Annotated in this window: 55 protein-coding genes (1 of these 55 running past the window's edge); 40 read left to right on the top strand and 15 right to left on the bottom strand. The window is 70.7% G+C overall.

The annotated features are described in order from the left end of the window. Nucleotides 1-634: the 5' portion of an enoyl-CoA hydratase/isomerase family protein gene (locus ACXVUM_RS00545; RefSeq protein WP_458519943.1), read on the bottom strand. 179 nt of this gene lie to the left of the window's left edge; the window shows 634 of its 813 coding nt (coding positions 1-634); its start codon is at nucleotides 632-634; its stop codon lies off the left edge, out of view. Nucleotides 635-638: 4 nt separating this feature from the next. After that, nucleotides 639-830, bottom strand: a complete 192-nt coding sequence (gene rpmB, locus ACXVUM_RS00540; protein WP_458519942.1) for a 50S ribosomal protein L28 — start codon at nucleotides 828-830, stop codon at nucleotides 639-641. A 91-nt stretch (nucleotides 831-921) separates the two neighbouring features. Here rpmB and ACXVUM_RS00535 point away from each other — a divergent pair, with 91 nt between their 5' ends. The 14 genes from ACXVUM_RS00535 to holA all read left to right on the top strand — a co-directional run bounded on the left by ACXVUM_RS00535 (nucleotide 922) and on the right by holA (nucleotide 16,461). After that, on the top strand, nucleotides 922-2,652 hold the full coding sequence (locus ACXVUM_RS00535) for a DAK2 domain-containing protein (RefSeq protein WP_458519941.1): 1,731 nt from the start codon (nucleotides 922-924) through the stop codon (nucleotides 2,650-2,652). Further along, a complete protein-coding gene (locus tag ACXVUM_RS00530) occupies nucleotides 2,649-4,949 on the top strand; it encodes an ATP-dependent DNA helicase RecG (protein WP_458519940.1) in 2,301 nt (766 codons plus the stop codon). Before ACXVUM_RS00535 ends, ACXVUM_RS00530 begins: the two co-directional genes overlap by 4 nt. 25 nt (nucleotides 4,950-4,974) lie before the next feature. After that, nucleotides 4,975-5,655, top strand: coding sequence for an HNH endonuclease family protein (locus tag ACXVUM_RS00525; RefSeq protein WP_458522741.1), 681 nt, complete (start codon nucleotides 4,975-4,977; stop codon nucleotides 5,653-5,655). A gap of 57 nt (nucleotides 5,656-5,712) precedes the next feature. Beyond that, complete coding sequence (locus ACXVUM_RS00520) at nucleotides 5,713-7,005, top strand: glutamate-5-semialdehyde dehydrogenase (RefSeq protein ID WP_458519939.1); 1,293 nt, start codon at nucleotides 5,713-5,715, stop codon at nucleotides 7,003-7,005. Further along, nucleotides 7,002-7,904, top strand: coding sequence for an AAA family ATPase (locus tag ACXVUM_RS00515; RefSeq protein WP_458519938.1), 903 nt, complete (start codon nucleotides 7,002-7,004; stop codon nucleotides 7,902-7,904). The genes ACXVUM_RS00520 and ACXVUM_RS00515 overlap by 4 nt, the downstream gene beginning before the upstream one ends. Continuing rightward, the gene (locus tag ACXVUM_RS00510) at nucleotides 7,901-9,355 is read left to right on the top strand and encodes a vWA domain-containing protein (protein ID WP_458519937.1); all 1,455 of its coding nucleotides are present in this window, start codon (nucleotides 7,901-7,903) and stop codon (nucleotides 9,353-9,355) included. The genes ACXVUM_RS00515 and ACXVUM_RS00510 overlap by 4 nt, the downstream gene beginning before the upstream one ends. 41 nt (nucleotides 9,356-9,396) lie before the next feature. Then, nucleotides 9,397-10,194, top strand: coding sequence for a nicotinate-nucleotide adenylyltransferase (gene nadD / locus ACXVUM_RS00505; protein ID WP_458519936.1), 798 nt, complete (start codon nucleotides 9,397-9,399; stop codon nucleotides 10,192-10,194). Then, entirely contained in the window at nucleotides 10,191-10,553 is a 363-nt protein-coding gene (gene rsfS, locus ACXVUM_RS00500; protein WP_458519935.1) for a ribosome silencing factor, read from the top strand. The genes nadD and rsfS overlap by 4 nt, the downstream gene beginning before the upstream one ends. A 35-nt stretch (nucleotides 10,554-10,588) precedes the next feature. Then, on the top strand, nucleotides 10,589-11,251 hold the full coding sequence (locus tag ACXVUM_RS00495; RefSeq protein ID WP_458519934.1) for a histidine phosphatase family protein: 663 nt from the start codon (nucleotides 10,589-10,591) through the stop codon (nucleotides 11,249-11,251). After that, nucleotides 11,248-11,988, top strand: coding sequence for a diglucosylglycerate octanoyltransferase (gene octT, locus ACXVUM_RS00490; RefSeq protein ID WP_458519933.1), 741 nt, complete (start codon nucleotides 11,248-11,250; stop codon nucleotides 11,986-11,988). Before ACXVUM_RS00495 ends, octT begins: the two co-directional genes overlap by 4 nt. Beyond that, entirely contained in the window at nucleotides 11,985-12,848 is an 864-nt protein-coding gene (locus ACXVUM_RS00485) for a DegV family protein (protein ID WP_458519932.1), read from the top strand. Before octT ends, ACXVUM_RS00485 begins: the two co-directional genes overlap by 4 nt. Before the next feature lie 107 nt (nucleotides 12,849-12,955). Further along, entirely contained in the window at nucleotides 12,956-13,984 is a 1,029-nt protein-coding gene (locus ACXVUM_RS00480; protein WP_458519931.1) for a ComEA family DNA-binding protein, read from the top strand. Nucleotide 13,985: 1 nt separating this feature from the next. Then, nucleotides 13,986-15,581, top strand: coding sequence for a ComEC/Rec2 family competence protein (locus ACXVUM_RS00475; RefSeq protein WP_458519930.1), 1,596 nt, complete (start codon nucleotides 13,986-13,988; stop codon nucleotides 15,579-15,581). Further along, a complete protein-coding gene (gene holA, locus ACXVUM_RS00470) occupies nucleotides 15,484-16,461 on the top strand; it encodes a DNA polymerase III subunit delta (protein ID WP_458519929.1) in 978 nt (325 codons plus the stop codon). Before ACXVUM_RS00475 ends, holA begins: the two co-directional genes overlap by 98 nt. A 98-nt stretch (nucleotides 16,462-16,559) precedes the next feature. On the opposite strand, the gene rpsT is transcribed toward holA, so the two are convergent. Continuing rightward, a complete protein-coding gene (rpsT, locus tag ACXVUM_RS00465; RefSeq protein WP_458519928.1) occupies nucleotides 16,560-16,820 on the bottom strand; it encodes a 30S ribosomal protein S20 in 261 nt (86 codons plus the stop codon). Between the two features lie 333 nt (nucleotides 16,821-17,153). Between rpsT and ACXVUM_RS00460 the strand changes: the two genes are divergently transcribed. The 4 genes from ACXVUM_RS00460 (at nucleotide 17,154) to ACXVUM_RS00445 (ending at nucleotide 21,895) form a co-directional block, all read left to right on the top strand. Further along, nucleotides 17,154-18,272 (top strand): sulfotransferase family protein, encoded by a 1,119-nt coding sequence (locus ACXVUM_RS00460; protein WP_458519927.1) that lies wholly within the window; start codon nucleotides 17,154-17,156, stop codon nucleotides 18,270-18,272. A 61-nt stretch (nucleotides 18,273-18,333) separates the two neighbouring features. Beyond that, a complete protein-coding gene (locus ACXVUM_RS00455) occupies nucleotides 18,334-20,067 on the top strand; it encodes a circularly permuted type 2 ATP-grasp protein (protein WP_458519926.1) in 1,734 nt (577 codons plus the stop codon). Continuing rightward, nucleotides 20,064-21,050, top strand: a complete 987-nt coding sequence (locus ACXVUM_RS00450; RefSeq protein WP_458519925.1) for an alpha-E domain-containing protein — start codon at nucleotides 20,064-20,066, stop codon at nucleotides 21,048-21,050. Before ACXVUM_RS00455 ends, ACXVUM_RS00450 begins: the two co-directional genes overlap by 4 nt. Then, nucleotides 21,047-21,895, top strand: a complete 849-nt coding sequence (locus ACXVUM_RS00445) for a transglutaminase family protein (RefSeq protein ID WP_458519924.1) — start codon at nucleotides 21,047-21,049, stop codon at nucleotides 21,893-21,895. The genes ACXVUM_RS00450 and ACXVUM_RS00445 overlap by 4 nt, the downstream gene beginning before the upstream one ends. A gap of 87 nt (nucleotides 21,896-21,982) precedes the next feature. Here ACXVUM_RS00445 and ACXVUM_RS00440 read toward each other — a convergent pair whose 3' ends face one another. Together ACXVUM_RS00440 and ACXVUM_RS00435 are read right to left on the bottom strand one after the other, a co-directional pair. Next, nucleotides 21,983-22,534 carry a type II toxin-antitoxin system PemK/MazF family toxin gene (locus tag ACXVUM_RS00440; protein WP_458519923.1) on the bottom strand — a complete coding sequence of 184 codons (552 nt, stop codon included), beginning with the start codon at nucleotides 22,532-22,534 and terminating at the stop codon, nucleotides 21,983-21,985. A 10-nt stretch (nucleotides 22,535-22,544) separates the two neighbouring features. Continuing rightward, the gene (locus tag ACXVUM_RS00435) at nucleotides 22,545-23,219 is read right to left on the bottom strand and encodes an alpha/beta hydrolase family protein (RefSeq protein ID WP_458519922.1); all 675 of its coding nucleotides are present in this window, start codon (nucleotides 23,217-23,219) and stop codon (nucleotides 22,545-22,547) included. A gap of 57 nt (nucleotides 23,220-23,276) precedes the next feature. Between ACXVUM_RS00435 and lepA the strand changes: the two genes are divergently transcribed. From lepA to ACXVUM_RS00415, 4 genes are all read left to right on the top strand, one after another. Next, nucleotides 23,277-25,142, top strand: coding sequence for a translation elongation factor 4 (gene lepA / locus ACXVUM_RS00430; protein ID WP_458519921.1), 1,866 nt, complete (start codon nucleotides 23,277-23,279; stop codon nucleotides 25,140-25,142). 3 nt (nucleotides 25,143-25,145) lie between these two features. After that, nucleotides 25,146-27,194, top strand: coding sequence for a M3 family metallopeptidase (locus tag ACXVUM_RS00425; RefSeq protein WP_458519920.1), 2,049 nt, complete (start codon nucleotides 25,146-25,148; stop codon nucleotides 27,192-27,194). Nucleotides 27,195-27,206: 12 nt separating this feature from the next. Beyond that, the gene (locus ACXVUM_RS00420; RefSeq protein WP_458519919.1) at nucleotides 27,207-28,115 is read left to right on the top strand and encodes a cation diffusion facilitator family transporter; all 909 of its coding nucleotides are present in this window, start codon (nucleotides 27,207-27,209) and stop codon (nucleotides 28,113-28,115) included. Between the two features lie 274 nt (nucleotides 28,116-28,389). Further along, nucleotides 28,390-29,187, top strand: a complete 798-nt coding sequence (locus ACXVUM_RS00415) for a hypothetical protein (RefSeq protein WP_458519918.1) — start codon at nucleotides 28,390-28,392, stop codon at nucleotides 29,185-29,187. Between the two features lie 129 nt (nucleotides 29,188-29,316). Here ACXVUM_RS00415 and ACXVUM_RS00410 read toward each other — a convergent pair whose 3' ends face one another. Next, complete coding sequence (locus ACXVUM_RS00410) at nucleotides 29,317-31,251, bottom strand: glycoside hydrolase family 15 protein (protein ID WP_458522740.1); 1,935 nt, start codon at nucleotides 31,249-31,251, stop codon at nucleotides 29,317-29,319. Between the two features lie 238 nt (nucleotides 31,252-31,489). Here ACXVUM_RS00410 and ACXVUM_RS00405 point away from each other — a divergent pair, with 238 nt between their 5' ends. The 5 genes from ACXVUM_RS00405 to ACXVUM_RS00385 all read left to right on the top strand — a co-directional run bounded on the left by ACXVUM_RS00405 (nucleotide 31,490) and on the right by ACXVUM_RS00385 (nucleotide 35,910). Then, nucleotides 31,490-31,693 (top strand): hypothetical protein, encoded by a 204-nt coding sequence (locus ACXVUM_RS00405; RefSeq protein ID WP_458519917.1) that lies wholly within the window; start codon nucleotides 31,490-31,492, stop codon nucleotides 31,691-31,693. Between the two features lie 395 nt (nucleotides 31,694-32,088). Continuing rightward, nucleotides 32,089-33,147, top strand: a complete 1,059-nt coding sequence (locus ACXVUM_RS00400; protein WP_458522739.1) for a sulfate ABC transporter substrate-binding protein — start codon at nucleotides 32,089-32,091, stop codon at nucleotides 33,145-33,147. Nucleotides 33,148-33,158: 11 nt separating this feature from the next. Further along, entirely contained in the window at nucleotides 33,159-33,998 is an 840-nt protein-coding gene (cysT, locus tag ACXVUM_RS00395) for a sulfate ABC transporter permease subunit CysT (RefSeq protein ID WP_458522738.1), read from the top strand. Beyond that, entirely contained in the window at nucleotides 33,995-34,912 is a 918-nt protein-coding gene (gene cysW / locus ACXVUM_RS00390) for a sulfate ABC transporter permease subunit CysW (RefSeq protein ID WP_458519916.1), read from the top strand. Before cysT ends, cysW begins: the two co-directional genes overlap by 4 nt. After that, nucleotides 34,909-35,910 carry a sulfate/molybdate ABC transporter ATP-binding protein gene (locus ACXVUM_RS00385; RefSeq protein WP_458519915.1) on the top strand — a complete coding sequence of 334 codons (1,002 nt, stop codon included), beginning with the start codon at nucleotides 34,909-34,911 and terminating at the stop codon, nucleotides 35,908-35,910. Before cysW ends, ACXVUM_RS00385 begins: the two co-directional genes overlap by 4 nt. Nucleotides 35,911-35,916: 6 nt before the next feature. Here the strand turns inward: ACXVUM_RS00385 and ACXVUM_RS00380 are convergent, their stop codons facing one another. From ACXVUM_RS00380 to ACXVUM_RS00355, 6 genes are all read right to left on the bottom strand, one after another. After that, nucleotides 35,917-37,308: a S1C family serine protease gene (locus tag ACXVUM_RS00380; RefSeq protein WP_458519914.1), complete on the bottom strand. Its 1,392-nt coding sequence runs from the start codon at nucleotides 37,306-37,308 to the stop codon at nucleotides 35,917-35,919. 65 nt (nucleotides 37,309-37,373) lie between these two features. Further along, entirely contained in the window at nucleotides 37,374-38,117 is a 744-nt protein-coding gene (locus tag ACXVUM_RS00375; RefSeq protein ID WP_458519913.1) for a sirohydrochlorin chelatase, read from the bottom strand. 14 nt (nucleotides 38,118-38,131) lie between these two features. After that, entirely contained in the window at nucleotides 38,132-39,418 is a 1,287-nt protein-coding gene (locus tag ACXVUM_RS00370; protein ID WP_458519912.1) for a sulfate adenylyltransferase subunit 1, read from the bottom strand. Next, nucleotides 39,418-40,365, bottom strand: coding sequence for a sulfate adenylyltransferase subunit CysD (gene cysD / locus ACXVUM_RS00365; protein WP_458519911.1), 948 nt, complete (start codon nucleotides 40,363-40,365; stop codon nucleotides 39,418-39,420). Before cysD ends, ACXVUM_RS00370 begins: the two co-directional genes overlap by 1 nt. After that, the gene (locus ACXVUM_RS00360; RefSeq protein ID WP_458519910.1) at nucleotides 40,362-41,090 is read right to left on the bottom strand and encodes a phosphoadenylyl-sulfate reductase; all 729 of its coding nucleotides are present in this window, start codon (nucleotides 41,088-41,090) and stop codon (nucleotides 40,362-40,364) included. The genes cysD and ACXVUM_RS00360 overlap by 4 nt, the downstream gene beginning before the upstream one ends. Then, nucleotides 41,087-42,793 (bottom strand): nitrite/sulfite reductase, encoded by a 1,707-nt coding sequence (locus ACXVUM_RS00355; protein ID WP_458519909.1) that lies wholly within the window; start codon nucleotides 42,791-42,793, stop codon nucleotides 41,087-41,089. The genes ACXVUM_RS00360 and ACXVUM_RS00355 overlap by 4 nt, the downstream gene beginning before the upstream one ends. A 366-nt stretch (nucleotides 42,794-43,159) precedes the next feature. Here ACXVUM_RS00355 and hemW point away from each other — a divergent pair, with 366 nt between their 5' ends. Continuing rightward, a complete protein-coding gene (gene hemW / locus ACXVUM_RS00350) occupies nucleotides 43,160-44,362 on the top strand; it encodes a radical SAM family heme chaperone HemW (protein ID WP_458519908.1) in 1,203 nt (400 codons plus the stop codon). Here the strand turns inward: hemW and ACXVUM_RS00345 are convergent. Further along, nucleotides 44,271-44,726 carry a type II toxin-antitoxin system VapB family antitoxin gene (locus ACXVUM_RS00345; RefSeq protein WP_458519907.1) on the bottom strand — a complete coding sequence of 152 codons (456 nt, stop codon included), beginning with the start codon at nucleotides 44,724-44,726 and terminating at the stop codon, nucleotides 44,271-44,273. The genes hemW and ACXVUM_RS00345 overlap by 92 nt on opposite strands. A 168-nt stretch (nucleotides 44,727-44,894) precedes the next feature. On the opposite strand from ACXVUM_RS00345, the gene hrcA reads away from it, so the two are divergent. The 12 genes from hrcA to ACXVUM_RS00285 all read left to right on the top strand — a co-directional run bounded on the left by hrcA (nucleotide 44,895) and on the right by ACXVUM_RS00285 (nucleotide 56,191). Then, the gene (gene hrcA / locus ACXVUM_RS00340; protein WP_458519906.1) at nucleotides 44,895-45,929 is read left to right on the top strand and encodes a heat-inducible transcriptional repressor HrcA; all 1,035 of its coding nucleotides are present in this window, start codon (nucleotides 44,895-44,897) and stop codon (nucleotides 45,927-45,929) included. 69 nt (nucleotides 45,930-45,998) lie between these two features. Continuing rightward, nucleotides 45,999-47,144: a molecular chaperone DnaJ gene (gene dnaJ / locus ACXVUM_RS00335; protein ID WP_458522737.1), complete on the top strand. Its 1,146-nt coding sequence runs from the start codon at nucleotides 45,999-46,001 to the stop codon at nucleotides 47,142-47,144. Nucleotides 47,145-47,174: 30 nt separating this feature from the next. Beyond that, nucleotides 47,175-47,930: a 16S rRNA (uracil(1498)-N(3))-methyltransferase gene (locus ACXVUM_RS00330; RefSeq protein ID WP_458519905.1), complete on the top strand. Its 756-nt coding sequence runs from the start codon at nucleotides 47,175-47,177 to the stop codon at nucleotides 47,928-47,930. Nucleotides 47,931-47,976: 46 nt separating this feature from the next. Then, a complete protein-coding gene (locus tag ACXVUM_RS00325) occupies nucleotides 47,977-48,759 on the top strand; it encodes an alpha/beta hydrolase family protein (RefSeq protein WP_458519904.1) in 783 nt (260 codons plus the stop codon). A 191-nt stretch (nucleotides 48,760-48,950) separates the two neighbouring features. Beyond that, complete coding sequence (locus ACXVUM_RS00320; RefSeq protein WP_458522736.1) at nucleotides 48,951-49,943, top strand: PhoH family protein; 993 nt, start codon at nucleotides 48,951-48,953, stop codon at nucleotides 49,941-49,943. A 34-nt stretch (nucleotides 49,944-49,977) separates the two neighbouring features. Beyond that, on the top strand, nucleotides 49,978-50,529 hold the full coding sequence (gene ybeY, locus ACXVUM_RS00315; protein WP_458519903.1) for an rRNA maturation RNase YbeY: 552 nt from the start codon (nucleotides 49,978-49,980) through the stop codon (nucleotides 50,527-50,529). A 4-nt stretch (nucleotides 50,530-50,533) separates the two neighbouring features. Beyond that, entirely contained in the window at nucleotides 50,534-51,883 is a 1,350-nt protein-coding gene (locus tag ACXVUM_RS00310; RefSeq protein WP_458519902.1) for a hemolysin family protein, read from the top strand. Continuing rightward, nucleotides 51,880-52,821: a GTPase Era gene (gene era, locus ACXVUM_RS00305; protein WP_458519901.1), complete on the top strand. Its 942-nt coding sequence runs from the start codon at nucleotides 51,880-51,882 to the stop codon at nucleotides 52,819-52,821. Before ACXVUM_RS00310 ends, era begins: the two co-directional genes overlap by 4 nt. Then, nucleotides 52,822-54,186 carry a YhgE/Pip domain-containing protein gene (locus tag ACXVUM_RS00300; RefSeq protein WP_458519900.1) on the top strand — a complete coding sequence of 455 codons (1,365 nt, stop codon included), beginning with the start codon at nucleotides 52,822-52,824 and terminating at the stop codon, nucleotides 54,184-54,186. It abuts the gene before it with no gap. A gap of 4 nt (nucleotides 54,187-54,190) precedes the next feature. After that, entirely contained in the window at nucleotides 54,191-54,988 is a 798-nt protein-coding gene (gene recO / locus ACXVUM_RS00295; protein ID WP_458519899.1) for a DNA repair protein RecO, read from the top strand. Beyond that, nucleotides 54,951-55,778: an isoprenyl transferase gene (locus ACXVUM_RS00290; protein WP_458519898.1), complete on the top strand. Its 828-nt coding sequence runs from the start codon at nucleotides 54,951-54,953 to the stop codon at nucleotides 55,776-55,778. Before recO ends, ACXVUM_RS00290 begins: the two co-directional genes overlap by 38 nt. Then, nucleotides 55,775-56,191 (top strand): hypothetical protein, encoded by a 417-nt coding sequence (locus ACXVUM_RS00285; RefSeq protein WP_458519897.1) that lies wholly within the window; start codon nucleotides 55,775-55,777, stop codon nucleotides 56,189-56,191. The genes ACXVUM_RS00290 and ACXVUM_RS00285 overlap by 4 nt, the downstream gene beginning before the upstream one ends. A gap of 30 nt (nucleotides 56,192-56,221) precedes the next feature. On the opposite strand, the gene ACXVUM_RS00280 is transcribed toward ACXVUM_RS00285, so the two are convergent. After that, entirely contained in the window at nucleotides 56,222-56,647 is a 426-nt protein-coding gene (locus ACXVUM_RS00280; RefSeq protein WP_458519896.1) for a Fur family transcriptional regulator, read from the bottom strand. Continuing rightward, entirely contained in the window at nucleotides 56,644-56,991 is a 348-nt protein-coding gene (locus ACXVUM_RS00275; RefSeq protein WP_458522735.1) for an ArsR/SmtB family transcription factor, read from the bottom strand. The genes ACXVUM_RS00280 and ACXVUM_RS00275 overlap by 4 nt, the downstream gene beginning before the upstream one ends. Between the last annotated feature and the right edge of the window lie 163 nt (nucleotides 56,992-57,154).

The following is a 57,154-nucleotide window of genomic DNA, read 5'->3' as shown; positions in this document are numbered from 1 at the left end:
TCAGGGCGGGGCGCGGGCCCGCGGCGAGACCGGCGGCGACACGCGCTGCCTCCGGCAGGACGTCGTCGTCGGAATCGGCGAGCGACGCGAGGAGCCCCCAGGCGAGGGCGTCCCGGCCGTCGATGACGCTGTCGGTGAGGATCGCGCGATGGGCCCGGCCGCGTCCGATGATGCGCGGCAGCATCCAGCTCATCCCGCCGTCGGGTGACAGGCCGATGCCCGGGTAGGCGGGTCGGAGCGCGGTGGCGGGTCCGCCGACGGCGATGTCGGCATGGCAGACGATGCTCATGCCGGCACCGGCGGCCCAGCCGCGAACCGCGGCGACCACAGGCAGGTCCGCGGCGTGCAGCGCACGCAGGAACGCGTGGAAGGCTTCGGCGACGGACCGGATGAAGGCGGGTCGGTCGTCCGCCGCGGCGAACGACCGGACGTCACCGCCCGCGCAGAAGTTGGCCCCGCCGCCGTGGAGCAGCACACACCCGGCGTCGACGCGACCGTCGGCGACATCGGTCAGGACGGCGGTCGCGGCGCGAAGGGCCTCGGGATCGAGGGGGTTGCCCGCGCTGGGCGCGGACACCCGGACGTGCAGGACACCGTCGACGAGCGACGTCGCGGCGGCTTCCTGCGCGGTCACGACGTCAGCCGCGGGTGACCTTGCCGGCCTTCAGGCACGAGGTGCACACGTTCATGCGCTTGCGGTTGCCCGGCGAGACCTGGGCACGCACGGTCTGGATGTTGGGATCCCACCGACGGTTGGTACGGCGGTGCGAGTGGGAGACCGACTTGCCGAAGCCGGGGCCCTTGGCGCAGACGTCACAGACGGCAGCCATCGTCGAACTCCTCGAATGGGGGACAGTGTGCTGGTCGGGGCCTGTCGAAGGTGTTCGACGCGCCGCACGACAACCCTGCAAGGATAGCTGCATGAGTGCGATCGGGCCAAATGCCGCCGGCACCGGCCCGCCAGGTGGTCCCGGTGGAGGGGCGCGGAAGGCGGGACTGGACGCCGGTGTCGTCCGTGACTGGTTCGAGGTCTGCGTCGGCCGCCTCACCGCGCTGCGCGCCGAGATCAACGATCTGAACGTCTTCCCGATCCCCGACTCCGACACCGGCAGCAACATGCTGCACACGATGACCGCCGCGTCGGACGCCGCAGGCGCGACCGAGGAGTCCGCCGAGCCGGCGCAGGTGCTGCGCGCCGCCGCCGACGCCGCCGTCGGCCAGGCCCGCGGCAACTCCGGCATCATCCTCTCGCAGGTGCTGGTCGGTCTCGCCGACGCAGCCGGTGTCGAGACCGTCGACGGCGCGCTGTCGTTCAACCGGTTGTGGGCGGCCGGTCTGGGGCTGGCCGGGCTCGCGGCGACCCGGGCGGTCAGCGAGCCCCGCGAGGGCACTGTGCTCACCGTCCTGCGCGAGACGGGGCAGACCGCCTCCGCCGACGCCCCGGGGATGTCTCCGGGCGACCTCGCCCGGTCGGTCGCCGACGCCTGCGCCGACGCGCTCGACCGGACCACCGAGCAGCTGCCGGAGCTGGCCGCCGCGGGTGTGGTCGATGCGGGTGGTCGCGGACTGCTGGTCCTGCTCGACGCCATGGTCGAGGTGCTGACCGGGGTCTCGGCGCCCCGTCGCCGCTACGAGGGTGCGCTGTCGGGTGGGGGCGACGCCCGGGCGCACGTCATCGTCGAGGACGGGTGCGACGAGGTCAGCGCGGAGATGGACTACGAGGTGATGTACGCCATCACCGGCGCCGCCGTCGATCGGATCCCGACCCTGCGGACAGCGCTCGACGACCTCGGCGACGCGGTCGTGATCGTCGGCGACAGCAGCGCCGACACCGGCGAACGGTTCTCCGTGCACGTGCACACCTGTGACGCCGGGGCCGCCGTGGAGGCGGGACTGGCCGTCGGTGAGGTCTCCGACATCCGGATCAGCTGCTTCGTCCTGGACGCCCACAAGGCGTCCACCGATTCCTCCGACCGCCTCCCGACCCGGCGCCGCGCCGTGGTGACGGTGGTCGCCGGTGAGGGCGCCGCCGAGCTGTTCGCGTCCGAGGGCGCGCACGTGGTGCGCGCGGGCGAGGGCGCCGCCGCCGTCGACGCCGAGGCCATCGCGGCGGCGATCGTCGACGTCGACGCGGCGCACGTCGTGGTGATGGCGAACGGCGCGGTGCCCGCGCAGGACCTCGTCACCGTCGCGGCGTCTGCCCGTTCCGCGCATCGGGCCGTGGTGTTCCTGCCCACGCTGTCGATGGTGCAGGCGCTCTCGGCGCTGGCCGTGCACGACATCGCCGCGTCACCCGACGCCGACGCCTACGCCATGGCAGAGGCGGCCGCCTCCACCCGCAGGGGGTCGCTGGTCACCGCCACCGAGACGGCCCTGACCCTCGCCGGCACCTGCGAACCCGGCGACCTGCTCGGTCTCATCGGTGTCGACGTGCTCGTCATCGGCCCCGATCAGGTGTCGGCGGCGACGGCACTCGTCGACCTGATGCTCGGTACCGGTGGGGAACTGGTGACGGTCCTGGCCGGTGCCGACATCGCAGACGGGGTCGTCGACGCACTCGAGCGCCACGTCTCCTCCGCACACCCGGGTGTCGAGTTCGTCGCCTACACGGCCGGACAACCCGGTGAGGTGCTGCAGGTGGGTGTCGAATGACCGTGCGCCCCGCCGACTCCCCGGCCGACGTGGTGGGAGAGGCCCTGGCACAGAAGCTGTCCGACGAACTGGGCATCGACACCGTCGGGGAGCTGTTGCGGTACACCCCGATGCGCTACGTCCGCCGCGGTGAGGCCGGGGGTGACACCGCGCCCGAGAAGGGCGACTGGATCACCCTCGTCGGCACCATCACCCGCGCCGACGAACGTCGGATGCGTCAGCGCAACGGGACGTTCCTCTCGGTCACCGTCGACGACGGGCTGCGCACCTACGGCGTCACCTTCTTCAATCCCCGTGTGATCAAACGGGTCCTGCGTCCGGGAGTGCGCCTCATGGTGGCCGGGACCGTCGGCTTCTTCCGCGACCAGATCCAGTTGACCCATCCGGACTGGCTGGTCCTCCCCGAGTCGGGCGCACCCCGGCTCGACGCGATCGGGTCACCGATGCTGGCGGCGATGGCCGCGGATGCGACCGGCCGCGCCGACGGAGACTCGGCGGGTACGTCGTCCACCGACGGCATCGAGATCGACCCGGCGGACTTCGACCGACCGATCCTGCCGATCTACCGCGCGACGAAAGCACTGCAGACGTGGACGATCTGGAAGGCGATCCAGCTCACCCTCGACTCGGTGGAGACCGGGGACGACGCCCTCGACGACGCGCAGCGGGCCGAGCGTGGCCTCGTCACCACCGCCGAGGCGATCCGCGGCATCCATGTCCCGGAGTCCCAGGAGGACATCGACGGGGCGTCCGCGCGACTGCGGTTCGACGAGGCCCTCGCCATGCAACTGGCACTGGCACAACGGCGTTACGCCGACCGGGGTCGTGTGGGGCCTGCGTGCGAACACGTCCCGGGCGGGCTCGAGGACCGGTTCACCGAGCGACTCCCGTTCACGCTCACCGCCGGTCAGCAGACCGTGCTCGAGGAGATCCGCACCGACCTCGGCGCGGGGGAGCCGATGAGTCGCCTGCTGCAGGGTGAGGTCGGGTCGGGCAAGACGCTCGTGGCGTTGCTGTGCATGCTGCGGATGGTCGACAACGGCCGCCAGTGCGTGCTGCTGGCCCCCACCGAGGTCCTCGCCGCCCAGCATCACCGCACCATCACCCGGATGCTGGGGGATCTCGCGATCGCCGGCGAGCTGGGCGCCGACCCCGACGCGACCGCCGTGGCACTGCTCACCGGATCGCTGCGGACCCAGGCGCGCAAGGAGGCCATGTTGGCCACCGTCACCGGGACCGCCGGGATCGTGATCGGCACCCACGCCGTGCTCGAGGAGAAGGTCGAGTTCTTCGACCTCGGTCTCGTCGTCGTCGACGAACAACACCGCTTCGGTGTCGAGCAGCGCGACACGCTGCGATCACGCGGTCGCGGCGACGTCGTCCCGCACATGCTGGTCATGACCGCGACGCCCATCCCGCGCACGGTCGCCATGACCGTCTACGGCGACCTCGAGACATCGACACTGCGCGAGCTGCCCGCCGGGCGGCAGCCGATCACCTCCAACGTCGTCCCGACGGGGCGGGAGAAGTGGGAACAGCGCCTCTGGGAGGTCGTCGACGAGGAGGTGCGGGAGGGCCGCCAGGTCTACGTCGTCTGCTCCCGCATCGGCGACGACGGCACGACCGAGGGTGCACGGTCGGCGAAACGCGCCCAGGAGGGCTCCGGTGGTGACCGGGCGCCCCGGCCGACCACGTCGGCGGTCGACATGTTCGCCGAGTTGACCGCCGGGCCGCTCGGACGCCACCGCGTGGAACTGCTGCACGGCCGATTGCCTGCCGACGACAAGACCGCGGTGATGGACGCCTTCACCCGCGGCGAGATCGACATCCTCGTCTCGACGACCGTCGTCGAGGTCGGCGTGGACGTCGCCAACGCCACGACGATGGTGATCGTCGACGCCGACCGGTTCGGGGTGAGCCAGCTGCACCAGTTGCGTGGCCGTGTCGGCCGGGGCGGTCTGCCCGGGCGTTGCTTCCTGCGCACCGGTGCGGGAGACGGATCGCCCTCGATGGAACGGTTGAGGGCTGTCGCTGCGTCCAATGACGGGTTCGAGTTGGCGCGGATCGACCTGATGACGCGCCGGGAGGGGGATGTGCTCGGTGCGGTGCAGTCGGGATCGGCCTCCTCCCTGCGGTTCCTCTCGCTCGTCGACGACGCGGATGTCATCGACGACGCCCGGGGACTCGCGGCGGAGGTCGTCCGCGACGACCTCGCCCTCGCCGACCACCGCCCGCTCGCCGATCTCGTCGACGCCGTCATGGGACCGTCGCGGATCTCGTACCTGGACAAGTCCTGACGCCCCGCGGTCGCGTCGCCGACGCCTGACCCCGCGGACGTGGCTGCTGCTCACGGTCGGCGTCGCACTCGCCGTGGTGGTCGCGGTGCAGACGGTCGGGTCCCGACCGTCTGCCGGACCCCGCGTCGACCCGGCCCCGGCGTACTCGGCGCTGGGGACGCTCACCGTCGCGCCTGCGCGGGTGCACCGCGACGACTACGACCGCACCGCGTTCGGGCCCGCGTGGGCGGACGGGTCCGACGCCCTGCTCGCCGGCAACGGGTGTGACACGCGTGACGACATCCTCGACCGCGACCTGCGGGACAAGACGTACGTCGCGACCACCGCGTGTCCGCGTGCGGTCGCCTCGGGTGAGGTGCGCAGTCCGTACACCGGTGACCTGGTGGACTTCCGGCGCGGCCGCGAACGCGGCGGGACCATCCAGATCGACCACATCGTGCCGCTGGCCTACGCCTGGGACATGGGTGCGTCGGAATGGGATCCGCGGCTGCGGCTGACGTTCGCCAACGACCCCGCGAACCTCGTCGCCGTCGACGGGCGCTCCAACCAGGACAAGGGCGACTCGCCGCCGGGGGAGTGGATGCCGGCGCACGCACCGTTCCGGTGCCGTTACGCGGTGCAGTTCATCCGCGTGGCCGCCGCGTACCGGGTCGCCCTCGACGCTCGATCGGCGACGGTGCTGCGCGCCGCGCTGAACCGCTGCTGACCGGTGGCCTCGCCGTCGCCGCCCAGCGGCGTACGGGGTGGGCGTTAGGCTCGTGCCGTGAGTGCTCCCACCGTCTCCACCAGCGCCGTCGCCGACCCGACGCGACCCGACCCCGCGACGACCGCCGCGGTCGAGGACGCGGCGCGTGCCGCGCGGACGGCTGCGCGGCAGCTCGCCCGTGCGACCACCGTGACCAAGAACGCGGTCCTCACCGCAGCGGCAGACGCCCTGGTAGACCACGTCGACGACATCCTCGCCGCCAACGGTCGCGACATCGCCCGCGCCGAGGCGTCCGGGACGTCGGGCAGCCTCCTCGATCGACTGCGCCTGACCGCCGACCGCGTCGCCGGCATCGCCGACGGGCTTCGTCAGGTCGCGGTGCTGCCCGACCCGATCGGTGATGTCGTCGCCGGCAAGACACTGCCCAACGGCCTACGGCTGCGCCAGATCCGGGTGCCGCTCGGTGTGATCGGGATGGTCTACGAGGCACGCCCCAACGTCACGGTCGACGCGTTCGGCATCGCCTGCAAGTCGGGCAACGCCGTCCTGCTGCGCGGGTCGTCGTCGGCGGCCGACTCCAACGCGGCGCTCGTCGGGATCCTCCGCGACGTCCTCGCCGCACACGGGCTCTCGCCGGACTGCGTCTCGTTGCTGCCGTCGGCCGACCGATCGAGCGTGACCGCGTTGATCCGCGCCCGTGGACTCGTCGACGTCGTGATCCCCCGTGGGGGCGCCGGTCTCATCGCGTCCGTGGTGCGCGACGCGACCGTCCCGACGATCGAGACCGGGACCGGCAACTGCCACGTGTACGTGGGTGCCGCCGCCGACCTCGACGTCGCCGAGCGCATCGTCGTCAACGCCAAGACCCGTCGCCCGAGCGTGTGCAACACGGCCGAGACACTGCTCGTCGACGCGGCGATCGCCCCGGTCGCGATGCCGCGGCTGCTGTCCGCGCTGCAGGCGCACGGCGTCGTGGTCCACGGCGACGAGGAGGGGATGGTCCCCGCCGACGACACCGACTGGGGCGACGAGTACCTCAGCCTCGACATCGCGGTGAAGGTCGTCGACGGACTCGACGCCGCGATCGACCACATCGAGCGATGGGGCACCGGGCACACCGAGGCCGTCGTGACCGAGGACATCGCCGTCGCGACCGAGTTCACCGACCGCGTCGACGCCGCCGCGGTGATGGTCAACGCCTCCACCGCCTTCACCGACGGCGAGGAGTTCGGGTTCGGCGCGGAGATCGGCATCTCCACGCAGAAGCTGCACGCACGCGGACCGATGGGGCTGCCCGAGCTCACGTCGACCAAGTGGGTCGTGTGGGGCGAGGGTCAGGTGCGCGCGTGACCGCCGCCACCGGTCCCGCCGTCGACCCCTTCTTCACCGACACCGCGCAGGTGCGTTCCCGGCTCGCCGAGACCGGGTACCTCGCCGACGACGCCACCACCACCGCGGTGTTCCTCGCCGACCGTCTCGGCAAGCCGCTGCTCGTCGAGGGTCCGGCCGGCGTCGGCAAGACCGAACTCGCGCGGGCGATCGCCGGGACCGCGGGTGCCGAACTGATCCGTCTGCAGTGCTACGAGGGCATCGACGAGGCGCGGGCGCTCTACGAGTGGAACCACGCCAAGCAGATCCTGCACATCCAGTCCACCGGCAGCCGCGGGTGGGAGGAGACGAAGACAGACATCTTCTCCGAGGAGTTCCTGCTCCCGCGTCCGCTGCTGCGGGCCATCGCGCGCACCGAGCCGACCGTGCTGCTCATCGACGAGGTCGACAAGGCCGACGTCGACGTCGAGGGGTTGCTGCTGGAGGTGCTCAGCGACTTCGCCGTCACCATCCCGGAGATGGGGACCGTCGCCGCCACCCGGCGCCCGGTGGTCCTGCTGACCTCGAACGCGACCCGCGAACTGTCCGAGGCGCTCAAGCGGCGCTGCCTCTACCTCTACATCGACTTCCCCGACGCGACGCGGGAGCGGGAGATCCTCGCCTCGCGGGTCCCCGAGCTCCCGGATGCCGTGGCGCGGGAGATGATCCGCATCATCGGTGTGCTGCGGTCGCTGGACCTCCGCAAGAAGCCGTCGGTGGCGGAGACCATCGACTGGGGACAGACGTTGCTGGCGCTCGGTGTGGCCGAGTCCCGACGGGCACGTCTCGACGACGCCGTGCTGGAACGCACACTCGGGGTGGTCCTCAAACACCGTCCCGATCTCGCCGCGGCCGCCACGGAGCTGAAGCTCGGGCGATGAGGGTGCCGGGCCGCGCCCCCGACCGGGACGCCGACGACCGGGTCGAGCAGGACCCGGGACCCGACGGCGTCGTCGATCAGCTCACCGGATTCGTCGACGCCCTGCGCGAGAAGGGCATCGAGGTGGGACCGTCTGCGCTCATCGACGCTGCGGCGGCGACCAGTGTGTTGGACCTGTTGGACCGCAACGCCTTTCGCGAAGGACTGGCATGCACGTTGCTGAACGAGCAACTGCACCGCCCCGCATTCGACGCGACCTTCGACCTCTGGTTCCCCGCGGGCACCGGCGCACGCAGCGGCGCGACGGAGCTCCCGACCGGCGACGACGGGGCGCTCGACGTCGAGCAGATCCGGCAGATGGTGGCCGATGCGCTCGCCGACGGCGAGGCCGAGAACGACGGTCGTCTGGCCGATCTCGTCGCGGCCATCGTCGACGGCATCGGCCGGTACGAGTCGGCGCGCGGGGAGGCGTTCTCGACCTACCAGGCCATGTCGACCATCCGCCCGCAGACGCTCATCGCGCGCATCGCCGCCGCGATGGCCGCGGCCTCGGGTGACGACGACGGCACGCAGGCGCGGTACCGGCGTTCGGCGGCCGGCCGCGTCGATCGTCTGGGCGAGCTCGTCTCGGAGGAGACACGCCGTCGGATGGTGGAGCGCTCCGGGCGTGACCGCGTCGCCGAGTACGCGGTCCCGACCCTGCCCGAGGACATCGCGTTCCTCTCCGCCGGCCGCACCGAGATCCTCGAACTCCGCAAGACCATCGATCCGCTCGCCCGTCTGTTGGCGGCGAAGCTCGAAACACGACGCCGCCGAGCGCGCCGCGGTGTCGTCGACGTCCGCAAGACGCTGCGTGCGTCGATGTCGACCGGCGGGGTGCCCATCGAACTCACCTACGCGCGACCGCGCCCGGGTCGACCCGAACTGGTCATCCTCTGCGACGTGTCCGGATCGGTGTCCGGGTTCAGCCAGTTCACGCTGCAACTCGTCGCCGCGCTGCGTCAGCACTTCTCGGCGGTGCGGGTGTTCGCCTTCGTCGACACCGTCGACGAGGTCACCGACTACTTCGCACGCAGCGCCGACACCGATGTCCACCTCGGCTCGGTGATCCACGAGATGCTCTCGCGCGCACGGCTGATCACCCGCGACGGCCACTCCGACTACGGACACGCACTCCAGGGCTTCGTCGCCGATCACGCCGACTCGCTGACCCACCGCGGGGCGCTGCTCGTCCTCGGTGACGGCCGCACGAACTACCACGACCCGCGGTTCGGGGCACTGCGGTCCCTCGTCGACCGCGCCCGACACGCCTACTGGCTCAACCCCGAGGCGCGCGAGCTGTGGGACAGCGGCGACTCGGTGGCGGCCGACTACGCGCGGATCATCGAGATGCACGAGTGCCGTAACGCCCGACAACTCGCCGACGTCATCGGCGGGCTGTTGCCGGTGTGAGCGTGTCGACCCCACCGCAGGCACCCGTAGACTCCGCAGGCATGCCCGTCGCCGGTGGCGCCCCGCCCCCTCCCGTCGGCGACCGTCGCCGTCGCATCGGTGTGATGGGTGGGACCTTCGACCCCATCCACAACGGCCACCTCGTCGCGGCCAACGAGGTCGCCGACCGCTTCGACCTCGACGAGGTCATCTTCGTCCCGACCGGACGTCCCTGGCAGAAGGCCGGGGCGGACGGCGGACCCGGTGAACCGGCAGCCCGCCCGGTCAGCCCCGCCGAGGACCGGTACCTGATGACGGTCGTCGCGACCGCGGCGAACCCGCGATTCTCCGTCAGCCGCGTCGACATCGAGCGCGAGGGCAACACCTACACGGTCGACACGTTGCGGGACCTGCGCCGACTCCACCCCGACGCCGACCAGTTCTTCATCACCGGCGCCGACGCACTGGCGTCGATCCTCACCTGGCACGACTGGGAGGAGCTGTTCTCCCTGGCCGCGTTCGTCGGTGTCAGCCGGCCCGGGTACGAGCTGGGTGCGGCGCATCTCGGCGCGCATCTGCAGAACCTGCCGCCGGACTCGCTGCACCTCATCGAGGTGCCGGCGCTGGCGATCTCCTCCACCGACTGCCGCACCCGAGCCCGTGACGGCCGCCCCATCTGGTATCTCGTGCCCGACGGGGTCGTGCAGTACATCAGCAAACGCCGTCTCTACCGGACCCGGCCGGGCCGCCGTGGCGTGTCCGGGCCGTCGGCGCACGAGGACCCAGACCGGCATGATCTGCAGCAGCCGGACCCGACGACCGGCACCCCGCCGCCGTTCACGACGAAAGGAACACCGTGACAGCGACACCCGAGGCGTTGGCCATGGCCAAGATCGCCGCCGACGCCGCGTCGGACAAGCTCGCCGACGACGTCGTCGTCATCGACGTCTCCGAACAACTCGTCATCACCGACCTGTTCGTCATCGCCTCGGCGAACAACGAACGACAGGTCGGTGCCATCGTCGACGCCGTCGAGGAGAAACTGCGCGAGGCCGGGCACAAGCCGCTGCGCCGTGAGGGCGCCCGTGAGGGGCGCTGGACGCTGCTCGACTACGCCGAGATCGTCGTGCACATCCAGCACAGCGACGAGCGGGAGTTCTATGCGCTGGAACGGCTCTGGAAGGACTGTCCCGTCGTCGACCCCGAGACGCTGACGTGAGATGTCCCGACACGTCTGACAGCGCGGTGGAGAGGATGACACCGGTCGTCCGCCGTCTGATCCTGTTGCGGCACGGGCAGACCGAGTACAACGCGACCGGGCGGATGCAGGGTCAGCTCGACACCGACCTGTCGGAACTCGGTGTGCGTCAGGCCGCGACGGCTGCGGCGTCACTGGCCGACCGGTCGCCGCGGATGATCATCGCCTCGGACCTGCGCCGCGCCTACGACACCGCGGTCGCACTCGCCGATGCGTGTGGCGGGGTGGTCACCACCGACCGTCGACTGCGGGAGACCCATCTCGGCGAGTGGCAGGGCATGTCGCACACCGAGGTCGACGACCAGATGCCCGGTGCGCGGTCGACGTGGCGCGACGACGCCGCCTGGCGTCCACCGGGCGGGGAGAGCCGTGTCGACGTCGCCGCGCGGAGCACGCCGGTCGTGACCGAGCTGATCGACCGTCTGCCCGAGTGGGGGAGCGGCGCCGACGCCGACAACCCCGTCGTGTTGGTGGCCCACGGTGGGGTCATCGCGGCGATGACCGCCTCCCTGCTGGGGCTCCCGGTGCAGTCGTGGCCGGTGTTCGGCGGCCTGGCGAACACCAGCTGGGTGCAGCTGAGCGGTCACGGCGCGGAGCCGGTGTGGCGGTTGGACGTGTGGAACGCCTCCGCGGCCGTCGCCGACGCCGCCGTGCAATGAGTGGCCCGGCCGACGGTCACCTGCTGATCCTCTCGGATTCGCTCGCCTACTACGGGCCGACCGGGGGGTTGCCCGCCGACGACGCTCGGATCTGGCCGAACCTCGTCGGCGAGGCGGTCGGGGCGTCGGTCGAGTTGTTCGGACGGATCGGGTGGACCACCCGGGACGTGTGGTGGGCGCTGACCCAGGACCCACGGATCTGGGCGGCCGTCCCGCGCGCGCAGGTGCTGGTGCTCGCGATCGGCGGGATGGACACCCTGCCGTCGCCGCTGCCGACCGCCTTGCGTGAGCAGATCCGCTACCTCCGGCCGGCCTGGCTCCGCCAGCGCGTCCGCGATCTCTACGGATGGGTACAGCCCACGTTCTCCCCGCTGGGATGGCCCGTCGCGCTGCCCGCCCGCGTGACGGTGGAGTACCTGGAGAAGATCCGCGGGGCGGTGGCCGCGGTGCGCCCCGACCTGCCCGTCGTGCTGTGCCTTCCCTCGACCCACGACAGCGTCCACTACGGGCGGGTGCACACCGCCCGCGCCGGGCACACCGCGGCGATGCGCCGGTGGGCCGCACACCACGGGGTGCCGACCGCCGACTTCTACCCGGCGACCGCCCGCTGGTTCGACGTCGAGGGGGAACAGAACCCCGACGGCATCCACTGGGGGTTCGCCTGCCACCGGGACATCGCCGCCGAGGTCGCGGGCGTCGTCGCACCTCTCGTGCGATCGCCTAGGCTGGCGCCGTGACCGTCGTCGTGGTGACCGACTCCTCGGCGCGGCTGCCCGCCCCGATCCGGGACCACTACGACATCCGTCAGGTCCCGTTGCACGTCCTCACCGGCGATGCGGATCTCGCCGAGGGCGTCGACGAGATCGGTCCCGACGTCTACGACCGCCCCGGGACGACGACCTCCGGCGCCACCCCCGCGGATCTGACCGCGGTGTTCGAGACGGCCGTCGCCGACAGCGACGGCGACGGGGTCGTCGCTGTGTCGATGAGCCGCAAGCTGAGCGGGACCTGGAGTTCGGCGCGTCTGGCGGCGGAGGCGTTCCCCGGCCGTGTACGCGTCGTCGACACGCGGTCGGTCGGGCTGGCGGTCGGGTTCGCCGCGGTCGCCGCCGCGCAGGTCGCGCGGGGTGGCGGCGACATGGACCGAGTGTACGAGGCGGCGATCCGCGCGGCGTCGACGAGCGAGACGCTGGTCTGTGTCGCCGACCTCGGACGTCTCCGCGCGAGCGGCCGGATCGGTGCCGCCACACGACTTTTCGGTACCGCGCTGTCGATCAAGCCGGTGTTGCGCATCGTCGACGGGAGCCTCGTGCTCGCCGAGCGGCAACGCACCTTCTCCAAGGCGCTGCACTCCATGGTGTCCACTGCGGTGACCTCGGCCGACCGACAGCCGACGACGGTCGGGATCGTCCACGCCGACGCCGCCGACACCGCGGCCGAGGTGCTGGAGCGACTCACCGAGAAGCTGCGCGTGGTGACGTCGGCGGTCGTCACCGACCTGGGGCCGGTGCTGACCGCACACACCGGGACCGGTGCGGTCGGGGTCGTGGTGTGCCCCGGGCTGGACCCCATCGAGGGGTACGCGCCCGCGCAGTAGTCGGCGACGCATCAGCGCCGTCCCCAGATCGCTGTCTGTGCACAGCAACTCGGGGTGGGGGCCTCGACGTCGCCGCGTGGGTCGCCACCCGGTCCTACCGTCGCCGCATGTACCTCCGCGCGACCCGTGACGGGCGACCCGATGTGCTGGCCCGGCTCGCGGCGGTCCCGCCCCCGGCGATGCCGCCCGGTGCGTCGAGCGACCTCCTCCTCGACCGCCCGGGCGCCGTGCCGGACGACGACGTGGCGACCGACCGGTTCGCCGCCGCGGAGTCGTCGTGGTCCTGGGACGCGCCGGGCGAGGTCGGTCTACCGGGCGGCGGCCCTGCGCTGCCCCGCTGGATCGACGACGTCCCCGCCCGATCCCCGCTCGACGACGACCTCACCCGCCGCCCGCGGCGCCGCGACCGTGTCCTGACCGCCCCGCCGGCGGCGATCGCGCTGGTCGTGATCGGTGTGCTCGCCTGCGTCGTGACGATCGTGACCGTGGTGTCCGGCGCGTCCGACGACGTCCCGACCTCGGTCGCGTTCCCGGCGGCCGCAGGGCCGGTGAGTCCCGCGTCGACGACCGCGTCAGCGCGGTCCGGGTCCGCGACGGCGACGGGATCACCGACCGCGCCACCGCCACCGGCGGACCTGGTCGTCAGCGTCGTCGGTCTCGTCCGGTCGCCGGGGCTGGTCCGTGTGCCGCCGACGGCCCGCATCGCCGACGCCATCGCACGGGCCGGAGGCGGACGTCCGGGCGCAGACCTGCTGGGGCTCAACATGGCCCAGCAACTCCACGACGGTGACCAGGTCCTCGTCGGTTACGCCGATCCCGCAGGTGGGCCGGCACTGCGGAGCGCGGTCGTCAGCGGTGCGGGGGCAGGTGGCCCGACATCCGGATCCACCGGGCCGGCACGGTCGTCTGCCGGGGCGCCGCCGGCGGCGTCGGGTGGAGGTGGCCGCGTCGACCTGAACTCCGCGGACGAGGCGGCGCTCGACACGCTCCCCGGCGTGGGGCCGAAGACGGCGGCGGCGATCCTCGAGTGGCGTCAGCGCAACGGCCGGTTCACGTCGGTGGACCAGCTCGCCGAGGTCGACGGGATCGGACCCGCCCGCCTCGCGACGCTGCGCGAGCTGGTCACGGTGGGCTGAGATGCGCCCGGCCGCCGATCTCCGGCTGGTGGGCCCGGCCGCGGGCTGCTGGGTGGTGACCGTCGTCGGGATCGTCGGTGGGTGGGGTGCCGCGCTGGCGACGGCGCTGACGGTCGCCCTCGTGGTGGTCGTCGTCCTCGCGCTCGCCGTCCGGGGGCTGATGACGCGTGCGGTGGTGTGGACGGTCCTCGCGGGGTCCGGTGTCACCGTCGGTTTCGCGGTCGCGGTCGCCGTCCGCGCCCACGCGGTCCAGACGGCCCCGATGGCAACCGTGTTCATGGGGCACAAGACCACCGTGGATCTCGTGATCACCGACGATCCGAGGATGGTGCGCGGCCCCGGGCCGCAGCGGGTGCGGGTGTCGGGGCGTGCGGTCCCGGTGGGTGAGCACGGTGGTCGCGTGCCCGTCACCGTGACCGCCCCGGCGTCGGGGTGGGAGGCGCTGCTGCCCGGTCAGCACGTCCTCGCCGTCGTCACCGTGACGCCGCCGCAACGTCGCGACCTCACGGCTGCGGTACTGCGCGCATCGGGTCCGCCGCGTGCCGCGCGGCCGCCGCCGGGCCACCAACGATGGGCCGCCGGGGTGCGATCGCGGTTGTCGGCGACGAGTCGGATCGCGCTGCCCGCGCGCGAGTCGGGTCTGTTGCCCGGCATGGTGATCGGCGACGTCGGGGGCCTCGACGACGCCCTCGTCGACGACTTCCGACGCTGCGGGTTGAGTCACCTCGTTGCCGTGTCGGGGGCGAACGTCGCGATCGTCGCCGGGACCGTGCTGGTGGTGCTCCGGATGTGCGGTGTCCCGAGAGGTGCGGCCGTCGCCCTGGCGATCGCGGTGGTGGCGGTGTTCGTGATCGTCGTCCGGCCGTCACCGAGCGTGGTGCGGGCCGCCGTGATGGGCGTGGTGGGGATGCTCGCGCTGGCCGCCCGCCGCGACGGCCAACCGGTCCCGGCGTTGTGCACAGCCGTGGTCGCCGTCCTCGGGCTCTGGCCGGCGATGGCCGTCGATCCCGGGTTCGCGTTGTCGGTGGCGGCCACCGCGGGACTCGTCGTCGCAGCCCCGCGGGTGCGGGACGCGTTGGTGGATGGTCACGTGCCTCGTCTCGTGGCCGAGCCGATCGCCATCGCGGCGACAGCGCAGGTGGTGACCACACCGCTCGTCGTGCTGTTCGCGGGATCGGTGAGCGTTGTCGGTGTGGTGGCGAACATCGTCGTCGCACCGGTGGTCGCACCGATCACGGTGCTGGGCACGGCGGCCGCGGTGTGCACGGGGTTCGCCGCGGTCCTCGCGCAGATCCTCGCGCGACTCACCGGCCCCGAACTCTGGTGGATGGTGGTGGTGGCCGACGGTCTCGCCGACGTACCCGGTGCATCGATCTCCGTACCCGACGGTGCGATCGGCGCGGTGGTCACCGCGACGGTGATCGCATGCGGGGTGGCGGTCGTGGTGGTGTGGTCGCGACGACGCACCGCCGACGACGCTGTCGGGGCCCGCTGGCAGCATGGGCACCGTGAGCGACCGCCTGCACCTCGTCCTCGGCGACGACGACTTCCTGACCGAGCGCGCGGTCGGGGCCATCCGGGCCGTGGCGATCCGTGACGCGGGTACCGATGTGCCCGTCACCCGTGTCCGTGCGGGTGACGTCGGTGAACACGAACTCGTCGAGCTGCTCAGTCCGTCGCTGTTCGGCGACGCGCGCATAGTCGTGGTGGAGTCCGCCGCGGACGCGGGCAAGGAACCGGCGGCGGCGATCACCACTGCGGCGCAGGACCTGCCCGACGGGATCACGCTCGCGGTCGCCCACTCCGGCGGCGGCCGCACCAAGACCATGCCCGCGGCGCTCCGGAAGGCGGGTGCGCAGGTGCACGACTGCGCACCCATCACCCGCGTGGGGGACCGCATCGCGTTCGTGACCGCGGAGTTCTCGTCGCACGGGGTGAAGGTCTCGGGTGAGGTGGCGGCGCGTCTCGTCGAGACCGTCCGTGCCGATCTGCGCGAACTCGCCGCGGCGTGCAGCCAGCTCGTCGCCGACACCGGTGGCAAGGTCGACGCTGCGGCGATCGACGTCTACTACTCGGGCCGCCCGGAGGTCACCGGGTTCGAGATCGCCGACGCCGCCGTGACCGGCAAGAAGGCAGAGGCGCTCGAGGCGTTGGCGTGGGCGGGACATCACGGTGTCGCGCACGTCCTCGTCGCCGACGCGCTCGCCGAAGCCGTCCACGCGATCGCCCGGGTGCGGTCGGTCGGTGGGCGGGACGCGAACTCGTCGGCGGCAGAGCTGGGCATGCCGCCCTGGCGGGTGCGCAAGGTCGCCGGTCAGGCGCAGGGGTGGACGTCGGAGGCCGTCGCCACGGCGATGGGGATCGTCGCGACGCTCAACGGCGACGTCAAGGGTCAGGCTCCTGACCCCGACTACAGCCTGCAGCGGGCGGTCGCCGCGGTCGCGGACCTACGGCCGTCCGTGCACGGCGGCCGCTGACCGCGGCGAAGCCCGGGGGTGCACCGACGACACCGGCCCGGATCCGCGAGACGCGGATCCGGGCCGGATCGAGGAGTCCGCCGTCGGCGGAGAATCCCTCAGAGCTTGTTGAGCGCGATCGCCATCGCGGACTTCTTGTTGGCCGCCTGGTTGGCGTGGATGACGCCCTTGCCGGCCGCCTTGTCGAGCGCGCGGCTCGTGCTGACCAGCAGTTCGGACGCCTTGTCCTTCTCGCCCGCCGACACCGCGTCGCGGAAGTTGCGGATCGCGGTACGCAGGGACGACTTCACAGACTGGTTCCGCTGACGGGCGATCTCGTTGGTACGGATCCGCTTCATCTGCGACTTGATGTTTGCCACGCGCCTAGCACCTCATGCTCGTCGTCGCGGCCGGGCGGCCGCTGTGATCGTGTCGCGGCCTGGCGGCCGCGGTTCTGTCGAGGACGTCCCGCCGAACGGGATCCGTCACGGAAGTCTCTGGTCGTCCCCGCCGACGAGCCTGGGCTCCGGCGTGGGCACCGACCGATCAGGTTACCAGCGGCGCAGGTCTGCGCCCAAATCCCGTCGACGTCGCGGAAAATTGGGAGTCTCCTGTCAGGTCATCGCGCCGAATGCCCCGTTCCGGACGGATCTGGCATGGTCGGGGGATGACCTCTTCGCCCGTGTCCAGACCGTCCTCCATGGTCCGCTGACGTGGCGGGTCCTGTCGTGTTCGTCCATGTGGGTGTGCCCAAGACGGGTACCACCTACCTGCAGGACCGACTGTGGCGCAATCGGGACGTGGCGCTGCGTACCGGGGGGCTGCTCTATCCCGGCGACGCGATCGACGACCACTTCCACGCTGCCGTGCACCTGCAGCCCGGTCGGTACCTCGACTGGGTCGACCCGGCACAGGCCGGCGCCTGGCCGCGTCTGGTCGACGCGGTGCGTGGGTGGCCGGGGACGTCGGTGATCTCCCACGAGTTGCTGGCCACCGCCGACGAGTCGGTGGTGCGCCGGGTCATGGACGACCTCGCCCCGGCGGAGGTCCACGTCGTGGCGACCGTCCGTGATCTCGCCCGACAGATCCCGTCGGTGTGGCAGGAGAACGTCAAGAACCAGCATCGGACGACGCTCGACGAGTTCGTCACCGGTCTCCGTGAACTGCCGCGTGAGCAGCAGGACCCGTTCTGGGAGTTCCAGGACCACGTGGAGATCCTGCGCACCTGGGGTCGCGACCTGCCACCGGACCGGGTGCACCTCGTCACGGTGCCGCCGCCCGGCGTCGACGGGTCGTCGCTGTGGGCCCGGTTCTGCGGTCTGCTCGGCGTCGACCCGGTCGCCCTCGACCGCCCGGTGCCGCCGTCGAACGCCTCGTTGTCCCCGGTGCAGACGGAGTTGGTGCGGCGCCTCAACGAGCACCTGCAGCCCGACGCGATCACGTGGGACCGGTACGAACGTGCCGTCAAACGCCACCTCATCGGCGGTGTGTTGTTCGAGACCCCCCGTGGACCCGGGAAGGTGTTGACCCGGGAACAGGCGTCGTGGGCATCGCATCAGGCGCAGGACATGATCGCCGACGTCCGATCCGCCGGGTTCGACGTCGTCGGCGACCTCGACGAACTGCGGGTGGACCCGACGTCGACCCGAGACGACTCCGAGGACCCGACACCCGACGAGGTGCTCGAGTGCGCCGTGACGAGCCTCGCCGAGACCCTTCGGCGCATGCCGCTCCCCACGGAGGAGCGCACGGTCGGCAGGCGTGTGAAGTCCGTTCTGCGCAGCGGCTATCGGCACCTCGCGGCGGCTCGCATGCGCGCCCGCCGGGGCTGAGAACCGGTTCGTGCGACCGCAACCTCATGCCGGGACGAGGTATCTGTAGCACCATGGGGCGATGAGCCCCGCCAGTTCGGTCGACAAACGATCCCAGTCCACGAGCGCCGGCAAGGGTCGCACCTCGGCCGAACGCAAGAACTCCGCGAAGAAGGCGTCGCCGGGACGGTCGGCGAAAACGCGCCCCCAGGGCACGACCGGCCTGTTCGAAGGATATTCGAAAGGGCCGTACGCCAACGCCTTCGACGAGATGTTCGACCACGACGACGAGGTGCGCACCCCGTATCGCGGGATCCACAAGGCGCTGGCGCCCACCGATCGTGCCGACCTCGAGACCCGGGTGGATGCTCTCGGACGGGCGTTCATCGACCAGGGCATCACCTTCTCGCTGTCGGGCAAGGAGCGTCCGTTCCCCCTCGACGTCGTCCCGCGCGTCATCTCGGCGTCGGAGTGGTCGAAGCTCGAGCGGGGCATCACCCAGCGCGTCCAGGCGTTGGAGATGTTCCTCGACGACATCTACGACGAGCAGGAGATCCTGCGCGACGGTGTGGTGCCCAAACGCCTGGTCACCTCGTGCGAGCACTTCCACCGGCAGGCCGTCGGGATAAAGCCGCCGAACGGTGTCCGGATCCACGTCGCCGGAATCGATCTCATCCGCGACGAACACGGCGACTTCCGCGTCCTCGAGGACAACCTGCGGTCGCCGTCGGGCGTGTCGTATGTGATGGAGAACCGCCGGACGATGGCGCGGGTCTTCCCGGACCTGTTCTCCAGCCACCGCGTGCGAGCCGTCGCCGACTACTCCAGCCAACTCCTCAAGGCGTTGCGTGCGTCCGCGGCCTTCAACGAGGCCGACCCGAACGTCGTGGTGCTCACCCCCGGTGTGGCGAACTCCGCCTACTTCGAGCATTCGTTGCTCGCCCGCCAGATGGGTGTCGAGCTGGTCGAGGGACGCGACCTGTTCTGCCGCGACAACGTCGTCTACATGCGCACCACCGAAGGTGAGCAGCGGGTCGACGTCATCTACCGCCGCATCGACGACGACTACCTCGACCCGATGCAGTTCCGCCCGGACTCGATGCTCGGGGTGGCCGGACTGGTCAACGCCGCCCGCGCCGGCAACGTCGTCATCTCCAGCGCTGTCGGCAACGGGGTCGGCGACGACAAGCTCGTCTACACCTACGTCCCGGAGATCATCGAGTACTACCTGGGGGAGAAGCCGATCCTCGGCAACGTCGACACCCTGCGGTGCTGGCTCGAGGACGAGCGCGAGGAGGTCCTCGACCGGATCGACGAACTGGTGGTCAAACCCGTCGAGGGATCGGGCGGTTACGGGATCGTCTTCGGCCCCGATGCGACCGGCGCGGAGCTGGACTCGTTGGCGCGCAAGGTCCGTGCCGACCCGCGTGGCTGGATCGCCCAGCCGGTCGTCCAGCTGTCGACCGTGCCCACCAAGATCGGCGACTCGTTGGCGCCGCGTCACGTGGACCTCCGTCCCTTCGCCGTCAACGACGGTGAGTCGGTGTGGGTGCTGCCCGGCGGCCTGACGCGCGTCGCGCTTCCCGAGGGGTCGCTGGTGGTGAACTCCTCGCAGGGCGGCGGATCGAAGGACACCTGGGTGCTGGCGTCGCGGACGTCGGCGTCCGAGCAGGAGTTGGCGGGGGAGGAGCTGGTGCGGTCGGCGGATCTGCCGCGCACCACGCAGTCCACCGAGCAGGGCCCCGAGATGCTCGCGAGCCAGCAGCAGCAACAACAACAGCAGCAGCAGGTCGAGTTCGGTGGTGGCGACCGATGATGCTCGCGCGCAACGCCGAATCGCTCTACTGGATCGGTCGATACGTCGAACGTGCGGACGACACCGCCCGCATCCTCGACGTCGCCGTGCACCAGTTGCTCGAGGACGCGACCGTCGACCCGGACCGCACCTGCCGTCTCGTGCTGCAGGTGCTCGGGATGGAGGACGAGCCCGACGTCTCGCAGTACGACGTCTGGGCGCTCACCGAACGCGTCGCCTACGACAAGGGCGCGAACGGGTCGATCGTGAACTGCATCGCCGCGGGACGTGAGAACGCCCGGGGTGCACGGGAGGTCACGTCGAGCGAGATGTGGGAGTGTCTCAACACGACCTACAACGGACTCTCCGACGCCGAACGCGCGGCACGCAAACTCGGTCCCTACGAGTTCCTCGCCTACGTGAAGAACCGCGCCGCGATGTTCGCCGGTCTGGCCGACGCGACGCTCAGCCACGACGACGGGTACCGGTTCCTGCTGCTCGGTCGGTCGGTCGAACGCGTCGACATGACCATCCGGATGCTGTTGTCCCGCGCGGGAGATCGGTCCGGGTCACCGACCTGGGTGACGGTGCTGCGGTCTGCAGGCGCCCACGACACCTACCTGCGGACCTACCGCGGCGCCCTCGACGCACCGCGCGTCGTCGAGTTCATGTTGCTCGACCGGTTGTTCCCGCGGTCGGTGTTCCACGCCATCACGCTCGCCGAGCAGTGCCTGATGGAGCTGGACAACCGTCCCAACAGCCGCGTCGGTGCGCGGGCCGAGGCGCAGCGACTGCTCGGCCGGGCGCGCAGCAGTCTGGAGTTCATGCAACCCGGGGTTCTCCTCGACGACCTGCAGAACCGACTGCTGACCCTGCAGCAGACCTGCCGCGACGTGAACGAGGCGGTGACCCAGCAGTACTTCCACGTCACGCCGTATGTGGCCTGGGCCGATGTCCGGGCACGGGCCGGCGAGGACCACTTCATCGAGGAGAGTGAACTGTGAGCTGGCGGATGCGCGTCGTCCATTCCACCGGGTTCGCGTACAACGCGCCGGTCACGTCGTCGTACAACGAGGCACGTCTGACGCCCCGGAGCGACGCCCGCCAGAACGTCATCGTCAACCGGGTCGAGACGGTCCCGGCGACACGGTCCTATCGCTACACCGACTACTGGGGTACCGCGGTCACCGCCTTCGACCTGCACGCCCCGCACGAGGAACTCGAGGTGTCGGGGTCGTCGGTCGTCGAGACCGAGCCCGGCGATCGACCGGAGGGTGCGGACGATCTCGGATGGGATGACCTCGAGAACCCCTATGTGGTGGACCGTTTCGACGAGTACCTCGTGCCCACCGACTTCGTCCCCCGCAACCGGCAGCTCGCCGCCCAGGCCCGCCGCCTCGCGAAAGGGCTGACCCTGGAGGAGACGGTGGAGGCCGTGTGTTCCTGGGTGCACGCGGAGATGGAGTACGTCCCCGGGACCACCGGTGTGCACACGACGGCGGTCGACGCGTGGGGTGAGCGCAAGGGCGTCTGTCAGGACTACGCCCACCTGACCCTGTTGATGTTGCGCGCGTTGCGGATTCCCGCGCGCTACGTCTCCGGCTACCTCCACCCCAGTCGTGATGCGGTGATCGACGAGACGGTGGAGGGCCAGAGCCACGCCTGGATCGAGGCGTGGACCGGGGCGTGGTGGGGATACGACCCCACCAACGACGTGACGATCAACGAGCAGCACGTGTCGGTCGGCATCGGCCGTGACTACTCCGACGTCCCCCCGCTGAAAGGCATCTACACCGGCGGCGGAGCAACCGACCTCGATGTCGTCGTGGAGATCACGCGTCTGGCGTGAGATGACGGGGGCGGTTGGTGTGATCTCCGCGCTGGGATCGCGCAGTGGAGATCACCCGTCTGGCGTGAGGTGACGGGGGTGTTCGGCTCAGCGCCAGCCGTACTCGCGGCGCAGACGGTCGGCGACGGCGTCGAACCGGCCGCGGTCGAGGATGGCACCCTCGCGGCGGATGCCCTGCTCGGGAACGTCGAGGACACGGTCGAGTCGGATGTAGCTGTCCTTGTGTCCGCCGTCCCACGCGCCGCGGCCGATCGCCGTCCAGTTGGCGTCGTCGGCCCGGTGCTCCTGACTCGACAGCATCAGTCCGAGGAGCCGGTCGTGGTCGCGGCCGACCACCAGCACCGGTCGGTCCTTGCCCTGGTTCGCGTCCTCCTCGAACGTCACCCAGGTCCACACGATCTCGCCGGGGTCGGCGGCACCGTCGAGCTTCGGGGCGTACTCGATGTGCCGCGCCGCGTCGGCCGTCGGCCGGGAGGTGTCGGTCACCGGGCGACCTGTCGCGGTCGTCGCGCCTGCGCTGCCGAGCCGCGAGGTCAGCGCCTCGCGGCCCTTGTCGATGGCGCCGGAGCGCTGCAACTCCCGGTAGACGCGGGGGCCGTACTGCTGCGCGAGTCGGATCGCGGTCTTCCATGCGGGCATGGGCCCGAATCTAGTCGCGACCGCCGACGTGGTGGTCGCCGACGAGGTGCTCGAGCACGGCGGTGACGGCCCACTCGACGGCGGGGGACCGATCGGGGCGCAGGTCGTGCCCGGTCTTCTCGACCTCGACGAGCCGCACCGGTCCCGGGACGAGTGCGATCGCCTCGGTGATCTCGGCCGTCGTCGCGAACGGATCCGAGCTGCCGTGGACGACGACCGTCGGGCACGTGATCCGGGGGAGGTGCTCGACGCGGGCGCGATCGGGCTTGCCCGGCGGGTGCAGCGGATACGAGGTGAGCAGGAGTCCGTCGGCGACCGACGCGTCTTCGGCGACGACCATCGACGCCTGCCGCCCGCCGTACGACTGCCCGCCCACGAGCAGCGGCACGTCGTCGAATCGTGTCCGGATCAGCGCACACGCCGCGACGATGCCGTCGCGATCGGCGGGCGACGTCGACGGGCTGGGCGGGCCCTTCGGCCGCCGCTGCCGGTAGGGGAGGTCGATCCGCGCGGTGGCCACGCCCCGATCGGCCAGCGCGGCGGCCAGCAGACGCAGCAGCGGCGCGTCCCGGTTCGACCCGGCACCATGGGTCAGGACCAGCGCGGCGAGCACCGGCCCCGCGGGCAGGTGCAGGATCCCGTCGACCCCGTCGCCGGTCACGGCGGTCGTGGTGGCTGCGGTCATGTCCGGGCACGGTACCGGGCCGTGCGAAACTTGCAGGTGAAAGACCACCGACGAGGAGTGAGTTCGATTCCCAGCTTTGCCGACACGACGTTCACCGATCCGTCGCGGATCCGGAACTTCTGCATCATCGCCCACATCGACCACGGGAAGTCCACCCTGGCCGATCGGATGCTGCAGCTCACCGGCGTCGTCGAGGAGCGCGCGATGCGGGCCCAGTACCTCGACCGGATGGACATCGAGCGCGAGCGCGGCATCACCATCAAGGCCCAGAACGTGCGTCTGCCGTGGCAGGTGACGCAGGACGGTGTGACCACCGACTACGTCATGCACCTCATCGACACCCCCGGACACGTCGACTTCACCTACGAGGTGTCGCGTGCGCTGGAGGCGTGTGAGGGTGCGGTGTTGCTGGTCGACGCGGCGCAGGGCATCGAGGCGCAGACGCTGGCCAACCTGTACCTGGCGATGGAGAACGACCTCGCCATCATCCCGGTCCTCAACAAGATCGACCTGCCCGCGGCCGACCCGGACCGCTACGCCGCGGAGATCGCGCACATCGTCGGCTGCGAGCCCGAGGACGTGCTGCGGGTCTCGGGCAAGACCGGTGTCGGGGTGGGGGAACTGCTCGACGAGGTCGTCCGGACGGTCCCCGCGCCGGTCGGCGACGCCGACGCGCCCGCACGGGCGATGATCTTCGACTCCGTCTACGACACCTACCGCGGTGTGGTGACCTACGTCCGCGTCGTCGACGGCACGCTGACACCCCGCGAGAAGATCGAGATGATGTCGACCGGCACGACACATGAGCTGCTCGAGGTGGGCATCGTCTCGCCGGAGCCGAAGCCCAGCGTCGGTCTGGGCGTGGGTGAGGTGGGCTACCTCATCACCGGCGTCAAGGACGTGCGGCAGTCGAAGGTCGGCGACACCGTCACCTCGGCACGCAACGGAGCGACCGAGGCGCTCACCGGTTACCGCGAGCCGCGCCCGATGGTCTACTCCGGGTTGTACCCCGTCGACGGATCCGACTACCCGGATCTGCGGGAGGCCCTCGAGAAGCTGCAGCTCAACGACGCAGCGCTCACCTGGGAGCCGGAGACCTCGGTCGCGCTCGGATTCGGGTTCCGGTGTGGCTTCCTGGGTCTGCTGCACATGGAGATCACCCGCGAGCGTCTGCAACGCGAGTTCGGGCTCGACCTCATCTCGACGGCACCGAACGTCGTGTACCGACTCGTCGGTGAGGACGGCCGCGAGCAGATCGTGACGAACCCGTCGGACTGGCCGGACGGCAAGGCGCAGGCCATCTTCGAGCCGATCGTGAAGACGACGGTCATCGCGCCGAGCGAGTTCGTCGGGACGATCATGGAGCTGTGCCAGTCCCGCCGCGGGGAACTCGGCGGGATGGACTACCTGTCGGAGACCCGCGTCGAGCTGCGGTACACGATGCCGATGGCCGAGATCATCTTCGATTTCTTCGACTCGTTGAAGTCTCGCACCCGCGGCTACGCCAGCCTCGACTACGAGGAGGCCGGTGAGCAGGAGGCGGCGCTGGTGAAGGTGGACATCCTGCTGCAGGGCGAGGCCGTCGACGCGTTCAGCGCGATCGTGCACAAGGACTCGGCGTTCGCCTACGGCAACAAGATGACCACCAAGCTCAAGGAGCTCATCCCGCGGCAGCAGTTCGAGGTGCCCGTGCAGGCCGCGGTCGGCTCGAAGATCATCGCGCGCGAGAACATCCGGGCGATCCGCAAGGACGTGCTCGCCAAGTGCTACGGCGGTGACATCAGCCGCAAGCGCAAGCTGCTGGAGAAGCAGAAGGAAGGCAAGAAGCGGATGAAGACCATCGGCCGCGTCGACGTCCCGCAGGAGGCGTTCGTGGCGGCGCTGTCCGCCGACGCCCCCGCCGACAAGGCGAAGGGGAAGTAGCCGATGGCGACGAATCCTGTTCTGGCCGCGAGTCGCCTGCCCCACGGTCTCCCCGATTTCGCCGCCATCTCCGACGACGACTTCCTCCCCGGTTTCACCGAGGCGATGCAGACCCATCTGCGCGAGATCGAGTTCATCGCCGGTGATCCCGCGGCGCCGACGTTCGCGAACACGATCGAGGCGCTGGAGCGGTCCGGGCAGGCGTTGGCTCGGGTGGCGGGCATCTTCTTCACCCTCGTCGGCGCCGACAGCACGCCCGAGCGCAACCGGATCGCCACGGAACTCGCGCCGCGGCTGTCGGACCACGGCAGCACCATCGCCCTCGATGCCCGGTTGTTCGCGCGGATCTCCGAACTCCACGAGCGACGTGACGAGCTCGGCCTCGACGAGCCGTCGATGCGACTGCTGGACAAGCGATTCCGGGAGTCGGTGCGTGCGGGTGCCGGACTCGACGCCGACGGCCAGCGGGAGATGCGGGAGATCACCGCACGCCTGTCGGTGTTGACGACCACGTTCTCCCAGCACGTCCTCGACGAGAGCAACTCCCGCGCCGTGCATGTCACCGACGAGGACGCGCTCGCCGGGTTGTCGGCGTCGGCGATCGCGGCCGCCGCGGACCGGGCTCGTGACGCCGGCCACGACGACGGGTACCTGCTGACCATCGAGCTCCCGACGAGCCAGTCGGTGCTCACCTCACTGACCAATCCCACCACGCGCGCAACGGTGTTCGAGGCGTCGACGTCCCGCGGGATCCGCGGTGGCGACCACGACACCCGCGAGATCGTCACCGAGATCGTCGCCCTGCGCGCGCGGCGGGCACGGCTCCTCGGCTACCGCGACCACGCGGAGTTCGAGATCGTCGAGCAGACCGCGCCGGACGCCGACGCCGTCGAGGCGGTGCTGCGCGACCTCGTCGCCGCCGCCATGCGCGCGGGCGGTCGCGAACTGACCCGACTGCGTGCCCTCGCCGGGGAGGAGGTGGGCCCGGCGGATCTCACGTGGTGGCTGTCGGAGCACCGTCGCCGGAGCTCGCCGGTGTCGCTGGACGACTTCTCCGAGTACTGCTCCCTCGACACCGTTCTCACCGACGGGGTCTTCCACGCGGCGGGGCAGCTCTACGGGCTGCGATTCGTCGAACGCACCGATCTCGCCGGGTACCACCCGGACGTGCGGGTCTGGGAGGTGTTCGACGCCGGCGGCGTCTCGATCGGGCTGTACCTGGGTGACTACTTCGCCCGTCGCAGCAAACGCGGTGGGGCGTGGATGAACAACGTCGTCGACCAGTCGCAGCTGCTGGGCACGCAACCGGTCGTGGTGAACGTCTGCAACTTCACCAAGCCGCGCGCCGGTGAACCGTGCCTGCTCGATTTCGACCAGCTGACGACGCTGTTCCACGAGTTCGGGCACGCGCTGCACGGACTGCTGTCGACAGTGCGCTACCCGTCGCAGTCGGGGACCGCGGTCCCGCGCGACTTCGTCGAGTTCCCCTCGCAGGTGAACGAGATGTGGGCGCTGCACCCCGCCGTGCTGTCGAACTACGCGCGTCACCATCGGACCGGGGAGGCCATGCCGGCCGACCTCGCGGATGCCGCCCGCGCGGCCACCGCGACCGAGACCGCCCACGGCACCATCGAGTACCTCGCCGCCGCGGTGTTGGACTTGGCGTGGCATCGCGTGACCGTCGAGGACGTCGAGGCCGGTGCCCTCGACGACGTCGAGGCGTTCGAGGCGCGGGCGCTGGCGAAGGCGGGCGTCGCGACCGAACTGATCCCGCCGCGGTACCGCAGTGCGTATTTCAACCACATCTTCGGCGGGGGATACGCGGCCGGGTACTACAGCTACATCTGGTCGGAGATCCTCGACGCCGAGACCGAACTCTGGTTCCTCGAACGCGGCGGGCTCACGCGGGCGGCGGGACGGGCCTTCGCCGAGGCGACCCTCTCCCGAGGTGACAGCGTCGATCCCATCGCCGCACATCGGGAGCTGCTGGGTCGTCCCGCGCGGATCGATCCGCTGCTGGCACGCCGTGGACTCGCCGACAGCGCGGCCTGACAGGCGTCTCCGGTGACCGCGACCCAGGTACGGGCCGACCTGACCCGATACGCGGTGCTCAGCATCGTCGCGTCGATCGTGGTGATCGCCATGAAGATCGTCGCGTGGCGGGTGTCGGGTTCCGTCGGACTCCTCTCCGATGCGGCCGAGTCGATGGTGAACGTCGTCGCGGCGATCGGGGCGTTCGTCGCCCTGCGCGTGGCGGCGCGTCCCGCCGACGCCGACCACAATTTCGGGCACACGAAGGCCGAGTACTTCTCTGCCGTCTTCGAGGGCGCGATGATCGTCGTGGCGTCGGCGCTGATCATCGTCGCCGCCGTCGACCGACTGCTCCGTCCCAGCGAACTCGACTCCGTCGGACTGGGTCTGGCGATCTCCGTCGTCGCGACGGTCGTCAACGCTGCGGTCGGCGCAGTGCTGATCCGTGCGGGGCGTGCGCACCGGTCGATGACGCTGGAGGCCGACGGCAAGCACCTCATGACCGACGTGTGGACGACCGCCGGCGTCGTCGTCGGGGTGCTGCTCGTCGCGCTCACCGGGTGGCTGCCTCTCGACCCGCTCATCGCCATCGCGGTCGCCGTGAACATCCTCGTCGTGGGCGGACGGCTGGTGTGGCGGTCGGCCGCCGGGCTGATGGACACGGCACTTCCCGACGACGACCGCGCCGCCCTGGACGCGGTGCTCGACAGGTGGCGTGCCGACGACGTCGACTTCCACGACATCCGGACCCGAGAGGCCGGCCACGAGCGGTTCCTGCAGCTGCACATGCTGGTGCCGGGTGAGTGGTCCGTTCAGCGCGGCCACGACCTCGTCGAGCGCGTGGAGCGCGAGCTCGTCGAGTCGCTGGACCACCTGCACGTCACGATCCACCTCGAGCCGATCGGCGACCCCCGCGCCTACGAGTCCTGGCGCCTGGACTGACCCCGTCCGTTGGGCGGTAGGGACCGTCCGTTGGGCGGTAGGGACCGTCCGTTGGGCGGTCGGAACCGCCTGTTGGGCGGCAGGAACCATCTGTTGGGCGGTAGGAACCGCCTGTTGGGCGTTAGGAACGGCCGTCGAGTGAAATTCATCCGCGGTGGAACCGGTCGGCGAGCGGCTGCGTCCGATCGATATGGGCTACCCCGAGTTCTCGCCGACCGATCCCCCTGACCACCTGGTCGTCACCGACCGCGCATCGAGGACCGCGCGCCGCGACATGATCCGACTGCATCGGGGCGTCTTCACCGATCCGCGGACCACGTTGACGGAGACCGACCGTATCCGGGCCGCACATCTGAGCGCAGGTCCGGGATCCGTCGTCGCGGGACTGAGTGCCCAGTTCCTGCACGGGGTCTCGTTCCCCGACCTCGGGGGCGACGTCGAGATCATCCGCGACCTCCGGGGCCAGGGGCGACGCAGATCCGGGGTCCGCATCATCCGAACCGATCAACTCGGTCCGGACGACGTCGTCGAATGCGCCGGGATGCCGGTCACCAGCCCCGTCCGCACCGCCTTCGATCTGGGTCGTCGCCGTCCGGACTGGCTGGCACTCGGTCATCTCGACGACATGGCGCGGACGGTCCCTCTCGACCTTCGCGAGCTGTGGGAGTACACCCGCGATCACACCCACACGAACGGTGTCCGACAGCTCCGCGAACTCGTCGGACTGATCGACCCCGCCGCGGAATCGCCGGGCGAGAGCTGGACACGGCTGGTCATGCACCGACGTGGGCTACCCCGCCCGGAGAGCCAGATCGAGGTGTTCGACGAGAACGGCATCCTGATCGGACGTTTCGATCTCGGATACCGGCGCTACAAGATCGGCATCGACTACGACGGCGTCGAGTTCCACTCGAGCGAGGAACAGAAGCGACACGACCAGAAGAGGGACGCCGGCGTCCGCCGACGCGGGTGGATCCCCCTTCGTACATGCGCGGCCGCGATCTCCGGCAACGCGTTCGCGGAGATGGCCAAGATCGAGCGTGCGCTCGAACTCCGCGGATACCGCGGATGACCGCGCCAAGCGCCCAACGAACGGTTCCTGCCGCCCAACGGACGGTTCCTGCCGCCCAACGGACGGTTCCTGCCGCCCAACGGATGGTTCTAGCGCCCAACAGATGGTTCCTACCGCCCAACAGACGGGTCAGGTGTTGGCGGGGATGAAACCTCCGCCGTGGGTGTGTGCCTCCTCGGCACGGATGACGTGCATGACGGCGTTGATCAGCGCGAGGTGGGTGAACGCCTGGGGGAAGTTGCCGAGGTGCCGACCGGTGCGGTGGTCGATCTCCTCGGCGTAGAGCTTGAGGGGACTGGAGTAGCTGAGCAGCCGTTCGCAGAGGTGCTTGGCGCGTGTCAGCTCACCGATCTCGACGAGCGCCGACACCAGCCAGAACGAGCAGATCGTGAAGGTGCCCTCCTCGCCGGACAGCCCGTCGTCGGTCTCCTCCACCCGGTAGCGGAGCACGAGTCCGTTCTCGGTGAGCTCGTCGGCGATCGCGAGCACCGTGTTGCGGACCCGCTCGTCGTCCGACGGGAGGAATCGCAGGAGCGGCACCAGCAGCAGGGAGGCGTCGAGCGCATCGCTGCCGTACCGCTGCGTGAACACCCCGCGTTCGTTGACCCCGTGGGTGAGGATGTCCTCTTTGATCTCGTCGGCTTTCGCCGCCCATGTCTTCGCATACGACTTCTCGCCGTGCATGGTCGCGAGCCGGGCCCCGCGGTCGAGGGCGATCCAGCACATCACCTTCGACGAGGTGAAGTGCTGGGGCTCGCCCCGGACCTCCCAGATCCCGCGATCGGGCTTGTACCAGTGCTTGATCGCCTCCTCGACCTGTGCCTTGAGGACGGGCCACAGGGTCTCGGAGATCGTGTCGTTCGACTTGGTGTTCAGGTACACCGAGTCGAGCATGGTGCCCCAGATGTCGTGCTGCGACTGGTTGTAGGCGCCGTTCCCGATGCGGACCGGCCGAGCACCGTCGTACCCGGAGAGGTGGTGCAGCTCCTCCTCCTCCAGTTCGCGCTCGCCGCCCACGCCGTACATCACCTGCAGCGGATGGTGTTCGCCGTTCGTCACACCGGACACGTCGGCGATGAACGAGAAGAAGTCGTCGGCCTCGCGGTCGAGCCCGAGGGTGTAGAGCCCCCACAGCGCGAACGTCGAGTCACGAACCCACGCATAGCGGTAGTCCCAGTTGCGTTCGCCGCCAGGGGTTTCCGGCAACGACGTCGTCGCGGCGGCGAGCAGCGCGCCGGTCGGGGAGTACGTGAGTCCCTTGAGGGTCAACGCGCTGCGCTGCAGGTGGCCCCGCCACGGATGGTCCGGGAAGGCGCCGATGTTGATCCACTGCCGCCACGACTCGGCGGTCGCCCACATCTTCTGCGCCGCCTCGTCCCACGTCTGCGGCGCCGGGTACGACGACCAGCTGAGCGCGATGAAGCGGTCGTCGCCCTCGGTGAGGCGGCTGCGTGCACGGGCCTCCCGGCCCTCCAGTCCGAGCTTGAAGTTGGTCGTCAGTTTGAGGGTCGGCGCGGGGTGGGTGGTGTCCGAGGCCGTCGCGATCGCCTCGGAATAGGCGGGACCCGAGTACTCCCACGTCGTGGTCCCGCGGTGGTAGTCGAACGCCGGCTCGCAGCTGACCGCGACCTCGACGGTGCCGCTCACACAGCGGACCGTACGCAGCAGGATGTGTTCGGCATCCCAGTCGGTGGGTGTGCGCTTGTGGGTGCGGGAGCGACGGTCGTTGTCGTGCCAGGGGCCCATCACCAGCGCGTCCCGGACGATGATCCACCCGGTGTCGGTCTGCCAGGTCGTCTCCACCATGAGGCTGCCCGGCAGGTACCTCCGGTCGACGGGGACGTTCACGCCGTACGGCGCGAGCTTGAAGTGTCCTGCGGTGCGGTCGAGGACGGCGCCGAAGATACTGGGGGAGTCGGGCCGGGGGACGCACATCCACTCGACGGACCCGTTGCGCGCGATGAGGCAGTTCGTCTCGCAGTCGGAGAGGAAGGCGTAGTCGTCGATCGGGGGGAAGACGTTGCGGGTCGCGGTCGCAGGGGTGAAGGAACTGGCGTCGGCCATGGCGCCGGACGCGCCGTGGAGCGGCGCGGCCTCGTCGACGACGCCGAGTGCGGGCGGGGCCGGTACGGGCGGTGCGGCCAGGCTCTGTTCCGACAGGCGGTCGGGACCCGAGGCGGTTGTCATCGGTCCATCATGGCGAGCGGGGGGTGGGTTCGCACGAGAACCGGCGCCGCTCGGCGGGTCGCCGGGCGGGCTTTGGGCCCAGGGAGATTTTAAGTCCGCGCGCTAGGGTGACCGGGTGAACGGGATCAGGACCTGGTGGGACGGCGTGGAGGCCTGGCTCACCGGACTGTCCTTCCTCCCGCAGCTGCTGGTGACCCTCGCCGTCCTCATCCCGGCCGCGATCGTCGCCGCGCTGCTGATCAACCTGCTGGTCAGCCTCGTCCTCGACGTCGTCGGGCGTCGGGGTGAGACCGCCGACGGTCACGGCAAGGAGGGCTGAGGTGGTCCGCTCCCGCGTCACCATCGCGCTCATCGCACTCATCGTGCTGGTGATCGTGGCCTGGTTGATCACCCTCTGACCGCCGCGCCCGACGGTCTTCCGGGCAGATCACCCGACCGCTCCCGGCTGCTAATCTCCGCGCTGTGACCGATTCGCCGAGCCTGCGCAGCCCGCTGGCGCTCGCGCTGTTCGCGGTGGATCACCGCTGCGTCGCCGACATCGGCTGTCGCTGACACACGGGCCGGATGCCCCATCCCGCCCAGCCCCGACCGGAGCCCGGTCGACCGAATCCGTCGCCACCCTGTTCGCCCGCCCGAGAGGTCCGCGTGTCCCCCTCCCGCAGCCGCACCGCGACCGCCCGCAGCCGCGGTGTCGTCGGTGTCGTCCTCGCCCTCGTGGTGGCCGTGGCGACGGCCGCGTGTGGCGCAGGCTCCACCGATGTGCCCGGGGGTCGGGACATCTCGAGCGGGTCACACCACCTCGACGTCGTCGCCTACGCGACGCCCAAGCCGGGGTACGACGCGATCATCCCCGCGTTCCGCGACACCCCGGCCAGCGCCGACATCGGGTTCTCCCAGTCCTTCGGTCCCTCCGGCGACCAGTCGCGCAAGGTGGCGCGTCGCGTCCCGGCCGACGTCGTCAACTTCTCCGTCGAACCCGACATGACGCGACTGGTGACGGCGGGCGTCGTCGACGAGGACTGGAAGACGCAGTACCCGAACAACAGCACCCCGTTCGGGTCGGTGGTCGCGCTCGTCGTCCGGAAGGGCAACCCGAAGAACATCCGTGACTGGGACGACCTGCTGCGGCCGGGTATCGAGGTCGTCACCCCCAACCCGGGCAGCTCCGGGTCGGCCAAGTGGAACCTGTTGGCGCCCTTCGCCGCCGCGAGCAACGGTGGTGTCGACGAGAAGGCCGGGCTCGACTACGTCCGCGCGCTCGTCGACGACCACGTCCGGGTGAACCCGAAGTCCGGCCGGGAGGCGACGACCACCTTCGAGCAGGGTCAGGGCGACGTGCTGATCAGTTACGAGAACGAGGCGATCATGTTGGCGCGCAGGAACGCCGAGGCGCCGCCCTCGCAGCGCATCGACTACGTCATCCCCCCGCAGACCGTCAAGATCGAGAACCCGGTCGCGATCGTGTCCACCAGCACCGAGAAGGCGTCGGCGCGGCGCTTCGTCGACTTCCTGTTCAGCGACGAGGGGCAGCGCATCTGGGCGCGACAGGGCTTCCGGCCGGTGGACCCGTCGGTGATCGCCGCGACCGCCGGTGACTTCCCGGGTCGCATCCAGAAGCTGTGGACCGTCGCGCAGCTCGGGAAGGTGCTCGGTGCCCGTGTCGCGCAACGCACAGGCGGCACGGCGCCCACCGGATGGAAGGCCGTCGACGCCGAGCTGTTCGGCACCTCCGGGGCCATCAGCGAGATCTACGACTCCGGGAGCAGGTCGTGACCGCCCTCGAGATCGACCCGACACCGCCGCCGGAGGGCACGCGCAGCGCCGGTCGCCGCCGGGTCGGCGCGACACCGCTCGGCGTGGGCGTCGCCGGACTGTGGTTGACCGTGATCGTGCTGCTGCCGCTGGCGGCGATCACGGCGAAGTCGTTCGACGACGGGTGGAGCGGCTTCGTCGACGCCGTCACCGCGCCGGGTGCGGTCGGCGCGATCGAGGTCACGGTGCTCGTGTCGGCCGTCGTCGCGCTCGTCAACGTCGTGATGGGCACGATCATCGCCTGGGTCCTCGTCCGCGACCAGTTCCCCGGCAAGGGAATCGTCAACGCCCTCATCGACCTGCCGTTCGCGTTGCCGACCATCGTCGCCAGCCTGGTGCTGCTGTCGCTGTACGGCCCGGACAGCCCCATCGACATCCAGCTGAACGCGACGAAGCCCGCGTTGGTCATCGCGCTCGCCTTCGTCACCCTGCCGTTCGTCGTGCGTCAGGTGCAGCCGGTCCTCATCGAGGTCGACCGGGAGGTCGAGGAGGCAGCGGCGTCGCTGGGCGCCTCGAACTGGACGACGTGGTGGCGGGTGATCTTCCCGTCCCTGGCGCCGGCGATCCTCACCGGGGCCGGCCTGGCGTTCACCCGCGCGATCGGTGAGTTCGGCTCCGTCGTGCTGATCGGCGGCAACATCCCCGACGACACCCAGGTGGCGTCCCAGTACATCCAGCAGCAGCTCGAGATCGACGCCCCCGTCGACGCGTCGGCGGTGTCGGTGGTCCTGCTGCTGATCGCCTTCGTCGTCCTGCTGGCGCTGCGCTTCGTCGGGCGCCGCGCCGCACGTCGCGAGGGGGCCGACACGTGAGGCTCTCACCGTTCGCCCGCCACGGTCTGCGCACGCTCGCCCTGGTCTACCTGTTCGTGCTGTTGGTGGTGCCGGTCGCCCTGATCTTCTGGCGGTCGTTCGAACACGGCATCGTGCAGTTCTGGGACTGGATCACCACGCCTGCCGCCATCGCGGCCCTGCAGCTGAGTCTGCTCATCGTCGTGATCGTGGTGCCGCTCAACGTGGTGTTCGGCATCGCGACCGCCGTCGCCTTGGTGCGCGGCCGATTCCCGGGGCGCGGCCTCGTCCAGGCGGTCATCGACCTCCCGTTCGCCGTGTCGCCGGTCATCGTCGGCGTCTCGCTCGTGCTGCTGTGGGGATACGGCGGCTGGTTCGGGGGTGTCGAGTCGCTCGGCTTCCGGGTCATCTTCGGGTTGCCGGGCATGGTGCTCGCGACGATCTTCGTGACGTTGCCCTTCGTCGTCCGCGAGGTCGAACCGGTGCTCCGAGAGATCGGCACCGAACAGGAGGAGGCCGCGGCCACCCTGGGCGCGGGGGCGTGGGCGACGTTCCGCCGCATCACCCTCCCGGCGATCCGTTGGGGCCTCACCTACGGCATCGTCCTCACGGTGGCCCGCAGCCTCGGTGAGTACGGGGCGGTCATCATCGTCTCGTCGGGTTACCCGGGCATCTCGCAGACGCTCACGTTGCTGGTGTCATCGCGGTACACCGACGACTACAACGAGTACGGCGCCTACGCCGCGGCCACGCTGCTGATGCTCATCGCGATCGCGGTGCTGATCGTCATGACGCTCGTCGAACGCCGCGGATCGGCAGGCCGTCCGACCCGCGCCGCCCGCACGACCACCACCGACGGCCCCGCCGCCGGTGACCCCGCGACCACATCGACCGAGCCGGGGGCCGTGGCCCCGGACGAGGAGTACGCACGATGACGATCTCGGTGACCCGCGCCAACAAGCGATACGGGACGTTCGCAGCACTCGACGACGTCTCCCTCGACATCCCCCGGGGGTCGTTGACCGCGCTGCTGGGCCCCTCCGGGTCCGGCAAGTCGACCCTGTTGCGCGCGATCGCCGGTCTCGACGCGCTCGACTCCGGCACGGTGCGCATCAACTCCGAGGACGTCACCCGACTGTCGCCGCAGCGCCGCGACATCGGGTTCGTCTTCCAGCACTACGCGGCCTTCAAGCACATGACGGTGCGCGAGAACGTCGCGTTCGGGCTGAAGATCCGCAAGCGCCCGAAGGCCGAGATCGCCCGCAAGGTCGACGAGTTGCTCGAGGTCGTCGGTCTCGCCGGGTTCCAGACGCGCTACCCGGCGCAGCTCTCCGGCGGACAGCGGCAGCGGATGGCGCTCGCCCGCGCCCTCGCGGTCGACCCGGAGGTGCTGCTCCTCGACGAGCCGTTCGGCGCCCTCGACGCCAAGGTCCGGGAGGACCTGCGCCGCTGGCTGCGTCGGCTGCACGACGAGGTGCACGTGACCACCGTGCTCGTCACCCACGACCAGCAGGAGGCGCTCGACGTCGCCGACCGGATCGCGGTGCTGAACAAGGGCCGCATCGAACAGGTCGGCAGCCCGGACGATCTCTACGACCGTCCCGCCAACGAGTTCGTCATGTCGTTCCTCGGGTCGGTCGCCCGGCTCAACGGGACGCTGGTCCGCCCGCACGACCTCCGACTCGGTCGGACCCCCGACCTCGCGCTCGACGACTCGGAGGTCGACGGCGCGGTGTCGCAGACGGGGGTCTTCAAGGCGACCGTCGTCCGCGTCGTCCACCTGGGTTTCGAGGTCCGCGTGGAGCTGACCAACTCCGCCACCGGTGACGAGTTCCACGCCCAGATCACACGCGGCGACGCCGCCGCCCTCGCGTTGACGGAGGGCGACGACGTCTTCGTGCGGGCGACGCGCATCCCGGCCATCGCCGGGTGATCACGCTCAGCCGAAGGGCAACCCGCCGAACGGGGAGCCGCCGCCGAACGGGGAGCCACCGCCGCCGAACGGCGACTGCTGCTCCTGCTGTCCGCGGGCGGGCACGGTCGTCCGCGCGGTGTCCTTCGCGGTGCCCAGCGTCACGGTCACGGTCTTGCTGGACCCGCCGGACTGCACGGTCAGCGGGATGGACTGACCCGGCTGCTGCTTGAGGATCTGCGCCATCAGGTCGGCGTAGTTGCCGATGGGAACGCCGTTCACCTTCGTGATGACGTCACCCGGCGCGATCCCGGCCTTCGCGGCCGGACCGCCCTGCGTGACACCGGAGATCGGTGCGCCCGTGACGTTCGACGGGCCGTCGGAGCCCGACAGCGACCCGGAGACCCCCAGGATCGGCTTGGTGGCCGAGCCGTCCTGCATGAGCTGATCGGCGACGCGGCGAGCGGTGTCGACGGGGATCGCGAAGCCGAGGCCGAACGCCTGCACCCCTCCCTGCGCCGACTGCCCGGTGTCGACGGCGGAGTTCACGCCCACGACCTGCCCCTGCAGGTTCACCAGTGGCCCGCCGGAGTTGCCGGGGTTGATGGGGGTGTCGGTCTGGAGCCCGTTGTAGACGGCGACGGACTGGCCGCTGTCGTCGGAGGCGGTCACGGTGCGGCTCAGGTTCGACACGATGCCGGAGGTGACGGTGTTGGAGAGGTTCTCGGGGCTGCCGACGGCGACGACCTGCTCACCGACCTGCACGGCCGAGGACTGACCGAGCACGGCCGGGGTCAGGTTCGACACCCCGTCGACCTTGATGACGGCGAGGTCGTAGGACGGTGCCACGCCGCGGATGGTCGCCGCGTGGGTCGAGCCGTCCGGGAAAGCGACCTGGATCCGTCCACCGGACCCCGCACCGGCCACGACGTGGTTGTTGGTCAGGACGTAGCCGTCGCGGGTCAGCACGATGCCGCTTCCCACCGCGGTGCCGTTCTGGCCGGTGACGGTGATGTCCGCGGTCGACTTCGACGCGACCTGCGCGGCGTAGGGGATCGAACCCGGGGACGCCGAGGTGACGGTCGCGGAGGCGGGCTGGGCCGTCAACGCGGCCGGAGCCGCGGAGGAGTTGTGGTCGAACAGGGCGACGCCGCCGGCGCCGAGACCGCCGCCGATCACGCCGGCCGCGACGACCGCCGCGAGCAACGGGGTCGTCCGACGCCGCGGCGCCGCCATCGGGGGCGCGTAGGTGCTGGGGGAGGCGTACCCGTACCCGCCGGGAGGGGTTCCCGGCGCGTACGGCGGGGGGACGTCGTGCCGGTGGTGACCGCCTGCACCGAGGTCCTGGGTCGGATGCGTCTCGTGCAGGCGCTCGGTGGAGGGGTCGTCGTCTCGCTGTCCATACGGTGTCTGGTCCATGAGGCCACCGTCCGCCGCGCACCTGAGAGGGTCCGGAGAATTCCCTCCCGATCCGCTGAGCCTTCTCAGTGAGTTGTCGGCACACCCGCTGTCCGGCGGTCGAGGGCCGCGACGACCCGCCTGCGGACGACGTCGATCACCGCGGGATGTGTGCCCAGGGGCCCGGCCATCGCCCACGGGCGATCGCCGTGGGCGTCGGCCTCGTCGAGGATGCGTTCGACGCGGTCGGTGAGCGTGCCCGCGGACAGGAACCACGGTGCCACGACGACCCGCCGCGCGCCGTCGACGCGGAGCCGTGCCTCGGCGGACCGGACGGAGTCCGAACGGGTGGCGAACGCGACCTGCACGGGCACGTCGAGTCCCCGCCGGGCGAGCACCCCGGCGAGATCGCCGGCGCGGCGGACCGTCACCGCGTCGGCGTCGGCGTCACTGGATCCGACCGCGCACATGAGCACCCCGTCGTCGGGGGTGACACCCGCCTCGGCGAGCCGGTCGGCGAGCGCCGTCGTCAGCGCGGGGTCGGCGAGGACGGGTGTGTGCACCGTCGACAGGTCGGGTCGCGCGGCGTCGACGAGAAGGCCGGGCAGGTCGACACGGTTGTGGAACGCGTCGCCGAGGAGCAGCGGCACCACGGCGACGTCCCCGGTGAGGCCGGTGAGGGCGTCGGGGACCGACGGTTCGTCGAGGTCGAGGTAGGCGAGGGTGACCGGGACGTCGGGCAGGGAGGCCGCCACCGCGTCCCGGACCCGTCGCGCCGTGGCGGCGAACCGCGGGTCGCGGCTGCCGTGGGCGACGAGCAGAGCCGACATCGGTCGAACCCGCGTCAGACCAGTGCCGACAGTCGCAGCCGCGCCAACGCGTCGCCGACGAGACCTGCCGCGAGGGTGTTGCCGCCCTGGGGGTCGATGAGCAGGAAACTGCCGGTCTCGCGGTTGACCTGGTAGTCGTCGGCCGCGATCGGTTCGGCGGTCTGTACCGTCACCCGCCCGATCTGGTTCAGCGCCAACGATTCCGGCGATTCCTGCACCTGCAGGTCCTGCTCGTCGAACACCGCGTCGACGCCGCCGACGATGGCCGGTGTGGTGCGGGTGCCGTGCTTGAGCAGCAGGCGTGCGCCGGGCTGCAGCGGCTTGTCGCCGAGCCAGCAGAGCGTCGCGGTGAACGACGACATCGGCTCGGGGGCGTCGGAGACCGCCGCGATCAGATCGCCGCGCGACACGTCGAGGTCGTCGGCGAGCAGGACGGTCACGCTGCGTCCGGTGTGTGCCGACGGCAGCGACCCGTCGGCGGTGTCGATGCCGGAGACGGTGGTGCGCAGCCCCGACGGGAGCACCACGACCTCGTCGCCGACGGCGATCTCACCGGCCGCGACCTGGCCTGCGTACCCGCGGTAGTCGGGATGGTCGGCAGTGCGGGGGCGGATCACGTACTGCACCGGGAAGCGTGCGCCGACCGGGGCGCGGTCCGCCTCGTTCGGCACCGTCTCGAGGTGGTCGATGAGCGTCGGGCCGTCGTAGAAGGCGGTGAGCGACGACCTCTCGGCGATGTTGTCGCCGCGCAGCGCGGAGACCGGGATCGCCTGGATGTGCTCGTCGTCCCAGCCCAGGGCGTGGGAGAGGTCGGCGAAATCCGCGCGGATGCTCGCGAACGTCGACTCGGGGTCCTCGACGAGGTCGATCTTGTTGACCGCCAGCACCAGTCGACCCACACCGAGCAGAGCCATCACCGCGGCGTGGCGGCGGGTCTGGTCGACGATGCCGTTGCGGGCGTCGACGAGCAGGATCACCAGCTGTGCGGTGGAGGCGCCGGACACGGTGTTGCGCGTGTACTGCACGTGACCGGGGGTGTCGGCGAGGACGAAACTGCGCCGCGGCGTGGCGAAGTAGCGGTACGCCACGTCGATGGTGATGCCCTGTTCGCGCTCGGCGCGCAGGCCGTCCACGAGCAGCGACAGGTCCGGGGTGTCCAGGCCGCGGTCGACCGATGCGCGGGTGACGGCGTCGATCTGGTCGGCGAGAACGGATTTCGTGTCGAAGAGCAGGCGGCCCACCAGGGTGGACTTGCCGTCGTCGACGCTGCCCGCGGTGGCGATGCGCAGCAGGTCGCTCATCAGAAGTAGCCCTCTCGCTTGCGGTCCTCCATGGCGGCCTCCGACACGCGGTCGTCACCTCGGGTGGCGCCGCGCTCGGTGAGCCGCGACGCCGCGACCTCGGCCAGGACGGCCTCGTTGTCGGCGGCGTCGGAGAGGACGGCGCCGGTGGTCGACCCGTCGCCGACCGTGCGGTACCGGACCGAGAGCCGTTGCAGCTCCTCGCCGTCGCGCGGTCCACCCCATGGGCCGGGTGTCATCCACATGCCGTCGCGCTCGAACACCTCGCGCTCGTGCGCGTAGTAGATCGGGGGCAGCAGGACCTGTTCGCGCGCGATGTATCGCCACACGTCGAGCTCGGTCCAGTTCGACAGCGGGAAGACCCGCACGTGCTCACCCGGGGCGTGGCGACCGTTGTACAGGTTCCACAGCTCGGGACGTTGGCGCTTGGGGTCCCACTGGCCGAAGGCGTTGCGGAGGGAGAAGATCCGCTCCTTGGCGCGGCTGCGCTCCTCGTCGCGGCGACCCCCGCCGAACACCGCGTCGAAGCGGTTCTCGGTGATGGCGTCGAGGAGGGGGACGGTCTGCAACGGGTTGCGGACACCGTCGGGCCGTTCGGTGAGACGCCCGTCGGCGATGTAGTCCTCCACCTTCGCCACGTGCAGACGCAGGTTGTGCCGGTCGACGACCTGGTCGCGGAACGCGAGCACCTCGGGCAGGTTGTGCCCGGTGTCGACGTGCAGCAGCGAGAACGGCACGGGGGCCGGCCAGAACGCCTTGATCGCCACGTGCAGCAGCACGGTCGAGTCCTTGCCGCCGGAGAACAGGATCACCGGGCGGTCGAACTCGCCGGCGACCTCGCGGACGATGTGGATCGCCTCGCTCTCGAGCGCGTCGAGGGTGTCCCACCCGGCGTCGTCGCCGTGCAGCGACGGGAACGTCCCCACCTGTGTGTCTCCGATCGTCATGCGTGCAACCCACATTCGGTCTTGGCGCGGCCGGCCCAGCGGCCGCTGCGCGGATCGGCTCCCGGCGCCGGCTTGGCGGTGCACGGCTCGCACCCGATGGAGGGATACCCCTCGTCGACCAGCGGGTTGACGAGCACACCGCGCCGATCGATGTAGTCCTGCATCTGCTCGTCGGACCATGCGGCGATCGGGTTGATCTTCACCAGGCCGAAGGTCTCGTCGAACGAGATCAGCGGGGCGTTCGCACGGGTGGGGGACTCGACGCGGCGGATGCCGGTCACCCAGGCGCTGTATCCCGACAGCGTCCGCTGCAGCGGCACCACCTTGCGCATGCGGCAGCACTCGGCCGGGTCGGAGGCGAAGAGGTTCCGGCCCACCAGTTCGTCCTGCTCGGCGACCGAGTGCTCCGGGAGGACGCTGACCATCTCGACGTCGTAGACCTGTTCGACGGCGTCGCGGGTGCCGAGGGTCTCGGCGAAGTGGTAGCCGGTGTCGAGGAAGAGGACCTTCAGCTTGTCGCCGCCGAGGGCCTCGGGCGCGATCGCGTCGACCGCGAGGTCCACCAGGGCGGCGTCCTGCATGTTCGACGCGACCACGAAGTCGCCGCCGAAGGTCGACGCGGTCCAGCGGAGCAGCTCGGCCGGGTCGGCGTCGGGCCCGAGCTCACGGGCCCCCTGCTCCGCCAGATCACGCAGGGCGGCCTCGGTACGGGTGGCAGTGCTCATCGCAGATCCTCCTCGTCGGCGCGGACCGCCCACTGGGCGAACCGCTCGCCGTCTTCGCGATACTTCACAAAGTTTCGCACCACGCGATCGATGTAGTCGCCCAGTTCGCCGGTTGTGACCTTGTGCTGGCGCAACTTGCGTCCGAATCCGGCGTCCTGACCGAGGCTGCCGCCCAGGTGGACCTGGAAACCCTCCACGTGGTCGCCGTTCTCGTCCTCGACGAGTTGACCCTTGAACCCGATGTCGGCGATCTGCGCACGGGCGCACGAGTTCGGGCAGCCGTTGACGTTGATCGTGATCGGCACGTCGAGCTGGGCGTCGACGTCGGCGAGTCTTTCCTCGAGTTCCGGGACGAGCGCCTGGCTGCGCTTGCGCGTCTCGGTGAACGACAGCTTGCAGAACTCGATGCCCGAGCACGCGATGAGGTTGCGCCGCCACCGCGACGGGCGGCCGTCGAGGCCGTGGGGGCGCAGCTCGTCGATGAGGGTGTCGACCGCGTCGTCGGGTACGTCGAGCACCACGAGCTTCTGATACGGGGTGAAACGGATGCGGTCGGACCCGGCGCGGCTCGCGGCGGCGGCCACCGCCTGCAGCGTCGTCCCGGAGACCCGTCCGGCGATGGCGGCGAAACCGACGGCGTTGAGACCGTTCTTGAGCCGCTGGACGCCGACGTGGTCGCGGGGTGCGTCGAGCGGCGCGGGAGCGGGCCCGTCGACGAGGGGGCGGTGGAGGTACTCGTCCTCGAGCACCTGGCGGAACTTCTCCATGCCCCAGTCCTTGAGCAGGAACTTCAGGCGGGCCTTGGCGCGCAGGCGGCGGTAGCCGTAGTCGCGGAACAGGCCGACGACGGCCTCCCACACGTCGGGCACCTCGTCGAGCGGGATCCACGCCCCGACACGCTGCGCGAGCATCGGGTTGGTGGACAGCCCGCCACCGACCCACAGGTCGAGTCCGGGGCCGTGCTCGGGGTGCACCACGCCGATGAACGCGACGTCGTTGACCTCGTGGGCGACGTCCTGCAGCCCCGAGATGGCGGTCTTGAACTTGCGCGGCAGGTTCGAGTACGCCGGGTCGCCGACGTACCGCGCGACGATCTCGTCGATCGCCGGCGTGGGGTCGAGGACCTCGTCGACCGCCTCGCCGGCGAGCGGGGACCCGAGGACGACGCGCGGGCAGTCCCCGCACGCCTCGGTGGTCTTCAGGCCGACGGCCTCGAGTCGCTGCCAGATCGCCGGGACGTCCTCGATGCGGATCCAGTGGTACTGGACGTTCTCGCGATCCGACAGGTCCGCGGTGTCGCGGGCGTATTCGGTGGAGATCTCACCGATGGTCCGCAGCTGCTCGGCGGTGAGCGCGCCCGCGTCGCAGCGGACCCGCATCATGAACTGGCTGTCCTCGAGGACGTCGATGTTCTCGTCGCCGGTCCATGTGCCGTCGTATCCCTGCGCGCGCTGGGTGTAGAGGCCCCACCACCGCATGCGCCCCCGCAGGTCCTGCTTGTCGATCGAGTCGAAGCCGCGGTGGGCGTAGATGTTCTCGATGCGGGCCCGGACGTTGAGCGGGTCGTCGTCCTTCTTGACCTGCTCGTTCGGGTTGAGAGGCTCGCGGTAACCGAGTTTCCACTGGCCCTCGGCGCGGCGCTTGGCCGGGCGGGGTCGGCGCGCGCGGGACGCGGGGTTCTCGGCGTCGGTGGACGACGTCATGGGGATGCTCCTGGGGCTGTCGGCGCGGGCTACGGGCACGCGGCCGGGAGAGATGCGATACCGGGTGGAACGGTCGTCGGTCGGCCCGGAGGGCGTCGTCGCGGGCTGGGCGACGGGGACGGACGATCGGTCAGGGTCGACAGAACGCGCTGCACACGCGCTTGAGGTCGATGTGGCGACGTTCGGCCAGCCACACCCCGGGTGAGATCACGGCGCCCATGGTGCCACGCGCCTCCTCCGGGGGTCCATTCGGTCGACGGGGATCGGCATGAGCGTGCTCACGCCCGATGACCACCGGCAACGACGGTCGCCGTCCGGGCATTCCCCGCCGCCGGCCGGGGGCGCGGCTCGGGTGATGATGGGGTCATGACCTCTGTCGCGCCGACACCGGACACCCCGGTGCTGCAGCTGGGCGCGGTGGACCCGGCGACGCCGCTCGGGCTCTACGTCCACGTCCCGTTCTGCGCCACGCGCTGTGGCTACTGCGATTTCAACACCTACACGGCGGGCGAGCTGGGGTCGTCGTCCTCGCCCCGTTCGTGGCTCGACGCGGTGGCCACGGAGCTGCGGCTGGCGGCGGAGGCGATGTCGCCGGCGCGTCCGGTGTCGACGGTGTTCGTCGGCGGTGGGACGCCGTCGTTGCTGGGCGCCGACGGTCTCACCGAGGTGCTCGACGCGGTCCGCGCCGTGTTCGATCTCACCGACGACGCCGAGGTGACCACCGAGAGCAACCCCGAGTCGACGTCACCGGAGTTCTTCGACGGGCTCCTCGCGGCCGGCTTCACACGGGTGTCGCTGGGGATGCAGTCGGCGGCGCCGCATGTGCTCGCGGTCCTCGACCGCGTCCACAGCCCCGGGCGTGCGGTGCAGGCGGCGCGGGAGGCACGTGCCGCCGGGTTCGCCCACGTCAACCTCGACCTGATCTACGGCACGCCGGGGGAGACCGCCGCCGACATGGACGCGACGCTCGACGCCGTGCTGGCGGCCGAGGTCGACCACGTGTCCGCCTACGCGCTCATCGTGGAGGACGGCACCGCGATGGCCCGCCGGGTCCGGCGCGGCGAGATCCCCGCGCCGGACGACGACGTGCTCGCCGACCGCTACGAGGCGATCGACGCGCGGCTGTCGCTCGCGGGTCTGCAGTGGTACGAGGTGTCGAACTGGGCCCGCGCGGGTGACGACTCCGCGAGATGTGCGCACAACATCGGCTACTGGGACTCGGCGGACTGGTGGGGCGTCGGTCCCGGCGCGCACTCGCACGTCGGGGGCGTGCGCTTCGCCACGGTCAAGCACCCGGCGCGTCACGCCGCGGCGCTGGCCCAGGGCACGCTGCCGATCGCGACGGTGGAGACGCTGACCGACGAGGAACGCCACACCGAACGCGTCATGCTCGCCATCCGACGACGCGAGGGTCTCGCCCGGGCCGATCTGCGGCCCGCCGAGGTCGTCGCGGCCGACCGACTCGCGGCCGACGGGCTCACCGACTGGCGCGACGATCGGGTGGTTCTGTCCAACCGTGGGCGTCTGCTCGCGGATGCCGTGGTGCGGGAGCTGCTGGTCGCGCGGTGATCGGCGCGGTGTCCTCGTCGTCTGCCGGGGCCGGGGCCGGGGCCGGGGCGGCGGGCGCGTCCGGGTGCAGTGCGTCCAGATCGAGCAGGCGGGCGTGGATGACGTGCCGGTTGCGCAGCGCTGAGCGGACCGCCCGGTGCAGACCGTCCTCGAGGTACATCTCGCCGTGCCATCGCACGACGTGGGCGAACAGGTCGCCGTAGAACGTCGAGTCCTCGGACAGGAGCTTGTCCAGGGCCAGTGCGGTGGTGACCGTGGTCAGCTGGTCGAGCCGGAACTGTCGAGGCGGGATCTTGGCCCAGTCGCGTGTGGTCAGGCCGTGGTCACGATAGGGCTTGCCGTTGCGGACACCCTTGAAGATCACCGACCCGTCCTCCCGTCGCCGTCGTGTCGTGCCCGACCGGTTCACGGTAGGTGATCGCGCACCGCGCGGTGGGCGGGAGTGACCGCCGCCTCCACGTAAACTCGCATGGATCGGACCCTGCGGTGCAGGACGGGGTCGGTGCCGGGCGTGGACGGAGGTGTGTCACCCATGTCGAGTACGGACGAGCGACGGTTCGAGGTGTTGCGCGCGATCGTCGCCGACTACGTCGCGACGCAGGAGCCGATCGGGTCGAAGGCCCTGGTGGATCGCCACCAGCTCGGGGTGTCGAGCGCCACCATCCGCAACGACATGGCGGTGCTGGAGGCGGAGGGGTACATCGCCCAGCCGCACACCAGTTCCGGCCGGGTGCCGACCGACAAGGGTTACCGCCTCTTCGTCGACCGCATCTCCGAGGTGAAGCCGCTGTCGGCGGTCGAACGGCGCGCGATCCTGAGCTTCCTGGACTCCGGCGTCGACCTCGACGACGTGCTGCGCCGCTCGGTGCGGTTGCTGGCCCAGCTCACCCGGCAGGTCGCGATCATCCAGTACCCGGTCCTGTCGTCGGCCACCGTGCGTCACCTCGAGGTCGTCGCGCTGAGCCCCTCGCGGCTGCTGTTGGTCGTCATCACCGACACCGGGCGCGTCGAGCAGCGGATGGTCGACCTCGGCGAGGCCCGCGACGACACCGACATCGCCCGACTGCGCGACATGTTCTCCGCGGCGTTGCACGGCAAGCGGCTCGAGGTCGCGTCGCACGCGGTCGCGGAGTTGGCGACGGATGCACCCGAGGACATCCGTCCGGCCGTCATCCGCATCGCGACCGTCCTCGTCGACACGCTCGTCGAGCGCACCGACGACCGGCTCGTGCTGGGGGGCACCTCGAACCTGGCGCGCGCCGCGGCCGACTTCACACCGGTGCAGGGGTCGATGGACTCGGTCCTGGAGGCCCTGGAGGAGCAGGTCGTCGTCCTGAAACTCCTCGCCGCCGCGGGCATGCCCGGGCAGGTGACCGTGCAGATCGGTGAGGAGACGAACACCGAGAACCTCCGTGGCGCCTCCGTCGTGTCCACCGGGTACGGTGCCTCGGGCACCGTGTTCGGCGGCCTGGGGGTCCTGGGGCCCACACGGATGGACTACCCGGGGACGATCGCGTCGGTCGCCGCTGTTGCCAGATACGTCGGTGAGGTGCTGGCCGAGCGCTGACGGGCGCCGCGCACCACCGACCACCCACCGTTTCCCCGATCGACTCCAGTGAAGGACATGGCTTCCACCGTGGCACGTGACTACTACGGCACCCTGGGCATCGCTCAGGGCGCCTCCGACTCGGAGATCAAGCGGGCCTACCGCAAGCTCGCCCGTGAACTCCACCCCGACGTCAACCCCGACGAGCAGGCGCAACAGCGTTTCGCCGAGGTGTCGACGGCCTACGAGGTGCTCTCCGACCCCGAGAAGCGACGCATCGTCGACGCCGGCGGTGACCCGCTGGCCTCGGCGGGCGCAGGCGGCGGGTTCGGCGGCTTCGGCGGTGGTGGTCTCGGCGACGTGTTCGAGGCGTTCTTCGGCGCCGGGGCCGGCGGGGGCCGGGGGCCGCGCGGTCGCGTGCAACCCGGATCCGACGCGCTGCTGCGCATGCAGCTGGACCTCGACGAATGCGCGAAGGGCGTCAGCAGAGAGGTCACGGTCGACACCGCCGTCCTCTGCGACGTCTGCCACGGTCAGGGTGGCAACGACGGCAGCAAGCCCGTGACCTGCGACATCTGCAAGGGTGCCGGCGAGATCCAGTCGGTGCAGCGCTCGTTCCTCGGCCAGGTGATGACCTCGCGGCCGTGCCCGACGTGCAAGGGTGCCGGCCAGATCATCCCGGACCCGTGCCGCAAGTGCGCGGGCGACGGCCGGGTGCGGTCGCGCCGGAACCTCACCGTCAAGATCCCCGCCGGCGTCGGCGAGGGCATGCGTGTGCGCCTGCAGGGTCAGGGTGAGGTCGGCCCGGGCGGCGGCCCCGCAGGCGACCTCTACGTCGAGGTCGTCCAGAAGTCGCACGAGGTGTTCATGCGTGACGGCGACGACCTGCACTGCACCGTGCGGGTGCCGATGGTCGACGCCGCGCTGGGCGCCTCGCTGGAGATCGACACCGTCCTCGACGGTCGTGCCACCGTCACCGTCGACCCCGGTACGCAGCCCGGGCAGGTGGTGACCATCAAGGGGCAGGGCATGCCGCACCTGCACACGGGGGTGCGGGGCACCCTGCACGTCCATCTCGACGTGGTGGTGCCGACCCGGCTCGACAGCAAGCAGACCGATCGCCTCAAGGCGTACAAGGCCGTCGCGACCGGTGAGCGCCTGGAACTGGTCGACTCCCAGTCGGCGACCACCGGCGGCCTGTTCTCTCGGCTGCGCAACGCCTTCGCCGGTCGCTGACGTCGGCGCGGTGACGACGGGACCCGGGCGATGACACCCCCGCTGTTCTGGGTCGACGAGGTGCCCGGCGACGGAGCACGCGCCGATCTCGCGGGCGCTGAGGGGCATCACGCGGTGACCGTCACGCGCATCGTCGCCGGTGATCGGATCACCGTCTGCGACGGTCTCGGCACCGTCGCCGACTGCGACGTGGAGGCCACCCTGGCCAAGGACCGCCTGCGCTACCGGGTGGTGGACAGGCGCGTGGTTCCGGCCCCGGATCCACCGGTCACGCTGGTGCAGGCGCTGCCGAAGTCCGATCGCTCCGAGCTCACCGTGGAGCTGGCGACCGAGGCCGGCGTCGACCGGATCGTGGCATGGCAGAGCGCACGGTCGGTCAGTCGCTGGGTGGGCCCGCGCGCGGAGAAGGGCATCCGGAAGTGGACCTCGACGGCGGCCACCGCCGCCAAACAGAGTCGCCGCCCGCACATACCCGTCGTCGACGGCCCGGTGGGTCTGCCCGGCGTCCGTGAGCTCGTGGCCGACGCGGTGGGCTCCGGCGGGGTGGCGCTGGTCCTGCACGAGGCCGCCTCCGAGCCGCTCGCCGACATCCCGCTGCGCGACGCCACCGCGGTGGTGCTCGTCGTCGGCCCGGAGGGTGGGATCGACCCCGACGAGCTCGACGACCTGCGCGCACTCGGTGCGCGACCGGTGCGGATGGGTCCGGAGGTGCTGCGCACGTCGACCGCGGCCGCGGTCGCGCTCGGGGCGATCGGTGTGTCCACGCGACGCTGGTCGCCGCGCTGAGTCCGACTCCTCGACATAGGATCTCGGCGATGAAGGATCCGCAACGGTGACGACACGTGTCAAGGTGCCCTACGGCCCGGGCGAATCGCAGTTCGGCCATCTGTACATCCCGACCATGCCCGGCGTCGACGACGACGGCGTGCTCCCGCCGGTGCGGGTCGTGGTGATCGTCCACGGCGGGTACTGGTCCACCGAGTTCGGACTCATGGTGCAGACCCCGGTCGCGAAGGATCTCGCCGACCGTGGGGTCATCGTCTGGAACGTCGAGTACCGGCGGGCCGGGGAGCCCGGTGGCGCCTGGCCGCAATCCGGCTACGACGTGACGAACGCACTGCTCGCGCTCGACGGCCCCGTCCGTGACGCCGTGCCACGGGAGATGCTCGCCGCCGTCGACCGCGACGTCTCCGTCGTCGCCCACTCGGCGGGCGGCCAGTTGGCCCTCTGGGCGGTGGCCCGGATCGGCGCCCGGACGCGGTTCCTCACCCTCTCCACGGTGGTGGCGCAGGCGCCGGCCTCGGATCTCGTGCTCGTCGGGGAACGCGGTCACGAGCGTCTCGCGATGTTCATGGGGGCCGACTACGCCAGCACACCCCACAGGTATCGAGATGCCTCACCCGCCCATCTCGACCCGTTCCCCGCGCATGTCGTGGTGATCAGCGGCGAGGAGGACACCGCCGTACCGCCGGAGTTGAGCGCGGCGTACGTCTCCGCGGTGACCGAGCGGGGCCAGTCGGCCGAACTGGTGACCGTCCCCGGGGAGGGCCACGACGCGTTCCTGGACCCGACGAGCCGGTCGCACCGGGAGACGTTGCGCCGCCTCGGCGTGTGATCGGTACGCGGCCGTCCTCCCACCTGCACCGACGGCCGGGAAACACGCTCGATCCCGGCGGGTCGGCGCGGGTAGACTCGGTGGGTACGCACTCGCCGGACCCGCCGCCGGGTGTGACGAGACGACGAGGAGCGACACGTTTGGTGACCGACGCCATCACCGCTGGCCGTGACCAGCGGGCGGAATCCAGCATGGAGGTGTCGCCGGACGTCGTCGTGGGTCTTCTCGGTACCGGCGACCGCAACCTGCGGGCCCTGGAGGAACTGCTCACCGCCGACATCCACGTGCGGGGCAACCGCGTCACCCTCACCGGGGAACCGGCCGACGTCGCGCTCGCCGAGCGGGTGCTCGCCGAACTCGTCTCGATCGTCCGCCACGGGACCACCCTCACCCCGGACCTGGTGCGCCACAGCGTCACCATGATGTCCGACGGGTCGGGTGCCTCACCGGCCGACGTGCTGAGCCTCGACATCATCTCGCGGCGCGGCAAGACGATCCGGCCGAAGACGCTCAACCAGAAGCGCTACGTCGACGCCATCGACACCAACACCGTCGTGTTCGGGATGGGCCCGGCCGGTACCGGCAAGACCTACCTCGCGATGGCCAAGGCGGTCCAGGCGCTGCAGGCGAAGTCGGTCAACCGGATCATCCTGACCCGACCGGCCGTCGAGGCGGGGGAGCGGCTCGGATTCCTGCCGGGCACCCTGAACGACAAGATCGACCCGTATCTGCGGCCCCTGCACGACGCCCTGCACGACATGATGGATCCCGACGCGATCCCGAAGTTGATGGCGGCGGGCGTGATCGAGGTGGCGCCGCTGGCCTACATGCGCGGTCGCACGCTCAACGACGCGTTCATCATCCTCGACGAGGCGCAGAACACCACCGGCGAGCAGATGAAGATGTTCCTGACCCGGCTGGGCTTCGGGTCGAAGGTCGTCGTCACGGGTGACGTCACCCAGGTGGACCTGCCGGGCGGCGCGGAGAGCGGGCTGCGGACGGCCGCACGCATCCTCGACGGCATCGACGACATCCACTTCGCCACGCTGACCAGTTCCGACGTGGTGCGACACCGGCTCGTCGCCGACATCGTCGACGCCTACGGCCGTTTCGAGGAGTCGCAGGACATCGCCCGCGGCGGCAACCGGGCCGCGCGCCGCGCCGGTCCCGCCGGCCGTCGTTAGTCTTCGACCGCCCGATCGTGATCGGATGGACGCCATGAGCATCGAGATCTCCAACGAATCCGGCGTCGACGTCGACGAACCGATGTTGGTGGCGGTCGCGGGGTTCGCGCTCGCGGCGATGGACGTGCACCCCGCCGCCGAGCTGTCGATGGTTCTCGTCGACGACGAGACGATGGCCGAGCTGCACCTGCGGTGGATGGACCTGCCCGGTCCCACCGACGTCATGAGCTTCCCGATGGACGAGCTGACCCCCGGCGGACGGCCCGATGCACCCGACCCCGGGCCGGCGATGCTGGGGGACATCGTCCTGTGCCCGTCGTTCGCGGCCGCGCAGGCCGCGTCGGCCCAGCACTCGGTGGACCACGAACTCGTCGTCCTCACCGTGCACGGGGTCCTGCACCTGCTCGGCTACGACCACGCCGAGCCCGACGAGGAGAAGGAGATGTTCGGTCTCCAGGGCCGGATCGTCGACGACTGGTACGTCGCTCGCCGCGAGGACCAGCGCCGCCGCCGCCAGGAGGCGCGCGACTCCAGCCTGCTCGATCGCATCGGGTTCACCGCGGGCGACACCCGCCGGGAGCGCTGACACCGTGGTCGTCACCGACATCTGGTTGATCGTCGTCGCGATCGCGCTCGTGCCCCTCGGCGGGCTGTTCGCGGCGATGGACACCGCCCTGCTCACCGTGTCCGTCGCGCGCGTCGACGACATGATCCGGGAGGACCGGCCCGGCTCCACCCGTCTGCGTCGGATCCTGGTCGACCGCGCGACCTACGTCGGCCTCACCACACTGTTGCGGATCGTCTGCGAGATCGCGGCCACCGCCCTCGTCGCCGTCGTGCTGTTCGACGCGATCGCACCGGGCTACGCGGTGCTCGTGACGGTGGTCGTGATGGCCGTCGTCAGCTACGTGGTCGTCGGTGTCGGTCCCCGGACCCTGGGCCGTCAGAACGCGTACTCCATCGCCCTCGCGTCCGCGGCGGTGCTGCAGGCGCTCGGGTTCCTCATCCGACCGATCACCCGGCTGCTGATCCTGCTGGGCAACGCGATCACGCCGGGCAAGGGATTCCGCAACGGGCCCTTCGCCACCGAGGTGGAGCTGCGTGAGCTCGTCGACATGGCCGAGGCGCGCGGCGTCGTCGACGCCGAGGAACGACGGATGATCCAGTCCGTCTTCGACCTCGGGGACACCTCCGCGCGCGAGGTGATGGTGCCGCGCCCGGAGATGATCTGGATCGAGTCGGACAAGACACCGGCGCAGGCGATGAGCCTGGCGGTGCGGTCGGGGCACTCGCGGATCCCGGTGATCGGTGAGAACCCCGACGACGTGCTCGGGATCGTCTACCTCAAGGACCTCGCCGAACACGTGGTGTCGTCCCGGTGGTCCGACGAGACCGTCCGCGTCGCCGACGTGATGCGCCCGGCGGAGTTCATCCCGGACTCCAAACCCCTCGACAAGGTCCTGTCGGACATGCAGCGTCTGCGCAACCACATGGCGATGCTCGTCGACGAGTACGGCGGCATCGCCGGCCTGGTCACGATCGAGGACGTGCTCGAGGAGATCGTCGGCGAGATCAACGACGAGTACGACACCGACGAGGTGCCACCGGTCGACGAGCTGGGGGAGGACCGCTACCGGGTGTCGACGCGGCTGCCGGTGGAGGATCTCGGGGAGCTGTTCGAGGTCGAGATCGACGACGACGAGGTCGACACCGTGGGTGGCCTCATCGCCCTGCGGCTCGGTCGTGTCCCTCTCCCGGGGGCGCGTGTCGAGGACCACGGGCTGGAGTTGGTCGCCGAGGGTGGACCGAACCGCCAGGGCCGACTGCGGATCACCTCCGCCGTGGTCCGACGCCTCGACCCACCCGACGACGCCGAGGACGCCGCCGACACGCGCGCGGCGGACCGCGACGACCACGCCGACGCGGCGGGCCGCGCATGAGCGACGAGTTCCCCGGCGTCGACGCCGGGTCCGAGTTCCGCTCGGGCTTCGTGTGTTTCGTCGGTCGCCCCAACACCGGCAAGTCGACGCTGACCAACGCACTGGTGGGCGAGAAGATCGCCATCACCTCCAACCGTCCCCAGACCACCCGGCACACCATCCGGGGCATCGTCAACCGCCCGGACGCGCAGCTGATCCTCGTCGACACACCGGGTCTGCACCGACCGCGCACACTGCTGGGCCAACGTCTCAACGACCTGGTGCGCGACACGTACTCCGAGGTCGACGTCATCGGGGTGTGCATCCCCGCCGACGAGCCGATCGGGCCGGGCGACCGGTGGATCGTCGACCAGGTCGGGCGGATGGCCCCGCGCACACCGCTTCTCGGTGTCGTCACCAAGATCGACCGCGTCACACCGGACAAGGTGGCCCAGCAGCTGATGGCGCTGTCCCGACTCCTCGGACCCGACCGCGAGGTGATACCCGTCTCGGCGAAGTCGGGCGAGCAGCTCGACGTGCTCGGCGACCTGTTGGTGTCGATGATGGAGCCGGGTCCGGCGTTCTATCCCGACGGGGAGCTCACCGACGAGCCCGAACAGGTGCTCATGGCCGAGTTCATCCGTGAGGCCGCACTCGAAGGTGTGCGCGACGAGCTGCCGCACTCGTTGGCGGTGGTGATCGAGGAGGTCATCGACCGGGAGGACCGGCCGGACGACGCACCGCCGATGGTGGATGTGCACGCGATCCTCTACGTCGAACGGTCCAGCCAGAAGGGGATCGTCATCGGACACAAGGGCGCCCGCCTCAAGGAGGTCGGGACCGCGGCGCGCACCCAGATCGAGAGGCTGCTGGGCACGAAGGTCTACCTCGATCTGCACGTGAAGGTGGCGAAGGACTGGCAGCGCGATCCGCGACAGCTGCGCCGGATGGGGTTCTGAATGGGCAGGCACGAGTCCGAGGAGGACTCCGGCACCTCCCGGGACGCCGTCCTGCACCTCATCTCCACGCCGCGGTTCTGGATCGCCCCGATCGCCGCGGTGCTCGCGATCATGTCGCTGCTCGCGGCGATGTACATGGGCGCCATCGTCGACACGGAGAAGAACCTGCACGGCTTCTCCATCGACCTGGTGAACGACGACGTCGGTGCGTCGCAGGGCGAGAACGCGCCCCGGGCGCAGTTCGGCGACCAGGTGGCTCGCGGCATCGTGGACGGCACGAAGGGGACCGGTGTCGACATCCGCGTCCTCGACCGCGGCAGCGCCCTCGACCGCCTGGGGTCGGCGCAGACCTACGGCGTCATCGTCATCCCGGACGACTTCTCCCAGCAGGCGATCGATCTCGCGGGTTCGGTGGTCGGACGCGCCACCCCCACCCCGCCGACGATCACGGTGCTGACCAACCGTCGCTCGGGCACGTTCGCCTCGTCGATCACCACCTCGGTCATCGACCGCATCAAAGGGCAGGTCAACCAGCAGTTCGGGCAGCAGCTGACGTCGACCGTGCGGGACCGGCTGGCGCAGAACCAGATCCCCTTCCCGGGACTCGCGTCGTACGCCTTCTCCGCGCCCGTCGTGTTCGACGTCGTCGACGCCGACCCGCTGCCCGGCGGCGCCGCGAACGGGCTGTCGGCGTTCTACTTCACGATCCTGCTGGTGCTCGCCGGGTTCACCGGCGCTCTGATCGTGCACTCCCTCGTCGACGGGATGCTCGGCTTCATCCCGATCGAGATCGGTCCGCGGTACCGCCTGCGTCCCCGTCTGCCCATCTCGCGCCGCGGCACGCTCGTCGCCAAGTGGTGGATCATGTTCGTCATCGCGATGCTGCAGTCGGCGCTGTACGTCGGCGTGTGCGCCGCCGTCGGGATGGACGATCCGGCCCCGTTCACGCTGTGGATGTACTCGACGCTGGCGATCACCGCGGTCGGTGTCACCGCGTCGTCGGTGATGGCGCTGTTCGGGACGCCGGGCATGATCGTCAACCTCATCTTCTTCGTCATCCTCGGCCTGCCGTCGTCGGGTGGTGCGGTGCCGCTGGAGGCCAGCCCTCGCATCTTCGGGTGGCTTGCGGAGGTCGAGCCGATGCGGCAGATCTACCTGGGGGTCAGGTCGATCCTGTACTTCGGTGGCGACTTCCGGGCTGGGCTCGGTCACTCGCTGGTGATCACCGGCATCGGCCTGGCCCTGGGTCTGGTGCTCGGCTCGGTCGCCGCCCGCCTCTACGACGGCAAGGGATGGCGGCGCGAGCCGGATGCGGGGGGACCGGCCGCGTCACGGCAGGATCCCGCGGCCGCGGTGGGAGACTGAGACGGTGAGGGTCTACCGGGATCAGGCGGTGGTGGTCCGGCAGCACAAACTGGGTGAGGCGGACCGCATCGTGACCCTGCTGACCCGCCAGAACGGTCTGGTCCGCGCGGTCGCGAAGGGCGTCCGCCGCACCCGGTCCAAGTTCGGTGCGCGGCTGGAGCCGTTCGCCCACGTCGACGTCCTGCTGCATCCGGGCCGCAACCTCGACATCGTCACCCAGGTCGACAGCCTCGACGCGTTCGCCTCCTCCATCGTCGCCGACTACGGCCGCTACACCAGTGCCTGCGCGATCCTCGAGACCGCCGAGCGGCTCGCGGGTGAGGAGCGTGCTCCCGCCGACCGCCTGCACTCGCTGACCGTCGGCGCCCTCCGGGCGATCGCCGCCGGCCAACGTCCCCGCGACCAGGTGCTCGACGCCTTCCTGCTGCGCGCCATGGACTTCGCCGGATGGATGCCGGCGCTGTCGCGGTGTGCGCGCTGCGATGCACCGGGACCGCACCGCGCGTTCCACGTCGCCGCCGGGGGAGCGGTGTGTCTGCACTGCCGCCCGCAGGGGTCGGCGACCCCGGCGCCGGGTGTCCTCGAGTTGATGGACGACCTCTACCGTGGGCGGTGGGAGCACACCGAGGGCGTGGCGCCCACCGTCCGCAGGCAGACGAGCGGCCTGACCGCGGCCCACCTGCAATGGCATCTCGAACGCCAGCTGCGGACCCTGCCGTTGATCGAACGCGAGGCGCCGCACCGCGCCGGGAAGGACGACAGCGATGGCGGTCCGACGCCGATCCGCGAAGCCGTCGGCTGATCCGGCACGCCGCGTCGTGCGGACGCCCACACCCCATCCGTCGGGTGCCCGCCCACCCGCCCTGCCGCCCGAACTCGTGCCCCGCCACGTCGCGTTGGTGATGGACGGCAACGGGCGGTGGGCCACCGACCGCGGTCTGCCGCGCACCGAGGGGCACAAGCGGGGTGAGGCGGTCCTCATGGACACCGTCGAGGGGTGCATCGAACTCGGCGTCACCTGGCTGTCGGCGTACGCGTTCTCCACCGAGAACTGGTCGCGCAGCCCGGAGGAGGTCCGCTTCCTCATGGGCTTCAACCGGGACGTCATCCGCCGCCGTCGCGACGAGATGCACGAGCTCGGTGTGCGGGTGCGATGGGCCGGTCGCCGACCGCGTCTGTGGCGCAGCGTGATCAAGGAGCTCGAGACCGCCGAGGAGATGACGAAGGACAACACCGTCATGAACCTCACGATGTGTGTGAACTACGGTGGGCGTGCCGAGATCGCCGACGCCGTCCGTGACATCGCCCGTCGGGTCGCCGCGGGTGAGCTCGACCCGGACCGCATCACCGAGGAGACCGTCGCCCGGCACCTCGACGAGCCCGACATGCCCGACGTCGACCTGTTCCTGCGCCCGTCGGGGGAGCAGCGCACCTCGAACTTCCTGCTGTGGCAGTCGGCGTATGCGGAGATGGTCTACCAGGAGAAGCTCTTCCCCGACTTCGACCGCCGCGACCTGTGGGCCGCCTGCGTCGAATACGCCTCACGCGACCGCCGTTTCGGTGGCGTCGACCACTCCCGGCCGGCGACGTGACCGGCCCCGGTGTCGGCGGTGCGGCCGCCCTGCTCGACCGCGTGGCGGGTCTGCTCGACGCGTCGTCGGAGGTCCTGCGCGGCGACGACGGTGTGTCCGCGACGGTGTCCTTCGACGGCACACGCGCTGCGCTGCAGGCGATGTCACTCGCCGACGGTCTCGAGGTGCTGTCGCTGACGCAGGTGCTGGCCTGGGACCTGCCGAACACCGAGGCGCTCCGCGACGACATCGACCGGCTCGCGGGGGAGACCAGCTTCGGCAGCATCAAGCGGTCGTCGGTCGACGGTGTGACCACCGACGTCCTGCAGAACTACACGTTCCCCGCGGGTGGCCTCGACGACTCGGCGCTGATCACGATGGTCACGCTGGTGCTGTCGATCGGTGCCGACCTGGCGCGCCGCCTCACCGACTGATCGGGACCCGCGACCGGCAGGTCGACGTGGTCACCGACCGGCGGGTGCGTGGCTGCAGTCGGTGCAGGTGCCGAACACCTCGACGGTGTGGCTGATGTCGCGGAAGCCGAACCGGTCGGCGACGTCGCGCGCCCAGTCCTCCACGGCCTCGGCGCGCACCTCGACGGTGGTGCCGCAGTCACGGCAGACCAGGTGATGGTGGTGGTCGGTGGAACACCGGCGGTAGCGCGACTCGCCGCTGTCGGTGCGCAGCACGTCGACCTCGCCGGCGTCGGCGAGTGCCTGCAGGTTGCGGTAGACGGTGGTCAGGCCGATCGACTGGCCGTCGGCGCGCAGGGCGTCGTGGAGTTCCTGTGCGGACCGGAACTCGTCGACGGTGCCGAGCAACTCGGCGATCGCATGCCGCTGTCGGGTCGACCGCACACCCGGCGTGGACGGGGCGGACTCGGCGCTCACGTGTTCTCGCGGGTGTGGGCGGTGTTCTCGCAGGCGTGGGCGACGGCGTCGGTGACGATGTGCGCGAGGTGGTCGTCGACGAGCCGGTAGAGGATCTCGCGACCGGTGCGCTGTCCGACCACGACTCCGGCGGACTTCAGCACCCGCAGATGTTGACTGACGAGGGGTTGCGTGACGCCGAGTGCGCCGACGAGTTCGTGGACGCACTGTTCGCGGTCGAGCAGGGCGAGGACGATCGCGATGCGGACCGGGGCGGCGAGTGCCCGCAGCAACTCGCCGGCGCCCTCCAGCACGTGCGGATCGGGTCGTGCACCGACATCCGCCGCGGGCGGGTGGTCGTCCATACCGGGGTTCTCGACCCCGAGGGTGGGCTCAGCCATGCGTCGTCGCGCCTCCTTATCGGAAACGATTCTCATATGCGTGGCGGAGCATGTCAAGGCACGTGGGCGGGGTCGGGTGCCGCGTCCCGACGCGACTACGCTGGCCGGGTTCCCTTTCCTGCAACCC

The organism is Williamsia sp. SKLECPSW1 (genome assembly GCF_054332755.1).
This window is presented reverse-complemented; position numbering and strand designations above follow the sequence as displayed.

Excerpts from the sequence above, each read along its gene's own strand:
- ACXVUM_RS00440 (WP_458519923.1), bottom strand. The coding sequence starts at position 22,534 with ATGCCCGCATGGAAGACCGCGATCCGACTCGCGCAGCAGTACGGCCCC.
- hemW (WP_458519908.1), top strand. The coding sequence starts at position 43,160 with ATGACCTCTGTCGCGCCGACACCGGACACCCCGGTGCTGCAGCTGGGC.
- era (WP_458519901.1), top strand. The coding sequence starts at position 51,880 with ATGAGCGACGAGTTCCCCGGCGTCGACGCCGGGTCCGAGTTCCGCTCG.
- ACXVUM_RS00385 (WP_458519915.1), top strand. The coding sequence starts at position 34,909 with ATGACGATCTCGGTGACCCGCGCCAACAAGCGATACGGGACGTTCGCA.
- cysD (WP_458519911.1), bottom strand. The coding sequence starts at position 40,365 with ATGACGATCGGAGACACACAGGTGGGGACGTTCCCGTCGCTGCACGGC.
- ACXVUM_RS00480 (WP_458519931.1), top strand. The coding sequence starts at position 12,956 with ATGTACCTCCGCGCGACCCGTGACGGGCGACCCGATGTGCTGGCCCGG.
- ACXVUM_RS00425 (WP_458519920.1), top strand. The coding sequence starts at position 25,146 with ATGGCGACGAATCCTGTTCTGGCCGCGAGTCGCCTGCCCCACGGTCTC.
- ACXVUM_RS00375 (WP_458519913.1), bottom strand. The coding sequence starts at position 38,117 with ATGTCGGCTCTGCTCGTCGCCCACGGCAGCCGCGACCCGCGGTTCGCC.
- ACXVUM_RS00495 (WP_458519934.1), top strand. The coding sequence starts at position 10,589 with ATGACACCGGTCGTCCGCCGTCTGATCCTGTTGCGGCACGGGCAGACC.
- ACXVUM_RS00275 (WP_458522735.1), bottom strand. The coding sequence starts at position 56,991 with ATGGACGACCACCCGCCCGCGGCGGATGTCGGTGCACGACCCGATCCG.
- ACXVUM_RS00535 (WP_458519941.1), top strand. The coding sequence starts at position 922 with ATGAGTGCGATCGGGCCAAATGCCGCCGGCACCGGCCCGCCAGGTGGT.
- hrcA (WP_458519906.1), top strand. The coding sequence starts at position 44,895 with ATGTCGAGTACGGACGAGCGACGGTTCGAGGTGTTGCGCGCGATCGTC.
- ACXVUM_RS00370 (WP_458519912.1), bottom strand. The coding sequence starts at position 39,418 with ATGAGCGACCTGCTGCGCATCGCCACCGCGGGCAGCGTCGACGACGGC.
- octT (WP_458519933.1), top strand. The coding sequence starts at position 11,248 with ATGAGTGGCCCGGCCGACGGTCACCTGCTGATCCTCTCGGATTCGCTC.
- ACXVUM_RS00455 (WP_458519926.1), top strand. The coding sequence starts at position 18,334 with ATGAGCCCCGCCAGTTCGGTCGACAAACGATCCCAGTCCACGAGCGCC.
- ACXVUM_RS00530 (WP_458519940.1), top strand. The coding sequence starts at position 2,649 with ATGACCGTGCGCCCCGCCGACTCCCCGGCCGACGTGGTGGGAGAGGCC.
- holA (WP_458519929.1), top strand. The coding sequence starts at position 15,484 with ATGGGCACCGTGAGCGACCGCCTGCACCTCGTCCTCGGCGACGACGAC.
- ACXVUM_RS00380 (WP_458519914.1), bottom strand. The coding sequence starts at position 37,308 with ATGGACCAGACACCGTATGGACAGCGAGACGACGACCCCTCCACCGAG.
- ACXVUM_RS00300 (WP_458519900.1), top strand. The coding sequence starts at position 52,822 with ATGGGCAGGCACGAGTCCGAGGAGGACTCCGGCACCTCCCGGGACGCC.
- ACXVUM_RS00320 (WP_458522736.1), top strand. The coding sequence starts at position 48,951 with ATGGAGGTGTCGCCGGACGTCGTCGTGGGTCTTCTCGGTACCGGCGAC.
- ACXVUM_RS00415 (WP_458519918.1), top strand. The coding sequence starts at position 28,390 with ATGATCCGACTGCATCGGGGCGTCTTCACCGATCCGCGGACCACGTTG.
- ybeY (WP_458519903.1), top strand. The coding sequence starts at position 49,978 with ATGAGCATCGAGATCTCCAACGAATCCGGCGTCGACGTCGACGAACCG.
- nadD (WP_458519936.1), top strand. The coding sequence starts at position 9,397 with ATGCCCGTCGCCGGTGGCGCCCCGCCCCCTCCCGTCGGCGACCGTCGC.
- rpmB (WP_458519942.1), bottom strand. The coding sequence starts at position 830 with ATGGCTGCCGTCTGTGACGTCTGCGCCAAGGGCCCCGGCTTCGGCAAG.
- ACXVUM_RS00290 (WP_458519898.1), top strand. The coding sequence starts at position 54,951 with ATGGCGGTCCGACGCCGATCCGCGAAGCCGTCGGCTGATCCGGCACGC.
- ACXVUM_RS00450 (WP_458519925.1), top strand. The coding sequence starts at position 20,064 with ATGATGCTCGCGCGCAACGCCGAATCGCTCTACTGGATCGGTCGATAC.
- ACXVUM_RS00360 (WP_458519910.1), bottom strand. The coding sequence starts at position 41,090 with ATGAGCACTGCCACCCGTACCGAGGCCGCCCTGCGTGATCTGGCGGAG.
- ACXVUM_RS00410 (WP_458522740.1), bottom strand. The coding sequence starts at position 31,251 with ATGGCCGACGCCAGTTCCTTCACCCCTGCGACCGCGACCCGCAACGTC.
- ACXVUM_RS00510 (WP_458519937.1), top strand. The coding sequence starts at position 7,901 with ATGAGGGTGCCGGGCCGCGCCCCCGACCGGGACGCCGACGACCGGGTC.
- ACXVUM_RS00435 (WP_458519922.1), bottom strand. The coding sequence starts at position 23,219 with ATGACCGCAGCCACCACGACCGCCGTGACCGGCGACGGGGTCGACGGG.
- ACXVUM_RS00355 (WP_458519909.1), bottom strand. The coding sequence starts at position 42,793 with ATGACGTCGTCCACCGACGCCGAGAACCCCGCGTCCCGCGCGCGCCGA.
- ACXVUM_RS00330 (WP_458519905.1), top strand. The coding sequence starts at position 47,175 with ATGACACCCCCGCTGTTCTGGGTCGACGAGGTGCCCGGCGACGGAGCA.
- ACXVUM_RS00475 (WP_458519930.1), top strand. The coding sequence starts at position 13,986 with ATGCGCCCGGCCGCCGATCTCCGGCTGGTGGGCCCGGCCGCGGGCTGC.